This window comes from Sphingomonas sp. (assembly GCF_036731925.1).
Lineage (GTDB): Bacteria > Pseudomonadota > Alphaproteobacteria > Sphingomonadales > Sphingomonadaceae > Sphingomonas.
This window is the reverse complement of the sequence record NZ_DAINDJ010000002.1, coordinates 144,173-200,314: the sequence shown is the minus strand read 5'-3', so window position 1 is coordinate 200,314 and position 56,142 is coordinate 144,173. Positions and strand designations below refer to the sequence as shown.

50 protein-coding genes, 1 tRNA gene, 1 pseudogene and 1 other annotated feature (2 of these 53 only partly in view) are annotated in these 56,142 nt (G+C 66.8%); of the genes and pseudogenes, 17 read left to right on the top strand and 35 right to left on the bottom strand.

What is annotated here, in order from left to right:
- On the top strand, positions 1 to 2,117 hold the 3' portion of the coding sequence (locus tag V7E00_RS10480; RefSeq protein ID WP_443019208.1) for a TonB-dependent receptor domain-containing protein. It extends 682 nt beyond the left edge of the window; 2,117 of the gene's 2,799 nt are visible here — the last part of the coding sequence; its start codon lies off the left edge, out of view; its stop codon occupies positions 2,115 to 2,117.
- 690 nt (positions 2,118 to 2,807) lie between these two features.
- On the opposite strand, the gene V7E00_RS10475 is transcribed toward V7E00_RS10480, so the two are convergent.
- From V7E00_RS10475 to rplK, 3 genes are all read right to left on the bottom strand, one after another.
- Positions 2,808 to 5,447 (bottom strand): TonB-dependent receptor, encoded by a 2,640-nt coding sequence (locus V7E00_RS10475; RefSeq protein WP_333572602.1) that lies wholly within the window; start codon positions 5,445 to 5,447, stop codon positions 2,808 to 2,810.
- Between the two features lie 209 nt (positions 5,448 to 5,656).
- Positions 5,657 to 6,349 (bottom strand): 50S ribosomal protein L1, encoded by a 693-nt coding sequence (gene rplA / locus V7E00_RS10470; protein WP_333572601.1) that lies wholly within the window; start codon positions 6,347 to 6,349, stop codon positions 5,657 to 5,659.
- Between the two features lie 4 nt (positions 6,350 to 6,353).
- Positions 6,354 to 6,785, bottom strand: a complete 432-nt coding sequence (rplK, locus tag V7E00_RS10465; RefSeq protein ID WP_093297642.1) for a 50S ribosomal protein L11 — start codon at positions 6,783 to 6,785, stop codon at positions 6,354 to 6,356.
- A gap of 305 nt (positions 6,786 to 7,090) precedes the next feature.
- Between rplK and V7E00_RS10460 the strand changes: the two genes are divergently transcribed.
- Positions 7,091 to 7,342, top strand: a complete 252-nt coding sequence (locus V7E00_RS10460; protein WP_333572600.1) for a hypothetical protein — start codon at positions 7,091 to 7,093, stop codon at positions 7,340 to 7,342.
- A gap of 3 nt (positions 7,343 to 7,345) precedes the next feature.
- Here V7E00_RS10460 and V7E00_RS10455 read toward each other — a convergent pair whose 3' ends face one another.
- From V7E00_RS10455 to V7E00_RS10440, 4 genes are all read right to left on the bottom strand, one after another.
- The gene (locus V7E00_RS10455) at positions 7,346 to 7,519 is read right to left on the bottom strand and encodes a hypothetical protein (protein ID WP_333572599.1); all 174 of its coding nucleotides are present in this window, start codon (positions 7,517 to 7,519) and stop codon (positions 7,346 to 7,348) included.
- A gap of 120 nt (positions 7,520 to 7,639) precedes the next feature.
- Positions 7,640 to 7,882 carry a DUF6894 family protein gene (locus tag V7E00_RS10450; RefSeq protein ID WP_333572598.1) on the bottom strand — a complete coding sequence of 81 codons (243 nt, stop codon included), beginning with the start codon at positions 7,880 to 7,882 and terminating at the stop codon, positions 7,640 to 7,642.
- A 32-nt stretch (positions 7,883 to 7,914) separates the two neighbouring features.
- Positions 7,915 to 8,643 carry a Crp/Fnr family transcriptional regulator gene (locus tag V7E00_RS10445; protein WP_333572597.1) on the bottom strand — a complete coding sequence of 243 codons (729 nt, stop codon included), beginning with the start codon at positions 8,641 to 8,643 and terminating at the stop codon, positions 7,915 to 7,917.
- 251 nt (positions 8,644 to 8,894) lie between these two features.
- Complete coding sequence (locus V7E00_RS10440) at positions 8,895 to 9,980, bottom strand: AI-2E family transporter (protein ID WP_333572596.1); 1,086 nt, start codon at positions 9,978 to 9,980, stop codon at positions 8,895 to 8,897.
- Between the two features lie 165 nt (positions 9,981 to 10,145).
- Between V7E00_RS10440 and V7E00_RS10435 the strand changes: the two genes are divergently transcribed.
- The 3 genes from V7E00_RS10435 (at position 10,146) to V7E00_RS10425 (ending at position 11,920) form a co-directional block, all read left to right on the top strand.
- A complete protein-coding gene (locus V7E00_RS10435) occupies positions 10,146 to 10,457 on the top strand; it encodes a hypothetical protein (RefSeq protein WP_333572595.1) in 312 nt (103 codons plus the stop codon).
- 27 nt (positions 10,458 to 10,484) lie between these two features.
- Positions 10,485 to 11,093: a general stress protein gene (locus V7E00_RS10430; RefSeq protein WP_333572594.1), complete on the top strand. Its 609-nt coding sequence runs from the start codon at positions 10,485 to 10,487 to the stop codon at positions 11,091 to 11,093.
- A gap of 113 nt (positions 11,094 to 11,206) precedes the next feature.
- Positions 11,207 to 11,920: a GNAT family N-acetyltransferase gene (locus V7E00_RS10425; protein WP_333572593.1), complete on the top strand. Its 714-nt coding sequence runs from the start codon at positions 11,207 to 11,209 to the stop codon at positions 11,918 to 11,920.
- A gap of 75 nt (positions 11,921 to 11,995) precedes the next feature.
- Here the strand turns inward: V7E00_RS10425 and nusG are convergent, their stop codons facing one another.
- From nusG to V7E00_RS10410, 3 genes are all read right to left on the bottom strand, one after another.
- A complete protein-coding gene (nusG, locus tag V7E00_RS10420) occupies positions 11,996 to 12,535 on the bottom strand; it encodes a transcription termination/antitermination protein NusG (protein ID WP_121078389.1) in 540 nt (179 codons plus the stop codon).
- Positions 12,536 to 12,551: 16 nt separating this feature from the next.
- The gene (gene secE / locus V7E00_RS10415) at positions 12,552 to 12,749 is read right to left on the bottom strand and encodes a preprotein translocase subunit SecE (protein WP_064313909.1); all 198 of its coding nucleotides are present in this window, start codon (positions 12,747 to 12,749) and stop codon (positions 12,552 to 12,554) included.
- Between the two features lie 154 nt (positions 12,750 to 12,903).
- Positions 12,904 to 13,533 carry a DedA family protein gene (locus V7E00_RS10410; protein WP_333572592.1) on the bottom strand — a complete coding sequence of 210 codons (630 nt, stop codon included), beginning with the start codon at positions 13,531 to 13,533 and terminating at the stop codon, positions 12,904 to 12,906.
- A gap of 134 nt (positions 13,534 to 13,667) precedes the next feature.
- Here V7E00_RS10410 and V7E00_RS10405 point away from each other — a divergent pair, with 134 nt between their 5' ends.
- Positions 13,668 to 15,611: a beta-L-arabinofuranosidase domain-containing protein gene (locus tag V7E00_RS10405; RefSeq protein WP_443019183.1), complete on the top strand. Its 1,944-nt coding sequence runs from the start codon at positions 13,668 to 13,670 to the stop codon at positions 15,609 to 15,611.
- Between the two features lie 89 nt (positions 15,612 to 15,700).
- On the opposite strand, the gene V7E00_RS10400 is transcribed toward V7E00_RS10405, so the two are convergent.
- The 7 genes from V7E00_RS10400 to V7E00_RS10370 form a co-directional block, all read right to left on the bottom strand.
- Complete coding sequence (locus tag V7E00_RS10400) at positions 15,701 to 16,996, bottom strand: acetamidase/formamidase family protein (RefSeq protein ID WP_333572591.1); 1,296 nt, start codon at positions 16,994 to 16,996, stop codon at positions 15,701 to 15,703.
- A gap of 169 nt (positions 16,997 to 17,165) precedes the next feature.
- A complete protein-coding gene (locus V7E00_RS10395; RefSeq protein WP_333572590.1) occupies positions 17,166 to 17,327 on the bottom strand; it encodes a hypothetical protein in 162 nt (53 codons plus the stop codon).
- Positions 17,328 to 17,506: 179 nt separating this feature from the next.
- On the bottom strand, positions 17,507 to 19,078 hold the full coding sequence (locus tag V7E00_RS10390; protein ID WP_333572589.1) for a GH39 family glycosyl hydrolase: 1,572 nt from the start codon (positions 19,076 to 19,078) through the stop codon (positions 17,507 to 17,509).
- A complete protein-coding gene (locus V7E00_RS10385) occupies positions 19,075 to 20,592 on the bottom strand; it encodes a tryptophan halogenase family protein (RefSeq protein WP_333572588.1) in 1,518 nt (505 codons plus the stop codon). Before V7E00_RS10385 ends, V7E00_RS10390 begins: the two co-directional genes overlap by 4 nt.
- Positions 20,589 to 22,088, bottom strand: a complete 1,500-nt coding sequence (locus tag V7E00_RS10380) for a tryptophan halogenase family protein (RefSeq protein ID WP_333572587.1) — start codon at positions 22,086 to 22,088, stop codon at positions 20,589 to 20,591. Before V7E00_RS10380 ends, V7E00_RS10385 begins: the two co-directional genes overlap by 4 nt.
- 110 nt (positions 22,089 to 22,198) lie before the next feature.
- Positions 22,199 to 25,237 carry a TonB-dependent receptor gene (locus V7E00_RS10375; RefSeq protein ID WP_333572586.1) on the bottom strand — a complete coding sequence of 1,013 codons (3,039 nt, stop codon included), beginning with the start codon at positions 25,235 to 25,237 and terminating at the stop codon, positions 22,199 to 22,201.
- Between the two features lie 214 nt (positions 25,238 to 25,451).
- Positions 25,452 to 26,270: a GDSL-type esterase/lipase family protein gene (locus V7E00_RS10370; protein ID WP_333572585.1), complete on the bottom strand. Its 819-nt coding sequence runs from the start codon at positions 26,268 to 26,270 to the stop codon at positions 25,452 to 25,454.
- A gap of 422 nt (positions 26,271 to 26,692) precedes the next feature.
- Here V7E00_RS10370 and V7E00_RS10365 point away from each other — a divergent pair, with 422 nt between their 5' ends.
- A complete protein-coding gene (locus V7E00_RS10365) occupies positions 26,693 to 28,357 on the top strand; it encodes a hypothetical protein (RefSeq protein WP_333572584.1) in 1,665 nt (554 codons plus the stop codon).
- Positions 28,358 to 28,474: 117 nt separating this feature from the next.
- On the opposite strand, the gene V7E00_RS10360 is transcribed toward V7E00_RS10365, so the two are convergent.
- The 8 genes from V7E00_RS10360 to V7E00_RS10325 form a co-directional block, all read right to left on the bottom strand.
- Positions 28,475 to 29,275 (bottom strand): 3-deoxy-manno-octulosonate cytidylyltransferase, encoded by an 801-nt coding sequence (locus tag V7E00_RS10360; RefSeq protein WP_333572583.1) that lies wholly within the window; start codon positions 29,273 to 29,275, stop codon positions 28,475 to 28,477.
- A gap of 26 nt (positions 29,276 to 29,301) precedes the next feature.
- Positions 29,302 to 30,270 (bottom strand): KpsF/GutQ family sugar-phosphate isomerase, encoded by a 969-nt coding sequence (locus V7E00_RS10355; RefSeq protein WP_333572582.1) that lies wholly within the window; start codon positions 30,268 to 30,270, stop codon positions 29,302 to 29,304.
- Positions 30,271 to 30,600: 330 nt separating this feature from the next.
- On the bottom strand, positions 30,601 to 31,659 hold the full coding sequence (locus V7E00_RS10350; RefSeq protein WP_333572581.1) for a DegT/DnrJ/EryC1/StrS family aminotransferase: 1,059 nt from the start codon (positions 31,657 to 31,659) through the stop codon (positions 30,601 to 30,603).
- A 244-nt stretch (positions 31,660 to 31,903) separates the two neighbouring features.
- Positions 31,904 to 32,905: a fatty acid desaturase family protein gene (locus V7E00_RS10345; RefSeq protein ID WP_333572580.1), complete on the bottom strand. Its 1,002-nt coding sequence runs from the start codon at positions 32,903 to 32,905 to the stop codon at positions 31,904 to 31,906.
- Positions 32,905 to 33,735: a class I SAM-dependent methyltransferase gene (locus V7E00_RS10340; protein ID WP_333572579.1), complete on the bottom strand. Its 831-nt coding sequence runs from the start codon at positions 33,733 to 33,735 to the stop codon at positions 32,905 to 32,907. The genes V7E00_RS10345 and V7E00_RS10340 overlap by 1 nt, the downstream gene beginning before the upstream one ends.
- 50 nt (positions 33,736 to 33,785) lie before the next feature.
- On the bottom strand, positions 33,786 to 34,880 hold the full coding sequence (locus V7E00_RS10335) for an FkbM family methyltransferase (protein ID WP_333572578.1): 1,095 nt from the start codon (positions 34,878 to 34,880) through the stop codon (positions 33,786 to 33,788).
- A 17-nt stretch (positions 34,881 to 34,897) separates the two neighbouring features.
- Positions 34,898 to 36,046 carry an ATP-grasp domain-containing protein gene (locus tag V7E00_RS10330; protein WP_333572577.1) on the bottom strand — a complete coding sequence of 383 codons (1,149 nt, stop codon included), beginning with the start codon at positions 36,044 to 36,046 and terminating at the stop codon, positions 34,898 to 34,900.
- A gap of 36 nt (positions 36,047 to 36,082) precedes the next feature.
- Complete coding sequence (locus tag V7E00_RS10325; RefSeq protein ID WP_333572576.1) at positions 36,083 to 37,138, bottom strand: Gfo/Idh/MocA family protein; 1,056 nt, start codon at positions 37,136 to 37,138, stop codon at positions 36,083 to 36,085.
- A 336-nt stretch (positions 37,139 to 37,474) separates the two neighbouring features.
- Here V7E00_RS10325 and V7E00_RS10320 point away from each other — a divergent pair, with 336 nt between their 5' ends.
- Both V7E00_RS10320 and V7E00_RS10315 read left to right on the top strand, forming a co-directional pair.
- Positions 37,475 to 38,560 (top strand): class I SAM-dependent methyltransferase, encoded by a 1,086-nt coding sequence (locus V7E00_RS10320; RefSeq protein ID WP_333572575.1) that lies wholly within the window; start codon positions 37,475 to 37,477, stop codon positions 38,558 to 38,560.
- A gap of 95 nt (positions 38,561 to 38,655) precedes the next feature.
- Complete coding sequence (locus V7E00_RS10315) at positions 38,656 to 40,143, top strand: hypothetical protein (RefSeq protein WP_333572574.1); 1,488 nt, start codon at positions 38,656 to 38,658, stop codon at positions 40,141 to 40,143.
- Positions 40,144 to 40,283: 140 nt separating this feature from the next.
- Here the strand turns inward: V7E00_RS10315 and V7E00_RS10310 are convergent.
- The 4 genes from V7E00_RS10310 to V7E00_RS10295 form a co-directional block, all read right to left on the bottom strand.
- Positions 40,284 to 40,360, bottom strand: a tRNA-Trp gene (locus V7E00_RS10310).
- Between the two features lie 145 nt (positions 40,361 to 40,505).
- Positions 40,506 to 41,054 carry an FxDxF family PEP-CTERM protein gene (locus V7E00_RS10305; RefSeq protein ID WP_333572573.1) on the bottom strand — a complete coding sequence of 183 codons (549 nt, stop codon included), beginning with the start codon at positions 41,052 to 41,054 and terminating at the stop codon, positions 40,506 to 40,508.
- 120 nt (positions 41,055 to 41,174) lie between these two features.
- The gene (locus V7E00_RS10300; RefSeq protein WP_333573845.1) at positions 41,175 to 43,511 is read right to left on the bottom strand and encodes a putative bifunctional diguanylate cyclase/phosphodiesterase; all 2,337 of its coding nucleotides are present in this window, start codon (positions 43,509 to 43,511) and stop codon (positions 41,175 to 41,177) included.
- A gap of 171 nt (positions 43,512 to 43,682) precedes the next feature.
- Entirely contained in the window at positions 43,683 to 45,449 is a 1,767-nt protein-coding gene (locus V7E00_RS10295; protein ID WP_333572572.1) for a fatty acyl-AMP ligase, read from the bottom strand.
- A gap of 121 nt (positions 45,450 to 45,570) precedes the next feature.
- Between V7E00_RS10295 and V7E00_RS10290 the strand changes: the two genes are divergently transcribed.
- The 4 genes and pseudogenes from V7E00_RS10290 to V7E00_RS10275 form a co-directional block, all read left to right on the top strand.
- Positions 45,571 to 46,113: a regulatory protein RecX gene (locus tag V7E00_RS10290; protein ID WP_333573844.1), complete on the top strand. Its 543-nt coding sequence runs from the start codon at positions 45,571 to 45,573 to the stop codon at positions 46,111 to 46,113.
- A 147-nt stretch (positions 46,114 to 46,260) separates the two neighbouring features.
- Positions 46,261 to 46,764 (top strand): cold-shock protein, encoded by a 504-nt coding sequence (locus tag V7E00_RS10285; RefSeq protein WP_333572571.1) that lies wholly within the window; start codon positions 46,261 to 46,263, stop codon positions 46,762 to 46,764.
- A 43-nt stretch (positions 46,765 to 46,807) separates the two neighbouring features.
- On the top strand, positions 46,808 to 47,200 hold the full coding sequence (locus V7E00_RS10280; RefSeq protein ID WP_333572570.1) for an NADH:ubiquinone oxidoreductase subunit NDUFA12: 393 nt from the start codon (positions 46,808 to 46,810) through the stop codon (positions 47,198 to 47,200).
- Positions 47,197 to 47,622, top strand: a pseudogene (locus V7E00_RS10275) (DUF2155 domain-containing protein); the annotation flags it as partial. The gene V7E00_RS10280 and the pseudogene V7E00_RS10275, both read left to right, overlap by 4 nt.
- Positions 47,623 to 47,657: 35 nt before the next feature.
- Here V7E00_RS10275 and aat read toward each other — a convergent pair.
- From aat to V7E00_RS10260, 3 genes are all read right to left on the bottom strand, one after another.
- On the bottom strand, positions 47,658 to 48,395 hold the full coding sequence (aat, locus tag V7E00_RS10270) for a leucyl/phenylalanyl-tRNA--protein transferase (protein ID WP_333572569.1): 738 nt from the start codon (positions 48,393 to 48,395) through the stop codon (positions 47,658 to 47,660).
- On the bottom strand, positions 48,395 to 49,129 hold the full coding sequence (locus V7E00_RS10265) for a ParA family protein (protein ID WP_333572568.1): 735 nt from the start codon (positions 49,127 to 49,129) through the stop codon (positions 48,395 to 48,397). Before V7E00_RS10265 ends, aat begins: the two co-directional genes overlap by 1 nt.
- Before the next feature lie 85 nt (positions 49,130 to 49,214).
- Positions 49,215 to 49,604, bottom strand: coding sequence for a hypothetical protein (locus V7E00_RS10260; RefSeq protein ID WP_333572567.1), 390 nt, complete (start codon positions 49,602 to 49,604; stop codon positions 49,215 to 49,217).
- 219 nt (positions 49,605 to 49,823) lie between these two features.
- Between V7E00_RS10260 and V7E00_RS10255 the strand changes: the two genes are divergently transcribed.
- The gene (locus tag V7E00_RS10255; protein WP_333572566.1) at positions 49,824 to 50,333 is read left to right on the top strand and encodes a hypothetical protein; all 510 of its coding nucleotides are present in this window, start codon (positions 49,824 to 49,826) and stop codon (positions 50,331 to 50,333) included.
- A 79-nt stretch (positions 50,334 to 50,412) separates the two neighbouring features.
- Positions 50,413 to 50,468: a sequence feature (sul1 is cis-regulatory element that is thought to sense ions involved in sulfur or methionine metabolism; They are found in Alphaproteobacteria), on the top strand.
- Positions 50,469 to 50,525: 57 nt separating this feature from the next.
- Positions 50,526 to 52,022 (top strand): SulP family inorganic anion transporter, encoded by a 1,497-nt coding sequence (locus tag V7E00_RS10250; RefSeq protein ID WP_333572565.1) that lies wholly within the window; start codon positions 50,526 to 50,528, stop codon positions 52,020 to 52,022.
- Between the two features lie 30 nt (positions 52,023 to 52,052).
- On the opposite strand, the gene V7E00_RS10245 is transcribed toward V7E00_RS10250, so the two are convergent.
- The 3 genes from V7E00_RS10245 to V7E00_RS10235 form a co-directional block, all read right to left on the bottom strand.
- Positions 52,053 to 53,381 carry a sensor histidine kinase gene (locus V7E00_RS10245; protein WP_333572564.1) on the bottom strand — a complete coding sequence of 443 codons (1,329 nt, stop codon included), beginning with the start codon at positions 53,379 to 53,381 and terminating at the stop codon, positions 52,053 to 52,055.
- A gap of 107 nt (positions 53,382 to 53,488) precedes the next feature.
- Entirely contained in the window at positions 53,489 to 54,007 is a 519-nt protein-coding gene (locus V7E00_RS10240) for a DNA-deoxyinosine glycosylase (protein ID WP_333572563.1), read from the bottom strand.
- 599 nt (positions 54,008 to 54,606) lie between these two features.
- The gene (locus V7E00_RS10235) at positions 54,607 to 55,110 is read right to left on the bottom strand and encodes a hypothetical protein (protein ID WP_333572562.1); all 504 of its coding nucleotides are present in this window, start codon (positions 55,108 to 55,110) and stop codon (positions 54,607 to 54,609) included.
- A 208-nt stretch (positions 55,111 to 55,318) separates the two neighbouring features.
- Here V7E00_RS10235 and V7E00_RS10230 point away from each other — a divergent pair, with 208 nt between their 5' ends.
- Together V7E00_RS10230 and V7E00_RS10225 are read left to right on the top strand one after the other, a co-directional pair.
- On the top strand, positions 55,319 to 55,954 hold the full coding sequence (locus V7E00_RS10230) for a PEPxxWA-CTERM sorting domain-containing protein (protein ID WP_333572561.1): 636 nt from the start codon (positions 55,319 to 55,321) through the stop codon (positions 55,952 to 55,954).
- 72 nt (positions 55,955 to 56,026) lie between these two features.
- A protein-coding gene (locus V7E00_RS10225) for a DUF962 domain-containing protein (protein WP_333572560.1) crosses the window boundary here: on the top strand, positions 56,027 to 56,142 show its beginning. The gene runs 214 nt beyond the window's last position; only the first 116 of its 330 coding nucleotides appear in the window; its start codon is at positions 56,027 to 56,029; the stop codon falls past the right edge of the window.

Sequence of the window (56,142 nt, the reverse complement as noted above, 5' to 3'; positions counted from 1 at the left end):
ACATTTCGCAATTCCCCAATCCCGGCCAGACCGCCTGCACCGATCCGGTTGGCGGATGCAGCCGCACCTCGCCCAACGGCCGGTTCGACGTGCTGGGGCAAAGCCTCACCCTGAAGGCGCCCGTCTCCGGCCGCCCGAGCTATCCTGCGGACTTCAAGAATTTCACCGCGGCCGACCGGTTCAATTTTGCCCCGTACAACTACCTGCTGACCCCGTCGGAGCGCTACGGCGCCTTCCTCAACTTCAAGCAGGCGCTGACCGACAACATCAACATGCGCCTCAAGCTGGTCTACAACCACCGCTATTCGCGCACCCAGGCGGCGTTCCTGCCGCTGGTGATCGGGCCCGATGCCGGCAACGGCAACCTGCTCGACGCCATCTCGGTGGATGCGACCAACCCGTACAATCCGTTCGGAGTCACGCTCTCCTCGGGGGCGAACGGCGGCGCGTCCAACTATTCGTTCATCGCCCGGCGCATGGTCGAGGCCGGGCAGCGCACCTTCACCCAGAATGTCGATACCATGTCGACCACGCTGACCTTCGACGGATCGTTCGAGGTGGCGGGGCGCAAATGGTATTGGGACGTGAACGGGGTGTACGGCGTCAACGATGCCAAGCAGCTGTTCACCGGCAACCTCAACGCCGCGCGGCTGGCGCAGGCGCTGGGTCCGGTCTCCGCCTGCACGGGCGCTTGCGTGCCGTTCAACATCTTCGGCGGGCTGGGTTCGATCACGCCGGCGATGCTCGGCTATGTTGCGTTCGACGAGCGCGACCGCAGCACCCAGAAGATGTGGGACACCACCGCCAATCTTTCGGGCAGCCTGTTCGACCTGCCGGCGGGCCCGGTGGGCGTGGCGATCGGCTATGAGCATCGCGACCAGTTCGCCAGCTACGATCCCGATCCGGTGATCGTCGCGGGGCTGGGCGCGGACGTGCCGACCAGCCCGGCCAAGGGCGGCTTCAACGTCGACGAATTCTACGGCGAGCTGCGCGTGCCCCTGCTGGCGGACACGCCCTTCTTCAACAAGCTCGAACTGGACGGCGCGGTGCGCCACTCCAACTATTCGTCCTTCGGCAGCAACACCACCTTCACCGCCTCGGGCCTGTGGAAGCCGACCGCCGACCTGCTGCTGCGCGGCGGCTATGCGGAAAGCCTGCGCGCGCCCAGCATCGGCGAGCTCTATGCCGGGCTGTCGCGCTTCGACGCGACGATCGACGATCCGTGCACCAGCGCGGCGGGCGGCGCCTTCACCTCCAACGCGACGGTGCGGGCGAACTGCATCGCCAATGGCGTGCCCGCGAACGGCAGCTACAACGAGCCGACCGGCGGCCAGCTCGGCATCTTCTCGCAAGGCAATGCCGCGCTGAAGCCCGAGACGGCGCAGACCTGGACCGCAGGCGGCGTCTACAGCCCGAGCTGGGCCAAGGGCTGGTCGAACGCGTTCAGCCTCGAGGTCAATTACTACAACATCAAGCTGAGCAACGCGATCGACTCGGTGCCGGCGACGCTGACGCTGCGGCGCTGCGCGTTCAACGCCGATCCGATCAGCTGCGCGGCGATCACCCGTACCCGCAACGGCAATGTCGCCGGAATCAGCGGCCGGCTGCTCAACCTCAACGCGATCAAGACCGACGGACTGGACGGCACCTTCACCTTCCGCAGCCGCAAGATCGGGGAGGGGACGATCGGCCTGAACGCCAACGCCGCCTATCTGCTGCGCTACGACGTGCTGCCGCCGGCCGATCTCGGCGCGCCGGCGCTGCGCTTCGCGGGCACCGAGCGCGGCAGCCCGGACCAGGCCTATCCGCGCTTCAAGGCCAATGCGACCCTCGACTGGTCGACGCCGGGCTACGGCATCTCGTTCACTGCGCGCTACATCAGCGGGGTGGACGAGCGCGACGACGAGCACCGGATGGGCGCGGTGTTCTACGGCGACTTCCAGGCCTATTTCTCGCCGGCCTGGATGAACCATCGCACGCGGCTGACGATCGGCGTGAACAACCTGTTCGATCGCGACCCGCCGCCGTGCTTCACCTGCGACAGCGCCAACTTCGACCCGACGACCTACGATCTGCCGGGGCAGTTCGGCTATCTGCGCCTGTCGTTCGGCTTCTGAGGAGGGGGGAAGGGCCGGGCACGATCCCGGCCCTTCTTCGCAGCGATCCGGGCTTCGCTGTGGCCACGGCGTGTCCGGACTTCGGACAGGTATCGTCTGCCTAGGCCGTGAACGTCATGCACGGGCGCCTCCGCCAGCGCGCCTGAATGTCAAGAAGTGGTGGTTAGCTGCCATTAGCACGGGCCGTGCCAAAAGACGCCTGGGCTTGGTTCTGAGTAACAGCCTTCCGGCATGGGGAGGTCGCGCTTCTTGCGCGGAACGTCATATCCCCACCCCCCATCAAAGTATGCCTTGGTTCTAACGTCGACACCCCAATGATAAACTGTGATTATCTCTGGTCGTAGTCCGCTAAGGACAGGAGGCCAGTCATCCTTCGGTACTCGATAGACCTTCCCGACGGCGACCGGGTGCTGTGTCATCAAGGCTTCAGCTTCCATCCTGATCGCTTTCAACTTCGCTGAATCAGACACAGGCCGATTGCAGCCCTCAAGGAGAGTCACGGTCGCCAGCGTGATGCACAACATCAAAGCATGTGTTGACCTGTTCATCTGGAGGATTGAAGCACATCCTACAAACGTCCGCTACTGGGCGGTTTCGGCCGCTCCGAGAATGTGGGTCACGGCTTGGAGCCAAAAAAAAGGCCGGGATCGCTCCCGGCCTTTTCCGTTTTCCTTGTTCCGCGCGACGGGATCAGAACTCCGCGCGTACCCCGAACAGGATGGTGCGGCCCCAATAGTTGATCTCGCCGAAGCGGTTCGACGCGTCGTTATAGGTGTAGAGCTTGGCGCCCGAAATGTTGATCGCCTCCACGCTGAGCGACACGTTCGGCAGCAGCTTGTAGCCGATGCTGCCGTCCAGCGTGCCGAACGGCGCGGTGTAGGTCGGCGCCTGGCTGGTGCTGCCGGTGCCCGAGAGATACCGGTCGCGCCACACATAGGAAAGGCGGGTCGAGATCGGGCCCTTCTCGTAGAAGCCGACCACGTTGAAGCTGTTCTTCGACAGGCCGATCAGCTGGTCGACGATCGGCCGCGCGCCGGCGGTGTAGTTCGCCTTGACCGAGGTGTGGGTGTAGCTCGCCTGCATGCCCAGCCCATCGAACGGCGCGGGGAGGAAGGTGAACACCTGGTTGTACCCGGCCTCGACGCCGTAGACCTTGGCCTTGCCGCCGTTCACCTGGGTGGAGAGCAGCACGTTGCTGCGGCCGGGGAAGTCGACATAGACGTTCTGCGCGGTGATATAGTCGTCCATCGCCTTGTAGAACACCGCGCCGGTCAGCGCGCCGCGCGGGTTGAAATACCATTCCAGCGCGCCGTCGAACTGGGTGGCGAGGAAGGGGAGGAGCTGCGGGTTGCCGCCGCTCGCGGTCGGCTGGTCGGTCGACAGCGTGATCTTGGGCGCGCTGTCGGTCACGTTCGGGCGGGTGAGCACCCGGCTCGCGGCGAAGCGGGCGATCAGCGTGCGGGTCAGCTCGGCCTTGAGGTTGAAGCTGGGCAGCCAGTCGTTGAACGTCTTGGGGTAGGCGACCGGCTTGGCGTCGTTGCCCGTGCGCAGATAGCCGGTGGCGTTCTGATCGGTGTGGACATAGCGGATGCCGACATTGCCGATCAGATCCACGCCGCCCAGCGTGGTGCCGTAATCGAGCCGGGCATAGGCCGAGGCGGTCTTCTCGGTCGTCTTGAACAGCGAGGCCTTGTCCCCAGCGGTGAGCGGCGCATTGGCAACGGCGTCGGTGAAGAAGAAGTTGTAATAGGCCGAGGTCACCGGGGCGAGCCAGGTGCGCGGCGTGTTGCCGGAGACGTTCTTCAGGAAGTCGTCATAGGGCAGCGGCTGCGAGGCACCCGCACCGAGCGTGCTGAGCGGCTGGCCGTTGAACTTGTCGACCGTGAAGTCGCGGCGCCAGTAATCGCGCTTGCGCCAGTGATATTCGGCGCCCACCGCCACCTTGCGGAGGAAACCGCCAACGTCATAGGCCGCGTCGAGCCGGGCGAACTTGTCCCAGTCCTTGCTGTTCTTCGGCGCGATGTTGAAGGTGTAGAGCTGGTAGTTGGCCGGATTGTTGACGTCCACCGGCGTGGTGATCGTCGGCATCACCTTGTAGCCGCCCGAGGCGTCATAGGTGAGCGGCGCGAAGAACATCGCGCGGCTGCGCACCGTGCCCTCGGCGTTGCTCGGGTGGAAGCTGTGCGCCGACGACCAGTTGAGGTTCGCCGTCACGTGGAAGCGGTCATGGTTCCAGGTCTGCCTGAGGCCGATGGTCAGCAGGTCGTGGCGGTTGAGGCTGTATTCGCGGGTGGCCATGAAGCGCACGTCGTTGATCGTCGCGCCGACCACGGTGTTGCCGTCGAGCTTGACCGAGGCGGGGACGATCACCGGCTTGTGGCCCGGATAGCTGGTGTCGTCGGGATAGATGTCGAGGCCGAACTCGTCATAGGCGACGTCCAGGCGCGTGGCGAGCACGTCGAGGCTGGTCTCGAGTTCGGGGGTGGGCCGCCACTGCGCCGAAACCATGCCGGAGATGCGCTTGCGATCCTCGGTCTCGATCGTCGGGCGGGTGCGCGCCGGGGTGTAGAGGCTGCCGTCGAGCTTGCCCTGGTCGTCCTTGGCGAACTTGCCCTTGTTCCAGCCGAAATTCATGAAGCGGTCGTTGCGGACTTCCTTGCCCCAATATTGCGCGCCGACGAGAATGCCGAAGGTGTCGCCGAAGGTGTGGCTGCCGATCAGCGTCGCGTTCGGCTTCACCTTCTTGGTCTGCGACGTATAGGTGCCGCGCAGATTGGCGGTGACCTTGTTGCCCACGTCGAACGGGCGGAAGGTGCGCACGTCGATGTTACCGCCCAGCGCGCCTTCGGTCATGTCCGAGGTGGGGGTCTTCACCACGTCGATGTTCGCGACGAACTCGGCGGGCAGCATCTCGAAGCGGAACTGGCGGCCATTGGCGCCGCCATTCTCGATCAGGTCGTTGAGCGCGACCGGGCGGCCGTTGAGCAGCGTGCTCTGGAACTGGGGCCCCAGGCCGCGCACCGAGACGTACAGCCCTTCGCCGCGCGGCCGCGTGATCGCGACGCCGGTGACGAGCTGGAGCGCTTCGGCGACATTCTGGGTGGGGAACTTGCCGATATCGGTGGAGTTGATCGAATCCAGGCCATAGTCGGCGCGGCGCTTCGCATCGGTCGCCGCCGCGAGGCTGCGGGCATAGCTGCCGCGCACCACGATCTCCTCGCCGCCCGCATCATCCTGCGGCGGAGTCGTCTGGGCATAGGCGGGGGCGAGCGTCGCCAGCGTGAGGGCGAGCGCCGAGGACGCGCGAAGCAGCGCGGTGTGCGGTTGCATGACTGGATTCTCCCTGGACCCTTATTGGTCTTGTGGGAGCGCCCCTAGCGAGGCCGAGAAACGTTACGGTGTCGGTTTGATTGCAATCGCGTGAAACGCGGGCGCCAAGCTGTTGCGATTTGATGACAATGTCGCTTGGTCCTGCGCGTACGCAAAAAGGGCCGGGGATCGCTCCCCGGCCCTTTCCGTTTCTCTGGTTCCCGAAGGACTTAGGCGGCGGCGACTTCGGCCGTGTCCACCTTCACGCCCGGGCCCATCGACGACGAGAGCGCGACCTTCTGGAGGTACTTGCCCTTGGCGCCGGCCGGCTTGGCCTTGACCACCGCGTCGACCAGTGCGTCGAAGTTGCGGCGCAGGTCTTCGTTCGAGAAGCTCACCTTGCCGATGCCCGAGTGGATGATGCCGGCCTTTTCGACGCGGTATTCCACCTGACCGCCCTTGGCGGCCTTGACGGCCTCACCGACGTTCATGGTCACGGTGCCGAGCTTCGGGTTCGGCATCAGGCCCTTCGGACCCAGCACCTTACCGAGACGGCCGACCAGGCCCATCATGTCCGGGGTGGCGATGCAGCGATCGAAATCGATCTTGCCGCCCTGGATTGCTTCCATCAGGTCTTCGGCGCCGACAACGTCTGCGCCGGCAGCCAGGGCTTCCTCGGCCTTGGCGCCGCGGGCGAACACGCCCACGCGAACGGTCTTGCCGGTGCCGGCGGGCAGGGTGACAACGCCGCGGACCATCTGGTCGGCGTGGCGCGGATCGACGCCCAGGTTCAGCGCGACTTCAATGGTCTCGTCGAACTTGGCGGTCGCATGCTGCTTCACGAGGGCGATCGCCTCGTCAACGGCGTGCAGCTTCTCGGCCGGAATCGTCCATGCCTTCTGCTTCTTGGTCAGCTTTGCCATGGAATCAGCCCTCCACCACTTCGAGGCCCATCGCGCGGGCCGAACCTTCGATGATCTTCGTCGCGGCTTCGATGTCGTTCGCGTTCAGGTCCTTCATCTTGACCTGGGCGATTTCCGACAGCTGCGAACGCTTGATCTTGCCCGCAACGGCCTTGCCCGGCTCCTTCGAGCCCGACTTCAGGTTGATCGCCTTCTTCAGGAGATAGGTCGCCGGCGGCGTCTTGGTCTCGAACGAGAAGGAACGGTCCGCATAGACGGTGATGACGGTGGGAAGGGGCGTGCCCTTCTCGACGTCGCCGGTCGCGGCGTTGAACGCCTTGCAGAATTCCATGATGTTCACGCCGCGCTGACCCAGGGCAGGGCCGATCGGCGGCGAGGGGTTTGCGGCGCCGGCAGCCACCTGCAGCTTGATATAGCCGGTAATCTTCTTAGCCATGTCACTCTCTTTCAAGTCGAGCGGTACAAGCGACGACCGTCAGGGCGCCTCCCGCATGGTTCCCGAGCTGATGTGCTTGGAAGCGCGCGGCCCTAGCGGAAAGGGGGCGGGAAGGCAAGGGGGCGGCGAAGGCGCCGTGTCGCGCCTCTACCATGCGTCAGGATGCGGAATTGTCGCAAGCCTTGATGGACATCAAGCCAGGGGCTCCGCGGCTGTAGTATAGGTAAATCACCGGAGGCCAGGGTCTGAGCACGGCGCCGGCTGACGGTCGTATCAAGGCTGCCGCTTGCGTAAGGAGGCCGCCGTTGAGCGAACCGCAACTGAAACCTGTCGCACCCAATGGACGGCTGATGCTAACGGGGGTGAGCAAAGGCGGGCCCGTGTCCGTTTCGCTTCACAGCAGCGCGCGCATGAAGCTCCTGGGCAACCGTATCGCCGAATTCGATCCCCTCGCGCCCGAGGTGTCCTCCCGCATCGTCCGCGCCGCGCAGCGGCTCATCGAGGCGGATGGCGCACACCCTCCCGAACTCGTCATCACGGCCCTCGATCTGGATTGAGCATCACAAACGGCGGGCGTCGTCGAGCCGGGGCTGATCCGCTTCGTCGATCTTCCGCAGCAGGTCGTCAAAGGTCGGGGCTTCATCGACCGGGCAGAAGCGGGTGAATGTCTTGCCAAGACGTTCAAGCTCCGTTGCGGGCACCAAAGCTGCGAGGACGGGATCTTGCGTGGACATGTTTTTCCTGCTCGCAGGCTGCTTCTCGCTCGATCAACAACCCGCGCAGCACTTGTGTCCGCGTCGTCGAACGCCTGCGCCCGGATCTGACACAAATGCGTTCGGACGCGTAGCTGCCCGTCAGCACTCGATAATCTCGACGGCCTCTGCAAAGCGTAGCCGGTCGATCACATCGCCCGCGTTGCCGCTGATCACGATGGTCCAGCCCAGGTTCAGCCGGCCTGCGCGTATCTCGCCGGTCATCACGTCCCGCGCGGTAGCGATGGCGTACGTCTTGGCATCTTCCAGGGATCCGCACTCGCGGCCCTCATGATCCTCGAGAAGACGGCGCCCGTCCTGGAGATGGAAAAAGTAGCGACCCATTCGGCTTGTATCCGTTTTGGTGCTTCGCCGGCTTATGCGGCCGCGTGGAGGTAAGCTGCGTTGAAGGCTGCTGCGCGCTTGAAGCCCGCCCAGTCCCGCACGCGGAGAACACCGGGAGACCGCTCGATCAGCCCTTCGTCGGTAAGCTCCCGCAGCATCCGGTTGACGTGCACCGCGGTAAGCCCGGTGGCGTCGCCGATCTGCTCCTGGGTGAAGGGGAGACGCATCCGGTCCACCGTGCCCAGTCCGGCCACTTCGCTTCGGACGATGAATTCGCACAGCATGTGCGCGATCCGGGTCTTGGCATCCCGCCGGCCGACATTGAGGACCCACTCGCGAAAGATCGAGGCGTCGACGAGCGCGTCGCGCCACAGTGCCGTGCCAATTGCGGGACGCTCGGCGATCAGGGCGCGAAGGCCGGCCATGGGCAGCCACACGAGTGTCGCCTCCGTCATCGCCTGCACCGAATGGTCCGCGCGTTCCAGAAACAAGTGCTGCAGGTCGAGAATGTCTCCCGCAATGTGGAAGGAAACAATTTGCCGGCCACCGTCAGCAGCCAGTTTGCTGCGCGCAGCATAGCCATCCACAAGAAGGCAACATTCCCGCGGGATGTCTCCCTCCCGAATGATATAGCGGCTCGCTCCCACATGGTTGACCCTGTGCGGTAGCGCCAGCAGTGAGGCCTCGTCTTCCGCGCTTATGCGCGCGATCCGTCTCACCTTGGAAAGCAGCGGCTGAAGCGGATGAGGGGTCGCGTGCATACTCCACTCTCAAGTTGACGAGCAGCAGGGAAAATCCATCACTTTGGAATCTGTTCCGACGAGGTAATCGTCAGAGCCCTGCAGGTTCCGGGGGCGCGAAGACCTGCAGGCTGGGGGGATGCCATAGCGGCTACCGGGGATCCCGCTCGACGCCCCGGCGGGCGAGCAGCCTTCCCGTAGCGGCTCCTGCGTGCGCTGGCGGAGCCGCGCTTTCTGCGCCGCGGCCCGGGATCGTCCGGGCGCCGGCAGGGTCAGGGGTGCAGCTCGGCCGTATGCCCGGCGTCCGGACCGCCGATATCGCCTTCGGCCACCCATTCGCGCCACAGCAGCACCAGCGCCGCCATCACCGCAGGCCCCACGAACAGGCCGAGCAGGCCGATCGTCTCCACCCCGCCCAGGATGCCGATCAGCACCCACACAAAGGGCAGGCGTGTCGTGCCGCCGATCAGGCCTGGGCGCAGGAAATGATCGATCACGAAGTTGAGCGCATAGCCGATCCCGCCGACGACGATCGCCGCCATCACCGCGCCCTTGGCGAGCAGCAGCAGCACCGCCAGCGCCAGCACCACCGCCAGCCCGAACGGGATGATCGAGGCGAAGCCCGAGAACAGGCCGAGCAGGATCGGATGCGGCACGCCGCCCGCCGCGTAGAGGATCGCCATCAGGATGCCCTGGGCAAGCCCCAGCAGCACCATGCCGTCCACCGCGCCGCGCACCGCGGCGAAGATCTGGCGGCCCAGCCGGTCGCCCGCATCGCCGAACGCGCGGGTGGCGCCGCGCTCCAGCTGGCGGACGATGGTGTCGCGGTCGCGCAGCAGGAAGAACAGCACGACCAGCGTGAAGGCGAACACCACCACCCGGCGGACCAGCGTGTGGGTGAGCGCCTGCGAATGGCTGAGCCACAGCGAATGATCGAGCCGGCCGAACTCGGCTGTGGCTGCCTCCGGCGTGGCGAGGTGCAGGGTCCACCATGCGGTGATTTCAGGTGCGCCCCAGGGCAGCCGCGCCACCCAGTCCGGCACCGGCACGCCGTGTGCACGGGCATCGGCGATCCACGCCGCCACCGCCTGCGCCTCGACCACTGCCTGGCTGATCGCGATCGACAGCGGGATCAGCACGATCAGCAGCACGCCCAGCGTGAGCAGCGCGGCGACCAGGGTGGTGCGGCCGGGCAGGCGCTCGATCAGGCGGAGGCGCAGCGGCTCGACGCCGATCGCAAGCACGCCGGCCCACAGCACGGCGGGCACGAAGGCCATGCCGATCCACAGCGCGGCGGCGGCGATGACGGCGGCGAGCACGACGCGCGCGCGGGTCTGGGCTTTGGTGGTGTGTGGCATGTCGGTCCCCGGTTAGGCGGGCGACAGTGGCGAGGTGCTGCGACGCTGGCAAGCGATGGGTGGAGCCCGCCGCGGATGAACCAAACGAGTCCCTCGGCGGTTTAGCCAATCTCCACGCCGCCGGGAGGGTTCGGTGCGCGTGGCATCAGTATCGGAGAGAATGGCATGAAACGCATGATCATTGCCGTCGCGGCGCTTGGCCTCGCGACGACGGGTGCGGCTGCGCAGAACAGCGGCCAGTCGGGCTCGCACAACCCGGTGGTCAAGGACGGGACCGCGCATCACGTCGCAGCCCCGGCAAAGGGCCATAGCTCCTTCACCGAGGACCAGGCCAAGGGCCGACTGACCAAGGCGGGCTATACCGGCATCACCGGCCTGAAAGGCACCGAGAACGGCGCCTGGCGCGGTACCGCGATGAAGAACGGCAAGAAGGTGACCGTGACGCTCGACTACAAGGGCAACATCACCGCGCGCTAACCCCCAGACTTCTGCAGGAGAAATGCCATGAGCCGGACCATCACGCGTCTGTTCGACGATTATTCCGACGCCAAGGCCGCGGTGAGCGAGCTGGAGCGGCTGGGCGTGCCGCACAGCGACCTCAGCATCGTTGCCAACAACATGCATGGCGATCATGACGTGAGCGACGTCAACGCGCATGGCGACGTCAGCCGCGGCGCCTCCACCGGTGCGGCGCTGGGCGGCGTCGGCGGCCTGCTCGCCGGGCTCGGCCTGCTCGCCATTCCGGGCCTGGGCCCGATCGTGGCAGCCGGCTGGCTGGCCTCGACCGCGGCGGGTGCGGCGATCGGCGGCGTCGGCGGGGCTGCGACCGGCAGCATCGTCGGTGCGCTGAAGAATGCCGGGCACAGCGAGGAAGAGGCGAACGTCTATTCCGAAGGCGTGCGCCGCGGCGGCACGCTGGTGAGCGCGCGCGTATCCGACGATCTGGCAAGCCAGGCGGAATCGGTGCTGAACGGCCGCGGCGTTGATGCCGCGACGCGCGGCGCGGCCTATCGCCAGTCGGGCTGGACCGCGTTCGACGACAAGGCTCCCGCCTATACGCGCGACGAGATCGAGCGCGAGCGCAGCGCCTATCGCGAGCCGACGGTGCTCTGATTCACGCGCGCTGAAAACAGGAAAGGCCGGGGTGAAAGCCCCGGCCTTTTCGTTTGGGGCGGGCGCGTGCAATGCTCTCGACCGCCCGACCCAACCGGCGCTATGCGCGCGGAATGGCCGCTTTCCACCCGCTCGATTATCCCGCCTTGTCGGCGTTGACTGGACGCCAGGCGCGTTTCGCCGTCGTCCGGGGCAAGGCTCGCCGTTATCACCCGGACGTTGGCGTGTTTGCCGGCATCGAGGCGCGCTGCGAAGCGGGGCTCGCGGATCTTGCGCGGCTGGTGACAGCGCAGGGCGACGTCGCGCTGCTCGAGGCCGAGGCACCGCCTTCGGCGCCGGGGCTGCGCATCGTCTCGCAGGATCTCGGCGTGCAGATGGTCGGGAGGCAGTTGCGGCCTGCGCCGGCGGCGGCGGTGCTGATGCGTGAGCTGGGGGACGCCGATGGTGCTGCCATGCTGGCGCTCGCGGCCCAGACTGAGCCGGGGCCGTTCTTTGCCCGCACGCGCGAGCTCGGCGATTTCCTGGGCATCGACGTGGATGGCCGGCTGGTCGCGATGGCGGGCGAACGAATGAAGCCCGACGGCTACACCGAGATCAGCGGCGTTTGCACCGATGCGGCATTTCGCGGGCGTGGCTATGCCAGTGCGCTGATGCAGGCGGTGGCGGCGCGGATCCTGTCGCGCGGGGAGGTGCCCTTCCTCCATGCCTATGCCAGCAACGACGGCGCGATCGCCCTGTACCAGAGGCTCGGCTTCACCATCCGCCGGGAAATCCAGATGACCCGGATGGGCAGCGATGTGGCGGGCGGCGCGCCGCAGCCGGGCTGAGCGCAACAAAAAAGCCGGGGCTCGCACCCCGGCTTCCTCATGCCTGATGGCAACCGCCTTGCGGGCCGGTCCGGCTTACTTGACCCGTTCGACGTCCTCGAAGCCCAGCTCCAGCGGGGTCGCGCGGCCGAAGATCGAGATCGAGACCTTCACGCGGTTCTTGTCATAGTCCAGCTCTTCCACCACGCCCGAGAAGGTGGCGAAGTTGCCGCTGATGACCTTGACCGTGTCGCCGATGTCGAAGTCGACCTTGAGCTTCGCCTTGGGCGCCGCGGTGGCCGCTTCTTCCTTGGTGTTCAGGATGCGGGCTGCTTCCGCCTCGCTGATCGGCTGGGGCTTGCCCGAGCTGCCGAGGAAGCCGGTCACCTTCGGCGTGTTCTTCACCAGGTGATAGACGTCGTCGTTCATCTCGAGCTTGGCGAGAACATAGCCGGGGAAGAACTTCCGCTCGGACTGGATCTTCTTGCCGCGGCGCACTTCGGTGACCGTCTCGGTCGGCACTTCGACGGATTCGACGAGGCGATCGAGGCCCAGGCGCGTGGCGTCGGCCAGGATCTGGTCGCGGACCTTGCCCTCGAAACCGGAATAAGCGTGGATGATGTACCAGCGCGACATGGTTCTTGGTCTTTCCTTACTGCGCGAGGCGGAGGAGTGCGTTGACGATCAGGTCGAACAGCGAATCGATGCCGAGGAAGAAGCTGCCGAGCAGCGTCGTCATGATCATCACCATCACGCCGGTCATGATCGTCTCGCGGCGCGTCGGCCAGGCGATCTTGCGGGTCTCGGTCTGGACCTGCTTCACGAATTCGACGGGGCTGGTCTTCGCCACTGGGGCTATCCTCGTGTGAACGTTGATGCTTCGGGCATGGGTCCGCTGCCCGGTCCTTCCCAGGAACCGGTGCAATCCACCCACGCTTTCGGCTAGGGGGCTGTATCTAGAGGATCATGCCGTCCAGCGCAAGCGGTGGCGGAAACGGGCCGGATCAGCGCTGCTTCATGCCCCGCACGCGGTGCCAGATGTAGAAGGCGACCAGCCCGACCAGCACCACGCCGATCAGCGCGTCGGCGCTGTGGAAGGCGGCCTTCATGCGGGGATCGCTGTCCCACTTCTCGCCGAGGGTCATGCCCACCCAGGCCAGGCCGAAGCACCACGGCCAGCTGCCGATGAAGGTATAGACGTGGAAGGGCACCAGCTTCATCCGCGCGACGCCCGCCGGGAAGGCGATGAACGAGCGGATCACCGGCAGCAGCCGGCCGATCAGCACCGCCATGCTGCCGTAGCGCGCGAAGAAGCGGTCGGCCGCATCGATCTCGCCCGGGCCGATCAGCACATATTTGCCCCAGCGCAGCGCCAGCGGCCGGCCACCGCGCTTGCCGACCTCATAGGCGACGATCGAACCGAGGTTGCAGCCGATCGCGCCCGCGGTCGCCGCCAGGTACAGGTCGAACCGGCCGGTCGAGACCAGATAGCCGGCGAACGGCATGATGATCTCCGACGGCAGCGGGATGCACGCGGATTCGATCGCCATCAGCACGGCAATGCCAAGATAGCCGCCGCTCGAGATGACCCAGATGGTGAAGGTGGCGAGGACGCCCAGAATCTTTTCGACCATGGCAGCGTGGTTGGGGCAGGCAGGCGCATTTGGGAAGCCTGTTTTTGCGCGGTGCAGCGAAGTCGATCCGGCTTGGCGGGGAAGAATCCGTCTGATAACCCGGAGTAAATCGTTGGAACGGAGAGGATTGCGCCATGGCTATCGAAACTTCGCGGCGGGCATTCCTTGCCGGCACGTGCAGCGGCGCGGTGGCGATCGGCGGGGGCGGCGCAGCCGCCGCGTCGGCAGCGGAGGCGGTGCCGGCGCCGGCGCCGGCGGCACCCGCCAGGCTCCAGCCCTTCGACATGGCCGACGTGACGCTGGGGGAGGGGCCGTTCCTCCACGCCCAGCGCGCCACCGAGGCCTATCTGCTGCGTCTGGAGCCCGACCGGCTGCTCCACCAGTTCCGCGTCAACGCCGGGCTCAGCCCCAAGGCGCCTGCCTATGGCGGCTGGGAATCGGATGCCCTGTGGGCGGACATCCACTGCCAGGGGCATACGCTGGGCCATTATCTTTCCGCCTGCGCGCTTGCCTTCCCTGCGACCGGCAAGACCGACTACCGCACGCGGATCGACTATATCGCCGCCGAGCTGGGCGCCTGCCAGGACGCGGCGAAGAGCGGCCTCGTCACCGCGTTCCCGAACGGGGCGGCGGTCGTCGCGGCGCATCTGCGCGGCGAGAAGATCACGGGCGTGCCCTGGTACACGCTGCACAAGGTCTATGCGGGGCTGCGCGACGGCGCAGTGCTCGCAGACAGCGCGCCCGCGCGCACGGTGCTGCTGCGGCTGGCGGACTGGGGCGTGGTGGCGACCAAGCCGCTTTCCGACGCCGCGTTCGAGGCGATGCTGGAAACCGAGCATGGCGGGATGAACGAGATCTATGCCGATCTCTTCGCCATGACGGGCAAGCCGGAATATCGCACGCTTTCCGAACGCTTCTCGCACAAGGCGCTGCTGGCCCCGCTGGCCAGGCGCCAGGACCATCTCGATGGGCTCCACGCCAATACCCAGGTGCCCAAGGTGGTCGGCTTCCATCGCGTCTACGAGACGACCGGGGATGCGTCGTACCGCGACGCCGCCGCTTTCTTCTGGAAGACGGTGGCGGAGACGCGATCCTTCGCCACCGGCGGGCACGGCGACAATGAGCATTTCTTCGCGATGGCCGATTTCGAGAAGCATGTCTTCTCGGCCAAGGGTTCGGAGACCTGCTGCCAGCACAACATGCTGAAGCTCACCCGCAGCCTGTTCCTGCACGAGCCGCGCCCGGAATATGTCGACTATTACGAGCGGACGCTGTTCAACGGCATCCTCGCCTCGCAGGACCCGGACAGCGGCATGGCGACCTATTTCCAGGGCGCGCGACCGGGCTACATGAAGCTGTACCACACGCCCGAGCACAGCTTCTGGTGCTGCACCGGCACCGGCATGGAAAACCATGTGAAGTACCGGGATTCGATCTACTTCCACGACAACGCCACGCTGTACGTGAACCTGTTCCTGCCCTCGACGGTGCGCTGGCGCGAGAAGGGCGTGGAACTGGTGCAGGAAACCCGCTTCCCCGAGGAGCCGCGCACGATGCTGCGCTGGACGCTGGAGAAGCCGGTCGACCTCACGCTCAGCCTGCGCCATCCGCGCTGGAGCCGCACCGCGCTCGTGCGGGTGAACGGCAAGGTGGCGGCGCGATCCGCGACGCCGGGCAGCCGGATCGAACTGGCCCGCAGCTGGCGGAACGGCGATACGGTGGAACTGCAGCTGGCGATGGAGGTCGGGTTCGAGAGCGCACCCGCTGCGCCGGAGGTGGTTGCCTTCACCTACGGCCCGCTGGTGCTGGCAGGCGCGCTCGGCCGCCAGGGGCTGGCGCCGGGAGCGGACATCGTCGTCAACGAGCGGGAATATGGCCGGTACAACGACATGCCGGTGCAGGTACCCGAACTGGCCGGCGATCCGGCGGCGCTGGCAGCGGCGATCCGGCCGGGGGCGAAGCCGCTGGAGTTCACGCTCGCCGCGGCCGACGGCACGCCGGTGCGGATGATCCCCTATCACCGCATCGCGCACGAGCGCTACGCGACCTACTGGAAGCTGGCGCCGGCACGGGCCTAGAGCATTTTCAAGTTGACCAGTTACCGTCAACGGCTCGGAAAATGGGGCACGCCAACAGCTAGAGCCTTTTCGCCCAGCGTGAAAATGCTCTAGCGGCGCGGGGGCAGCAGCGCCTTGTCGATGCGGGCCGCGACGCCGACGCTGCGCCCGGCGAGGTTCGGCACCGAGAAGCGCACCGCCGTGCCGAGAAGCTGTGCGGCTTCCGACAGGCTGAGGCCATATTCCTGCTGCAGCCACTGGATCAGGCCGGTGCTCGCCGCCCGCAGGGCTTCGTCGAGCGATCCCGCCTGGCCCAGCGCCATCAACTCGGTCGCGGATTCCACGCGGGGCAGGGCGATCGCGCGGTGCTTGATCAGCTCGACGCGGAATTCGACCTCCATCGAGGTCTCGAGCGCATATTGCGAGGTTTCGCCGTCGCCCTGCACCGCATGGGCATCGCCCAGATAGAGCAGGCCGCCCGGCTGCTGCACCGGCAGATAGACGGTGGCGCCGGCGACGATCTCCGGAAAGTCCATGTTGCCCCCGGCGCGGCCGGTGTCGCCGGTCGACAGCGGCGGCGACCCGAACCCCGGCGCCAGCGCGAGCCCGCCCAGCATCGGGCGTAGCGGTACGCGGTAGTTGACGAGGCCGGCACTCGGTTCGGCGGGGGCGGCGTAGCCGGCGGCGCGGTCCAGCCGCCAGCGGATCGGCTTGCCGAGGGCGCCGGCCTTGGCGGCGAGGGTTCCGCCGATCGCCCGACCGACGATCGTATCCAGGCTGTCCGCCCAGTCGCGGTTCGGCGTCAGCCGGAGGATGTGGACGGCGATCGTGTCGCCCTGCTGCGCGCCGGCCACGAAGAAGGGGCCGGTCTGCGGATTGCCGAACAGCGCACGGGTGATTCCCGCCGCATCGATCCCCCCCGAATCGATGGTGGTGGTGCGCACGACGTCGCCGGGCCAGACCGTGAGGACCGGCGCGCGATCGGCGGAAAAGCTGTTCGAATAGTCCGTCGGCACGAACGTCACCACTTGGCCGCTGCTGGCGGGCCGGTCGGGCACGCGGCGCGCGGTAAAGGCGAAGCGCAGCCGGCGATCGGGGAAGTTATTGTCGGGATAATCGGCCGAGCCGCGCAATCCTTCCGCGGTGCGGCGCGCGTCGAACCGGTAGACGGCCCCGTGCCGATCGGTGACGGTGAAGCGCAGCGACCCGCCCTGCACGGTTCCGCGCAGTGCATCGCCGTCCCAGTCGCCGCTCAGCGACTGCCCCGCACGGGCAAGGGTGAGGGTGGAATATTCGGGAGAGCCGAAGCGATCGACCGTAAGGATCCATTGCCCGCCGAGCGGCGGCGCCCGCGCAAGGGCGGGGCATCCCAAAAGCGCCGCGAGCATCAGAAACAGCCGGAGCATCCATGCCTCCCGTGGTCTGACTACAACTGTAGTCAAGGCGGGGGAGATGGCAATAGCCTAGTGCGCGCTGCCCGGGCGGCAGCCGACCTCGTACGTCACCGACGATGCATGCGACCGCCGCGCCGCGACGTTCCGGCGCCAGCCGCGAGGGGCGCGACCTTGCGGGTGCTCAGCCGCGACCTTCCCGGCTGTTTGTCGCCAGTGCGGCGTCGGCCTTGTCGATCAGGCGGAGCAGGCCGTCAAAGTCCGGCGTCTCGTCGATGCGGTAGCAGCGGCTGAGGCTGGCGCCGTATCGATCGATGTCGCGCTGGGTGAGAAGGGCCACTGCCACGACGGGTTCCCCTTCAGACATGGTGCGACAAATCCAATCCCCAGAATGTACCTATCGCTAACGCTCGCTTCCTCGAAAGTTTCCAGCGCCTTGGCCCGCGCGCTGGCTGCCCGTCGCACGCGGGGCGCTGCTGCCCGGACGGGTGACGCTGCGCGCCGCCCGCTGAGTGGTCGACCGGATCAGCCTGCCGCCGGCTCCAGCCGGAGCAGCAGCACGTCGTTGGTCTGGAGCGGCACCGGCACCGTCAACGTGCCGCTCTTCGGGACCGTCACCGTCTCGTCGCGCTCGGGCAGATCGCGGGTCAGCTGCTGGAGCTGGGCGATCTGCTGCTCGGTCAGCGTCTTCGGCATGGCAAGGTCGATAAAGGCCGAAAAGGCATCGTTGTGGCGGTATCCGGTGCGGAACAGGCGGAGCTTGTACGTGCCCGGCCGCAGGTGCGCGAGCTGCACCGCGGCGGGCGCCTCTGCCTTGGCCGGCACCAGCTTGCCGTAGAAGGAACGGTTGCTCACCGGCTGTTCGGGCTGGTGCCAGTCCCACAGCACCACCGACAGCGTCGCGCCGTCGACCGCGGCGATGCTGTGCGCGTCGCCGGTGGGGACTTCGCGACCGTGCAGCGCGTTCAGATATTTGTACGCGAACCAGGCGGGCTTGCGGATGCCCTGCGGGTTCATCAGCCCAAAGCCGCCCTCGAACGGCGCGGTGGGCGGGCCCGGCTCCTCGAACAGGTCGCTGAACGTCCAGTAGCTCATGCCCTGCGCCACCCCCTGCACCGCCTTGAGCTTGGTGAGGATATAGGCCGCGCTGACATAGGAATCATGGACGAGGTCGCGCGGGGTGTAGCTGGTGCTCCACTCGGTGAAATAAAGCGGCAGCTTGGGGTAGGGCGACGCGGCGATCTGCTGGCGCACCTTGCGCACGTCGCCGATGATGGCGTCCGCCGAAGGCGACAGCTTGGTATCCTGCTTGCCCTGCTCGTCGAGGAAGCCGCCATCGACGCCGTAGGTGTGCGTCGTGACGAAATCGACCGGCGTGCCGCGCCGGTGCATGTCGGCCAGGAACTCGGGCACCCAGGCGGCGCCGGCGGTGGAGGGGCCGCCCACGCGCAGCACGGGATCCACCGCCTTTATTGCGCGGGCACTGGCGTCGTACAGGTCGAAATAGGCCTTCTGGTCGGCCTTTTCCCAGAAGCCGTCGAGATTGGGCTCGTTCCACACCTCGAAGAACCAGCTGCGCACCTCGTCGCGGCCATAGCGCTGCCGCGCGTGGCGGACAAAGGCGGTGAGCAGATCGCGCCACCCGCCCAGTTCGGGGTGCGAGGTGTTGCCCTTCCAGTAGAAGATCGAATTTTCCGAGGTCTTCAGCGCCTCCGGCGTGAAGCCGAGTTCGACGAACGGCTTCAGCCCGCGCGCCAGCAGCTTGTCGTACAGGGCGTCGATGCCGCGCCAGTCATAGACGAGCTTGCCGTTCTCGCGCTTCACCGTGCCGAGCACGTCGTGGAACAGCGCGTGGAAGCGCACATAGCGGAAGCCGAGCTCGTCGTGCGCGGTGCGCAGCTGCGCCATCGAATCGTCGCGGCGGAGGGTGCCCGGATAGTCCGAGCCGATCGACAGGTCGAAGAAGCGGTCCACCGGCGCCCTGGCCGTGGCGACATCGACGCGGACGGTGCGGGCCGGCGCCTGGGCAACGGCCTGCACCGGCGAGAACCCGAGCAGCAGGCCACCGAGCGCGAGCGGCAAGACATTCTTGTTCAAGACATCGTCTCCTGAGCCGCCCGGAAGCTCCGAGCGATCGTGGCTTCATGCGAAGGCAGCGTGGCGGCGGCGTTGGCGATCGTCAGCCGCATCGCGCCGAGGATCTTGGCACGCACCGGCGCGGGAATGCTGGCGGCGAGAACGTCGAACCCTTGCGGCGTCACCCCCTGGCCCAGCAGCACCGAGAGCCAACTCGCTTCCACGAACAGGTCGCCTTCGCGTTCGAGCAGCCTGCCGGTCCGGGCGAAGAGCGCCATCTTTTCGGCCAGCGTATCGGGCGGCGTGATGTTGCGGCAGTGGCGCCAGAACGGCGTGTCGTCCCGCTCCGTCGCGACATAATGGAGCACCAGGAAATCGCGGATCGCGTCCCATTCGCGTGCCACCAGGCGATTATATTCGGCGCGCACGGCAGGATCGAAGCTGCTGTCGGGGAACCACCGTAGCAGGATGTTGATTGCGCTCTGGATCAGGTGAAGGCTGGTCGATTCCAGCGGCTCTAGAAAGCCGCCCGAGAGTCCCACCGCGACCACATTGCCCTCCCAGGCACGCGCCCGGCGGCCGGTGGTGAAGCGCAGGCGGCGCGGATCGCCGATCGGCGCCGCCTCCAGGTTTGCCAGCAGCAGGGCCTCGGCTTCCGCATCGGTGGCGAAGCCGCTGCAATAGACGTGGCCGTTGCCAATCCGGTGCTGGAGCGGAATGCGCCACTGCCAGCCGGCATCGCGCGCGGTGGAGCGGGTGTAAGGGAGGGGCGGCCCGGCCGTCGCGCTGGGCACCGCGACGGCGCGGTCGCAGGGCAGCCAGTGCGACCAGTCCTGATAGGGAACGCCCAAGGCCTCCCCGATCAGCAGCGCCCGGAAGCCGGTGCAATCCAGAAACAGATCGCCGGCAACCACGCTGCCGTCCCGCAGCCGCAGGGCGCGGACGAAGCCCGTCTGAGCGTCACGCTCCACCGTGTCGATCCGCCCTTCGTGTCGCACGACGCCGCGGCTCTCGCTCAGCCGGCGAAGATAGGCGGCGTAGCGGCCCGCATCGAAATGATAGGCATAGCCATAGGTGGCGAAGACCGTCTGCGCGCCGCCCTGCGGCAGCCCGAACTTCCCGTCCATCGCGGCGAGCGTGGAAAGCGAATAGGCGCTCAGCGGCGTGCGGTCGCCCGCAGCGCGGGCGGCGAGCCATTGCTGGTGGAAGGGGACCAGCCCGAAATCGTCGCCATACCGGCCGAACGGGTGGAAGTAGCGCGCGCCGCGCTTCGCCCAGTCGACGAATTCGATACCGAGTTTGAAGGTGCCGCCGGTAGCCTTCACGAATTCGGCTTCGTCCACGCCGATCATCTGGTTGAAGCCGTGGATCGGCGGGATCGTCGCTTCGCCGACGCCGACCGTGCCGATCTCCTCGGACTCCACGAGCGCGATGGCGACGCCGGTGCCGGCGAGCGCCTGCGACAGTGCCGCAGCCGCCATCCAGCCGGCACTGCCGCCGCCGGCGATCACCACGCGGGAAAGCGGCGCCGTCATGCCGCCTGCGCACGGCAGGTGCGCGCGACGAAATGGTCATGCGACGGAAGGCGCGGCAGCGCGGCCTCCAGCACGGCCCGGCGTTGCGTGAACAATTGGGCCAGCGCGTCTAGCGGCGGCCGGTCGGCGGTCGGCTCATGGCCACGCGGGATCCGTCCCTGACCCATCAGCACCGCCACCCAGCTGGTCTCGGCGTGCGATTCACGGCCGTAGAGCGGCACCCTGCCGATCGCGTCCCACAGCGCGAGCTTGTGGGCGAGAGTATGGGGCAGTGCCATCGCCGCCATGTCGCGCCAGAAGGGCTCGGGGCGGCGGCTGATGCAGTAATGGGCGATCAGGAAATCGCGGATCCCCTCATATTCGCCGATCGTCTCGCGATTATATTCGGCGATGATCGCGGGATCGGCGGGCCCCATGTTCGGCAGCAGTTCGGTGAGGCGGACCAGGCCGGTCTGGACAAGCTGGAGGCTGGTCGATTCCAGCGGCTCCATGAAGCCCGCGGCCAGCCCGATGGCGACGACGTTGTGCGCCCAGAAGCGCTCGCGCCGGCCGGTGGTGAAGCGCAAGGGGCGGGGATCGCCCAGTGGTTCGCCGTCCAGATTGGCGGTGAGCCGCGCGGCGGCTTCGTCGTCGGAGAGATGGGCGCTGCTATAGACCAGCCCGTTGCCGGTGCGGTGCTGCAGCGGGATCCGCCATTGCCAGCCCACGGGATGGGCGGTGGAGCGGGTGAAGGGGGTAAAGCGGCCCGCCCGCGTGCAGCCCTGCGCCAGCGCGCGGTCTGCGGGCAGCCAGCGGGACCAGTCGACGAACGGCGTGTCCAGCGCCTCGCCGAGCAGGCGGCTGGCAAAGCCGGTGCAGTCGATGAACAGGTCGCCGGCAATCCGGCGCTCGCCTTCGAGCAGCAGCGCGGTCAGGTCGCCGGTCGCGGGATCGCGCTCGGCGGCGAGGATGCGGCCTTCGGTACGGGTGACGCCGCGCGCCTCGGCATAGCTGCGCAGCAGCTGCGCGTACAGCCCGGCGTCGAAATGATAGGCGTAGCGATATTCGGCTGCCTCGCCGTGCAGCGCCTCGGGCGGCGCGAACCGGTCCTGGTCGGCGGCAAGCGCCGGCATCGACCAGGCGTCGATCGGGTCGGCGATGCGACCGGCGGCACGCAGCCGCAGCCAGTGATGATGGGGGCCGATGCCTTCGATCGGCGCGCCGAAATCGCCGAAACCGTGGAAATGGCGATTGCCCGCCTCGCCCCAGCCGACGAATTCGATGCCCAGTTTGAAGCTGCCCTGCGTCGCGGCGACGAAATCGGGTTCGTGCAGGCCGAGCAGGCGGTTGAACTCCCGCAGGATCGGGATGGTCGCCTCGCCGACGCCGATCGTGCCGATCGCATCGGATTCGACCAGCGTGATGCGGGTATCCGGTGCCGGCCGCAGCCGCGCGAACAGCGCTGCCGCCATCCAGCCTGCACTGCCGCCCCCGGCGATGATGATATGCTGCGCCACCCGTGCGTCCGTCCCAAGCTGCCGTATGTCGGCCAGCCTAGGCAGATTCGGCCGACAATGAAATGCGCCCCCGGAAACCATGCGGTGTCCGGGGGCGGAGGTGGAGGAAGTTAGAAGACCGAGCGGAACAGGAAGGCGAAGCGCCGGTCCGTATCCGTCCAGCCGTAGCGCGGCTTCAGGCTGGGATCGCCCACATCAAGGAAGGTCCGCGAGTTAAGCAGGTTATAGCCCTGCACGCCGATCTTGATGTGCTTGTTGAGCGAATAAAGGATCGACGCGTCCAGCTGGCCATAGGATTCCGACCAGACCGGATAGTTGATGTTCGCCGCCGAGGTCGTCAGCAGATAGTGCGAACGCCAATTATAGGCGGCGCGAGCCGAGATGCCGTACTTTTCGTACACGAGGGCCGCGTTGTACGAATACTTGGAGAGCCCTTCGAGCGGCAGAGCCAGGCCGGCATTGGTCGTCTGGTTCGTGTCGAACACATTAACCGCGGTGTTCTGACCGCCCGACGAGTCGACGAACGTGTAGTTGCCGCTGAAGCCCAGGCCACCCAGCGCGCCGGGGAGCATGTCGAAGAACTGCGTGTAGCCGATTTCGAAGCCCTTGATCTTGCCGTGCGAGCCGTTGGTCTGCTGCGTCACGTCGAAGGTCAGGGTCTGGCCGTTGGCGGTGAACGTCTGCTGCGTCACGCCAGCGAAGATGTAGTTCGAAATGTCCTTGTAGAAGCCGGCGAACGTGATGCTGTTCGAGCGCCCGAAATAATATTCGAGGCTGACGTCGAACTGGTTCGAGCGGGTCGGCCGCAGGTTCGGATTGCCGGCGCTGCCGGTGAACGGCGTCAGACGACCGTTGACGCCGGTGCCCGTGCCGATGCCGGTAACCGAATCGAAGCTGTAGCCCAGGGCAACATAGGGGTTGAGCTGCGCGAAGGTCGGTCGGACGATCGCCTTGGCTGCCGCCAGACGCAGCTGGAGGTTGTCCTTCAGGAAGAAGCGCAGGTTAAGGCTGGGCAGCACGTCGGTGTACGAGCCGTTGCCCGTGGTCGGCTGCGTGATCGACCCGCCCGCGAAGCGGAACGCCGCCGCATAGTTGGCGCAATCCGTCGCGTTCACCGTCTGGCCCGCACGCGGACCGGTGGTGATCGGCGTACCGACGACGCACAGGCTCGGCGACGAGGTCGGTGCGCCGATGGTGATCGGGGTGCCGCTGGAACCCGTTTCGGTGCGGATCACACGGACGCCGATATTGCCGTCGAAGTGGCCGAGCGGGCTCTGGTCCATGCCGAAGCGCAGCAGGGCATAACCCGCCGTGGTCTTCTCGGTCTGGTCGTTGATGCCGCCCGGATTCTTGCTGTAGTCGTCGCTCAGCGGCGACCAGCCCCAACCGCTCGAGAGCGTGCTCTTGAGATAGTCATAGGCGTTGGCGGTGCCGTTCTGCACCAGGCTTGCCGAGGGGAACCAGAAGCCGGCACCCGGATTCGGCGCCTGGCCGCGGAAGAAGTTGTTGTAGTTCACCAACTGGGTCTGGTTCGGCAGCGCCGCATTCTGCGGACCACCGGCGAACCCGGTCTGGTTGAGGAACACCGCAGTGTTCGGCTGCCAATATTGCGCCGAGAGCAGACCCCAGTTGTAGTTGCTCTGACGGGTAGTAGCGGCGCGATCGGTGTAGCGGCCGCCGACGCGGAACGACTTCAGGAACTCGCTGTCGGTGAAGGTGTATTCGACGTCGGCGCGCGTCGCCCACTCGTCGGCCTCGTTGTCCTCGATGTGATCCATCGCGGCAGCCCACCAGTACAGGTTCTTGTTGGTGAGCGACTGGCCGCTGTTGGTCGGCGTGAACGTCATCGACGGATCGTCGCCGCTGAAGTCGAACGCGATCGTCGTCGGGATGTTGGCGCCGGTGAACGCCGTCATGCTGTACACCTTGGCGGTGGACTTGATGTACTGCAGGTCGGCGCTGACCGCCCAGTTCTCGTTCGGGACCCAGCGCAGGTTGCCCGAGAAGTCCTGGGTCTTCTTGTCCTGGCTGCCGGCGCGCGTGTCGAGGTTGAGGTTGCGGTTCTGGATCACGCCCGACAGGAGTTCGCGGTTCTGACCGAACTTGTAGGTAGAGTTGTCCGAGCCCGGCATGTCGTAGTCGCCGATGGCATATTCGACGTCGTGCGGCGTCGCCTTGGAGACCAGCGCCTCCAGAGTCAGCGTCAGCGTGTCGCTCGGCTTCCACTGGAACGAGCCGTCGAACGCGGTGCGCTTCTGCTGCCAGTCGATGCGGCGCAGGCCCATGCCATTCGGGATGTAGACATTGGTGCCGGCGGCGAGGCCGCTCTGCGGCTGCGACAGCGTGCCGCGATCATAACGGCCCGCGGTGATGCTGTCCGTGCGGTTGCCGATGTTGTTGATTGAATAGCTCAGCAACAGGCCCATCTCGCCGAGCGGGGTCTGCCAGCGACCGCTGGCAAGGGCGTTGCCCGACCAGAACGTCTTCTTGCGCAGATCGGCATAGTTGGCGTCGCCGGAAAGCGCGAAAACATAGCCCGACGCGTCGAACGGCTTGCGAGTGCGCAGGTTGACGATGCCGCCGATGCCGCCTTCGACCAGCTCCGCCGAGGGGTTCTTGAACACGTCCACGCCGACGAGCAGGTCCGACGACACGTCTTCGAACGACAGGCCACGGCCGTTGTTCGCCGAGAAGACGTCGCGGCCGTTCAGTTCCGAGCGAACCCAGGACAGGCCGCGGATGAACACGCCGCCGCCTTCGGACGAGAGGCGGGCCGGGTCACGGTTCTCGTTGGTGCGCTGGAGCGTCACGCCCGGCACGCGCTGGAGCGCTTCCGACACCGAGCGATCGGGCAGGGCGCCGATGTCCTGTGCGGTGATCGAGTCGACCACCTGTTCGGCGTCGCGCTTGCGGTTGCGCGCGCTCTGCAGCGAGGCGCGGATGCCGGTGACGACGACGTCCTGCGTGGTATCGGTCTGGGCTTCGTCGGTCTGGGTGGCAGTTTCGCTGCCCTGCGGCGCGGCTGCCGCGGTCTGCGCAAGCGCGGCGCCCGGCACGCTCAGCAGCGACAACGTTGCCAGCGAAGCGCCGGCACGCAGCCAGGCGGTGATCGACGATGCATGCGAAGATGATGTGAAGCGGTTGGTCACTAGTCCCCTCCCTCGGCGCACGGCGCGCTCGGTGCAGATGATAAAGCCGGGGCGCTTCATCAAAGGGCGACCACACGGCAGTGCCGGTGTGATCCCGGCATCCGATGTTTGCGCTACCATCGCATCCGATTTATCGCAACATTTATGTGAAACTCTGGTTCACGAATGAAACCTGGTTAGCGTTAACAGAGTCTTCCGCAGTAGAATCAATGCCTTAGCGTGTTCGGTGCAACGCTGCAGCGATCGCGCGGGCAGCGACGGGCGCCATTCGGGCATACCCCGCGGGGAGGGGGTGAACGCCGTCGCGCGTGAAGGCTGCGCCCATCAGGCCCGCATGGTCCGCGAGCACTGCGTCATAATCGGCGAAGGCGAATCCGCGACGTGCGGCCAGGGAACGGAGCCGCGCGTTGATCGCGCGCAGCTCGTCGGGCTTGCGTTCCTGCACGACCGATCGGGCTGCCTCGCTATAGTTGTTCACCGGCAGGATCGAGCACAGCACCACGGCGATGCCATGGGCGCTGGCGATGTCCGCCATCGCCTCGATATTGGCCACGATCGACTCGGGGCTCTCCACCTGGAGGAAGCCGGTCACGTCGTTGACGCCCGCCAGGATCACGACGGCGCGGGGGTGGAGCGCCACCACGTCCTGCTCGAAGCGCACGAGCATCTGGGCGGTGACCTGGCTGCCGATGCCGCGGTTGATGTACGGCTTGCCGGGGAAGCTCTTCGCCAGATCCCAGCCGTCGGTGATCGAGTCGCCGAGAAAGACGACGCGTTCCTCGCCTTTCCTGGGCGGCGGCAGCGCGGCATTGGCGGCGGCGTAGAGATAGCGTTCGCCGAAATCCTGCATCATGCTGGGGACCAGCTTGGCCCGGAACGGCCCCAGCCAGCGGCCCCAGTCGCGCGCGTCTTCCACGGTGCGCCGCTCCGGGCTGGAGCGATAGGGCGGATCCGGCTCGGCCGCAGCAGCGAGCAGCAGGGCAGCCGCCAAGAGGCTGGCGGCGGCGCGAAGGCGGGTGCGGTGCTGGGGCATGGTCTTCCTCCCGGGGTCGTCGCGCCTATCGCAGCGCGCGTCCAGAGATGAAAGAAATTTTCCTACCTGGAAGTTCGGGCTGCAGCGCGGCTCGCGCGGCCGAAGTTTGCCAGGCATGACGAAAGCGCAACATCGTGGTGCGTTGCGGAGCGGCAGCGTACCACCAGCTTCGGTTGTCCGATGGGGGAGCTTGGCATGGCCACCGCGGAGGTGATTGCATCGGATGGCCACTCCCCCGGCAAGGCGAGCGCGTATCGAGATGCGCTTGCGGGTAGGTTCCTTAACTTCCTCCACCTCGATTGAGCGAGACCGGTGGGCGGGCTGCACCACGGCTTTTTGCCCCTGCACGCCGCCGTTGATCCCGATGGCCTATAGTGAAGGCATAGTGAACGAGCGCCGACCTAAATCACGGAGTAACAGCGTTGAGTATTGAAATCGCAGCGTCGATCGTACGCCATCTCGGACCCTGCCGCATCGCCGTGGAGGCACGCGCAGCACCTGGACTGGCCGCCGAACTGGCGCTGCTGGGCTGCGATACCCAGCCTGTCTCCGCCGATGCTGTGGTGGCGGCGTCGAACGCGCTGTCTGCCTCCCTGCTCGCCCGACATCCGGCGGCGCGTACGCTGGTGGTGCTGCCCCGGCAGGTACAGGCCGCGGTGCTTGATGCGGCGCTGTTCGAGGCAGGCTGGCGGCGGCTGCCCAGCGCGATCAGCGTGCCGGCGCTGTTGGATGTGGCCCGCGGCGAAGCGCCTCAGCCCAGCTTCTACGAACGCGCGCCGAACGGCTATCAGGGGTTGCTGAACGCGAGCGACGCCGACGCTTTGTCGGCTCTCGGCCGCTGGAACCTCGCCGCAGAGCGCGTGCGGCCCGGAGACCGCGCGCTGCTGTGCGGCCCGGGCGCGGCCGACGGGCAGGCGCTGCTGGAGGCCCGCGCGCGGGTCGCGAGCGTGCACGTCGACGCTCCCGCAGCACTGCTTGCGCCGCGCAGTTTCGACATCATCGTCGCGATGGATGCGCCGGGCGACTGGGCGGAAAATCTGGACCGCTATGCGCAGTTGCTGAAGCTCGACGGTCGTCTGGTTGTCGGCTGGTCAGAGGACAATCCACAAAAGCCTGGCAACTGGGCGAGTCTGCATGCGGGGCTCAGCGGTGCATTCTTGGTCGAGAGCCAGTTTGTGCAGGCTCCCGGGATCATCGTGCCGCAGGATGTTCCCCAGGGTGAAGTCAACGGCCTTACCTGGCGTGTCGCAGTTGCGGCAAAGGCACCCTTTGGCGGCGAGGAAACGCGCGCAAGCTTCGTCCATCCCGCCTTCGGCGCATCGCAGGCGCCGCTTGCCGGCTTTGCTGACGGCTATGACAATCCCTGGCTCTACCGCACCCTGGTGCAGATGGGCGAGCGGCTGGCCGATGAGGATCTGCTGGTCCGTCTCGCCGAAGAGGTCGCGTCGAACGCCCGCCCCGGCTCGGCCGATCAAGGCGCGGCGCTGGCGGTGCTCGGCTACCGCGTGCTGGAGGCGCGCGCAGCAGATGTCGTGCCGGTCCTGCTGGGCGCGTTCCACGACTATTGGCAGCTGGGCGGCGATGCGGCGCATGTTGTGCGCTGGCGCGTGTCGCTCGCCTTTCTGGCAGGCCGCTTGGCCGAGATGGTCGGCGAGCGCAACGTTGCCAAGCATTGGTATGCCCGTGCGGCGGGTGACGACTGGCAGCATTTCTCGACGATTCTGGCGACCAAGGCGATCGGGGCGGCGTTTTTCAGGGCACGTATCGCGCTCGCGGAACAGGACGCCGACGTCGCCTGGGAATGGTTCGAGCGCGGGGTGGAAATTACCCTGCAGGCGGCAGGGCGCGATCATCGTCAGGAACTTGGCGAGGGCGACGGACTGCTGCCCTTCTATCTGCCGGAGCTGGCCGAGGTGATCGACATGGGCTCGCAATGCGCCAATGCGCTCGCCAACCGCCACTTGTGGACGCGCGACCCGGGCCTGTTCTGGCGCCAGGTCGACGTCAAGCGGTTCGGCATCGCGTCCTGGACGCTCGACGTGACGAAGGAAAACGAACGGCTGCGCAAGCAGCTTGGCCAGGCTTGAGACGAAGCCGGGGTGCGGCGCCGAGGCCGTTGGCTTCGGCGCTCGCTACCGCAAGCGGCGCGACGCGCGCCCGCGGGAAGGGCGGCATACGCAGAAAGGCCGGCTGCGGCCGTGCCATCACGCGATGCCGCGTGCGGCGAGCATTGCTTCGATCGGCGCGAGGTCCGTCGGGTTGTTGAGTTCGATCGGGTCCCAGCCGGGGGGATCGAGCGCGATCACGTCGATGGGGATGCCGTGGTGCAGGAAGCGCAGCTGCTCGAGCCCCTCGGCCTGTTCGGCAGGAGAGGGCGGCAGCGCGCGGTAGCGGCGCAGCGCCTCGGGCCGATAGGCATAGAGACCAAGATGCAGCAGCACCGGGTTGGCGCCTTCGCGCGGCGGTTCGGCGAGGAAGGGCAGCACGCGCTTGGAGAAGTACAGCGCGCGTCCTGCTGCGTCGGTCACCACCGTGGTGCCGCCGCTGCGGCCCGCCGCCTGATCGGCGAGCAGATGGGCATAGACGCCGGCGGAGCACCGCATCGCCACCGTGGCGACGGCGCAATCGGGCCGATCCTCCATCCACGCCGCGAGCGCCGCGACGAAGTCCGGCGGGGTCAGCAGCGCATCGCCCTGGAAATTGATCGCGTAGTCGGGTTCGATGCCGAGCGCCTCCAGCGCGGCGGCAACCCGCTCCGTGCCGTTCGCGCAGCTCTCCGGCGTCAGCACGGGCAGTTCGCCCAGCGCCTCCACCGCCGCCATGATCCGTGCATCGTCGGTGGCGACGTGCAGCGGCAGGCCGAGCCCGGCGCGCCGGGCGGCAGCGATCGAGCGCGCGATCAGGGGCCGGGCCTCGCCGCTCGCGCCCGACACCGCGGCCAGCGGCTTGCCGGGATAGCGCGAGGAGGCATAGCGCGCGGGAATGACGATCACGCCGCGGGGCATCGGGTTCGGCTCCATGACCGGCGTGCTCAGGCGCCGAGCCGCAGATCGTGGATGTGGAGCAGCCCCCAGGGGCGGCGCGATCCGGCCTTTTCCATCACGAACAGCACGGTGATCTTGTTCTCCTGCATCCGGGCGATCGCTTCGTCGACCGTGGCGTCCCTGGTAATCGTCACGGGATCGCGCGTCATCAGTTCGCCCGCCACGGCAAGCAGCATGCGGTCGAACGCCCGCCGCAGATCGCCGTCGGTGATCACGCCGATCAGGTCCCCGGCGGCATCGACCACGCCGGCGACGCCCTTGCCGCAGGACGTCATTTCGAGCACCACATCGCGGGCGCAGGCGGTTGCGCGGACCAGCGGCAGCGGTTCGGTGCGGCGCACCAGCGCGTCCAGCGTCTGGAGGCCCCAGCCGATCCGTCCGCCCGGGTGCCAATGGGCGAGTTCGTTGCGCGAGGTGCCGCGCTTGCGCATTGCCGCCACCGCCAGCGCGTCGCCGAGCGCGAGCATCATCGTGGTCGAGGTGGTCGGCGCGACGCCTTCGGGACAAGCCTCGCCGCACGCGGGCAGGACGAGCGTGATCGAGGCCTTGCGCGCGAGCATCGACGAGGCACCCGCCGTCATGGCGATGACCGGCACCGCCAGCCGCTGTGCGTGCGTCAGCACCGCGACGACTTCTGGCGTCTCGCCCGAGTTGGAAAGGACCAGCAACACGTCGCCGCTGCGCATCATGCCCAGATCGCCGTGCGATGCTTCGCCCGGGTGCAGGTAATAGGCCGCGCTCCCGGTGGCGGAAAGCGTCGCCGCGATCTTGCGGGCGATATGGCCGGACTTGCCCATGCCCGCGAGGATGATCCGGCCAGGTGCGCCGACCAGCAGATCAACGGCGGCGGAGAAGTCCCTGCCCAGCTCCCGGGCAAGCAACGTCAATGCCGCAGCCTCGGCGCGGATCACCTCGGCGCCGTGATCGATGATGGTCTGTACGCTACTCGTTTCCATGTCCCGTCCCCCGGTGATCTTCACGATGGCGCTGCCAGGACAAGCATCGGCACCGGCAACTGCAATCACGCCCTTGCGCGTCTTGCACCCGAACTTCGTCGACGCAAGACCAGTCGCCCCGCTCAATCATCCAGTACCAGCTTGTTGCCGCTCGGCTTCCAGGGCTGGCCTGCCCAGTTCTGGAAGCGATCGCGGATGCGCCACATGGCGTCTATCCGCCGTTCGGAAAAGCTTCCGTCCCACTTCCGTGGGCAGACCGGTACGCGGGCAGTCGCGCACGCCGTCGCGGGTCCGCCGGAAGCGTCTTTCGCTTTCCCGGGGCGCGGACGATCAGAAGGCGTGTTCGATGACGCGGCAAACGCGCTCGACATCCGTTTCGGTCATGTCGACGAAGTAGGGGAGCCCCAGGGTCTCTCGGGCAAGCATCTCCGTGACCGGAAGCGGCAGGCGCGGAAGGTCGGCGAAGGCGGTCTGGACATGGACGCCGGCACCCCACCATGCCCGGCTGCTAATGCCGACCGCATCAAGCCGCGACATGAGCCGCTCCTGGTCCGCGCCGAAGAAGCGGGCGACGCAGACACTACCGTACCACTCGTTGCCGAAACCGGCTTGGAATGCGACCTGCTGCCGCCGGCCCAGGCGTTCGCGATAGGCCGCTGCGACTGCTCGGAAGCCCTCGAGATCGCTGGCATAGGCGTCCATCGCCGCCAGACCCACCGCGGCGTGATACTCGCTCATCTTCGCGTTGGTGCCGACGGTACCCGCGTCGCGGCTGCCGCGGAAACCGAAATTGCTGCGTTGCTTGATGTCGGCGATGGCTTCGCGCGCGCGGCAAACGACATAGCCGCCTTCGCCCGCGCCGAGAATCTTCGTGGCATGCAGACTGACCACGACGGGGGAGGTGCCGACGCGCACCGCGTCATGGCCGGCGGCAGCGTCGATGACTACCGGAACGCCGGTCTGCTCCGTGAAACGATCCCAGGCTGCGGTGTCCATCGGTGCACCAAAGGGCGCGACCGGCATCACCGCGGCCACGGGACCGTCGATCCGAGCCAGGGCGTCGCGTGCGATCTCGGGCGTCAACGCCCAGGATCCTTCGTCCACGTCGACCAGAAACGGCGTCAGGCCGGCGCTGCTGACGGCGTGCGCCGTCGCAACGAAGGTCCAGGACGGAATGAGGCAATAGCCACTGGGGTTCTCGACGACTGCTTGCAGGGCAAGCGTCAGGCCGGCGGTGCCATTGGCCACCGTGATGATGCAGTCCGGATCCACGCCCAGCCGCTGCGCCAGCCTGGTTTCCAGCTCGGTTACGAGCGGACCGAAATTCGAATAGCTCCGCCGATCGTCGATCCGCTGCAGATAGGGCATCAGGGCTTCGGCGCGGGGCATGCGGGGGCGCAGGACCGGAAGGTCGCCGGTAGGCACGACGGAGAGCTTGGCTCTGCTGCCGATCGCGTTCGCTCGTACTGCCGCATTCGTCTGAATTCGCATCGCGCCGCTTTCGGATGGATGGTATCTGATCTTTATAGATCGTTGACCGTTCCCCGAAAAACATGTCCCGAAATAACCAGGGGACTTCGGCTTTGCCCACGGCCGCGCTGCCAAGCCGTGATGTGGCGGGACCGGTGGCGGGCTAGCGTCCGCGACGCAGCGTACCCCGCGGCGTCCGGCCGGCGGTAAAGAAGCCCTCCCGCGCCAGCAGGGCCACGCCGCGCCAATATCCGAACTCGATGTGTCGGTGTGCACCCTGCAGCTTGAACGCCTTGTGGACCGCCCGCAGATTATAGTGCGGGATCGACGGAAATTGATGGTGCTCCAGGTGGTAGTTCATGTCCGCGTAGAAGAACGCGGTGACCGGATCCAGAACCACGGTGCGTGTCGAATTTTCGTACCGCCCGCGGATGTCGTCTGCGGACAGATTGAAGTGCTGCAGCGCCGCCAGGGTTCTGTTGGGAAAGGTAAGGCAGAACGGCGCCAGACAAATGGCGGCGGCGAGATAGGGACCGCCGAGCACGAGGCTGACGACCAGGATCAGCGCCTGGCCCGCAAGCACCGCACGGGCGCCGTTCCGCAGGTTTAGCGCCTCGCGGGATCCCGGCGCGAACAGCGTTGCAAAACGGCCCTCGGGAATCCTGCCCGCCGCGTTCAGCGTCAGCACGCGAACACGCCGCCAGATCGCGGCGGCGTCCACCGTCAGCAGCGCCAGCGTACCCCAATAGGAGAGATGCTCTTGCGGAGAGGCCTCGAGGTCGTTGGCACCCAGCGGCGTTCGATGGTGTTGCGGATGCGTCACCTCGAAATAGCCGTAGTTGCTCCAGGTCAGGATGGAGAATAGCCGGAAGAGCACCACATTGGGCCGCCGCGCGGTGAAGACCGACCGGTGGAAAAGCTCATGCCCGATGCCCGCCCAGCCGAGGAAAGACCAGGTGAGGAAATGCGGGATCAGGACGAGCAGCGACGCCCAGACATGGCCCCGCGCGAAAAGCAGCGTACCCGCAGCCAGCAAGCCGGCATGGAACGCCACGCGGATCGCGATCAACAGCGCGGCGAGAAGATCCCGCTTCTGGGACCAGCGGCGATAGGCGTCCCGATCCAGAAGCCTGAGCCCGCCTACCTCGCCATCGATCCTCTCCATCAGGCCGTGTCCCGCAGGGAACCATCAACGCCGATGCTAAGAAACTGCCGGCGGATGTCCCCGACGAGCAGCATGGCCATCATCGTGTGCTGGATGTGGATCACCAGCGCGTCCTTCGCGAGCTCTTCGACGAAGGTGGTCACGTCCCCATGAATGGTCGACTTGAAGTCGTGCCAGAGGATCACGCCGCTGTCGCCGATCATCTTCCTGGCATTGGCGGTGTCGATCGCCACCGTCTCCAGATCATGGCCGCCATCGACGAAGACGAGGTCGACTCCGCCGACCAGCCCGTGCGCCGCGGGTTCGAAGGTACGGCTGTCCTGCTGGAGCAGGGTAACCCGGGATTCGTCCACATCGGACAGCCCGCCCAGGTAACGGGGGGCGGACGCACTCTGGACGGCGCGCAGATAGTCGTCGTTGATGTTGCCGTCGCGCCGCAAATCCGCATCGGCGTAGGACTCGGCGGCTTCCTCGGACGCATGGCTGTCGCCAAGGTCGAGCGAGTAGATCGCACAGTCCGGGTTCGAGTTTTCCACCAGCAGTGCGGTGGAGTAGCCGAGGAAGGTCCCGAACTCGAAGATCTTCCGCGGCTGAACCAGCTTGACGATCGAGATCAGCGCGGCCGCTTCCAGCAAGGTCACGCTGCCAAGCCCGCTGGACGGCACGTTGATCTTCATGGGCACCGGACCTGCGTTTTCGGCCTCGATTTTGAGGAAGAGGACCTTGGGCTTGATCGCCACGACGCCCGCACGGTGCGTCTCGCAATGATCGAACAGGCCGGCAGGGTCGCTGATCGGCGCGGGGTCTAGTGCAGATTGCTGAACGGGCATGAGAGTGTTCCGACTATCGACGAGGAAGGGAGGGGGCGGCGGTTGCACCGCTAGAGGAAGAACATCACTGTCTCCGACCAGCCCTGGGTGTAATGCCGAAGGTAGACCCGGTAGTCGGGATGAATGGAGCGGACATACCGCCATATATCGCGGAAGTCGCTCGCGCGGTGGTACACGGCAATCGCCAGCTTGGGGCGGTCCTGGCGGATGTGCCTTTCGGACCCGGCGAGCGCCTTTATTTCCCAGCCTTCGAGATCCATCTTGATGAAGCTGACGGGATCGGGGATCGCCTCGTCCAACGTCGTCATTTCGACTAATTCGCTGCCGCCGGTGGTGACGGCGGAGGCGGATCCGGCCTCGCTGTCGAAGGCGATCTGCCCCGCCGCGTCGGAAAGCGCCTTGGCGTGGAAGGCAATGTCGCGATGGCCGGCAAGGCGGGTTTTGGCGGCGCGGAGGTTCCGTTCCGAAGGCTCGAACAGGTGCACCTGCCGATAGTCGGGGCAGCGCCGGCAGAATTCCTCGGTGGTATCGCCATCAAAGCCACCGGCGTCGACGAACGCTTCGGATCGCAGGTCGAGGAAGGGCTCGAAATACTGCTCGTGCGTGCGCACCGCATACCCGCGCATGAAGGCCGCGTTTGCCGTCAGGCGGTAACGCAGCACATCGGCCAGCGTCTGGCGCGAGGCTTCGTCCGCAAGCGTATCGTAGAGGTCGGCCCATTCCGATGCGAACTGGTTCCAATCTTCGCGCTGCTCGCGAACGACAGTGGCGTGCGCGATGGCGCCGTCCGACGCCTGGGCGAGTTCCTGGATGGAAAGGACCGACTGGATCCCGGCATCCGCGAGCCTCTGCTCGACCGCTACGGGGCTGATCGAGGTCGAGCAGTTGATGACGGCAGCCTCGGGCGGCAATTGCGCCATCCCGATCGCTGGCAGGCCATTCCAGACGGCACCGGCCGGCGCGAAATCATCGACAATGCCGTCCAGGCGCAATCGGCCGATCAGCCCGAGCGCCTCGGCATTTCGGCCGATGACATAGCAGGGCCGGTCCTGGCCCGCGGCCAGGAGGTCCCTGGCGAGGCCCTGGTTGGCGGCAGGGGCTGCGATCGCCGAGTCCAGCATGGCGCTGAAATCCTGTTTCGTCATGATCTCGTCTTTCGATCCTAGCCAAGTACCGAGTATAGTTCGCCGTCCAGGGTGGCGCGCATCAGCGTGTTCAGCGCGGCCCCGTCCGCTGCCCGCGCAAACAGGATGCCGATGCGACCGAACGGGCTGGCCGCAATGCGATCGCCGGTGAGCGCAAGCGATACGAACATCTCGATATCGATCGGTCGGTGGAACTGGAGGCTGGAGAACACCTGCGGCGCGCGCAGCGAAATCGTGTGTCGCAGGATCGGGCGATAGGATTGGGGGCTCCCGTCGAACCCTTCTCCGAGGAAGGGGCGGGCATAGTTTTCGGCATAGTTGAAGCCGGTCGAGCTTGCGATCAGCTGGCTGTACAGATCGCCCGGGCATCGCCGGGTGATCTCGATGATCCAGAAGCGCTCGCGATCGACGATGAACTGGGTATGGATCAGACCTGCCGTCAGCTGCAGGTCCTGCGCGATCTTCTCGATCGAAGCGCGCACCTTGTTCGCGAGCGCCGGGTCGAACGCCGGAACGACATAGCTGGTGTCCACGGCGAACGGATTGACCGAGCCATGCTCTTCGACGAAGAAATCGGTGAGGATGCCATCGGGGCCAAGGAAGGCGGAGTGGCTGTACAGCTGCCCCTCCACGAATTCCTCGATCAGGCAGGCGCCGTTTCGTGAGAATGCCTTCGCATGCTCGATCGCTGCGGCAAGATCCGTGGCGGACGGCGCCGGCAGGGCCGTGACGCCGCGACCGCTGAAGGCCTCCGCGGGCTTGACGATCACCGGACCCGCTGCAAGCGCATCGCCTTCAGCGATCCGGCGGGGGGCGGGAACGCCGGCGGCTTCTGCGTATCGGCGGAAATCCTGCTTGTTGCCGAGAATGCGAACGGTCTCGGTCGGGTCGATGCCCGGAAAGGGATGCTTGGCATTGATGGCGGCACAGGTCTCGTAGGAGAGATCGTTGCAACCGGGGATGAGGAAGTCCGCACCCACGCGCTCCACCAGCGCCGTGACTGCCTCCACGTTCGAATAGTCGAGTTTGATATAGTTGTCGGCGGACTTGGCGAGCGCGTTGTCCGGCTTGTCCCCGACAACATACGTCTCGTGGCCGGAATCGACGAGATACCGATAGATCGGCACGGAAGCAGCGTTGGTGTCGAGGAGGATGGCGACAGCCATTATCAATTCAGCCTTTCACGGAAATTCGCGGGACAATCAGGCGTCGAGTTCCACCAACGACCTTGTTTCGGCCGACCTTCGGATTGCCTCCGCCACCCGCAGATTCTGCGCGCCGTCGAAGGCCGGGACGATCGGCGTCGCGGTGCCGAGGATGACCTCCAGGAAGTTCTCGAGCTGCCGGGCAAGCGGGTCCTCCCGCGTGACCGGAATGATCTCTTCCACAAGCGGTGTATGCCAGGACGGACGTTGCGGTGCCGGGTGGGACAGCAAGCGCATGCTGGGGAAATCAAGCGTCCCCAGCGTGCCGGTGACGCTGTAGCAGTCCTCGTTGGGATAGGTCGGATAGACCGGGTTTTCCCGCGACGTCTGCTCCCAGCTATGCGGCGACGCGCCGGCATCCGACAGCAGGAACGTGCCGAGGACACCGTTGCGGAACTGCAGATTGATCGCCACCGTGTCCTCGACGGGGTACTGGCGGATCGCATTGGACGCGATCGCCTGCACCGCGGCGATCTCGCCGCAAAAGGTGCGCATGATGCCGATCTCGTGGATGAGGTTGATCAGGATCGGACCGCCGCCAGGCTGCGTACGCCAGGGGCCCGCCTCGAAATATTCCGGCGGCTTGTAGAAGATCGCGCTCCCCTGGAAGGCGACCAGTCGCCCGAGCCGCCCGCTGTCGATGATCGCCTTGGCGGTGGTCAGCAGGGGGGAGTGGACTCGGTGGTGACCGACAAGAACCTTCGCGCCGCGCCGCGCCGCGAGATCCACCAGATCGAGAGCTTCGTCATGATCCGCGGTGATCGGCTTCTCGATCAGCACCGGGATGCCGCGCTCGATGCACAGCTTCGCCTGCGCATAATGAAATTCGTTGGGCGACGAAATGATCACGCCAGACGGGGTTTGCGCGGCAAGGCAGGCCTCGAGCGTGTCGAAGATCGGCGTATTGGGCAAGCGTTCGCCAATGTTCCTGCTGGCGTTGTGCCCAGGTGTGACGATCCCGGCCAGTTCGCAACGCGGATGCGCCTGGATCATCTCGATATGCTTCAGGCCCATCAGGCCCGGACCGATGACTAGAATGGAAGGCGTTGTCACTGCGCAGCCCCGATCATCTGACTCATCCCCTACCATCTTGCTTCGTGCCTAGAACCTGTCGAACCACCCGGGCACGCTGCGCATCGGGACGGCAGTCGGCCTGCCGGTGATCGAACGCTGCGCCTCTCGATCCATTATAGGACGTGCGTCAGAACGGGACACAAAAGTGTCGCAGCGCGATGGGCACGTTCAGCGCGCGGAGGCCGGCTGGGCGATCGCGGGAGGCCGTCACGCGGGGCTTGGACCTGCTTGCCGTTGCGGCAGCCGGACGTCTCTTCCGGGGAACGGCCGCTATAATGGGGATGGCCGCATCTTCTGCGCTACAGGATGAACGAAATGTCTGTGACCTTGGTCTTTCCCGTCTCCACCCCGGATGGCCGGGCCTATCTCAAGCAAGCGCTGGAGCGGGGAGAGCCGGTGGTGACGGCATCGTGCGACGTCAGCGATCCTACAAATGGTGCGGCCCCCTGGATACGGTTGCCATTGGTCAGCGAACCGGCGTTCCTGGACGCTTTCACCGATGTGGTGCGCCAGCATGACGTCACGCGGATCCATGCTTCGGCGCACATCGTCCACGCCGCCCTCCGCAATCTGTTGCAGGAGCACGACCTGGGTCCGCTACGGATCATCAACCGCTCGGCGCTCGAGCTGGAGTTCGAGCGGTGGAACGACATTTTCGCACGGGCGGAACGGTGGGCGCAGTTCATCGAGGCCTTGGTGCCGGCCCAGCCGCAGCCCAGCCTTCCGTTCGTCGCCGGCGTCGTGCGGCTTGCCTTCGATCTGTTCGGCGAATCCTACGACGACAAGCTCGCCGCGCTGCTGGCCTGCCTGCTCGATGCGCCGGAAGGCGACATCGTCGAGATCGGCTCGCTGTTCGGCCGGTCCGCGAGCGTGCTGCTCGCAGGCCGCGCGCTCGGGGTGGCGGAGCGCAATATCTTCGTGTTCGATCCCTGGTGTTCGGACGCGGGCGCGCAGCAGGATATGCCGGTCGCGCTTCAGAAATACACGCGTTCGGCCGGGCTGGAGCGCGTCGCTCACGCGTTCGAAGCGACGTTCGCGGCGCTGGCCCCGGCCGGCGCGATGACCGTGTACCGTACGCCCTCGGCCTCCGGGCACGCCGTCTATCGTGGCGAGGCCGATGGCGAAGCCGTTCGCCTGCTGAAGCCGGCGAAGGCCTCGCGCCCGGCAGGTAAGATCGCGCTGCTGCATATCGACGGCAACCACGACCGATCGGCTGCCGCGGAGGATGTCATGCTCTGGTCCCCGCACGTCGCGCCCGGCGGCTGGGTGGTGATCGACGACTATAACTGGCGCTATGGCGACGGCCCCAAGGAGGCGGGAGACGCGCTGCTCCGGCTGTGGGGCGACAAGGCCGCGCGCGCCTTCGTGGCGGGCGACTGCCTGTTCATACAGCGCGTTTGAGGGGGGGGCTCCCGGCTGGCGCGGTGCCGGTCGTAACCTCGCGTTAAACGGTTTTCTTTACCGTATCCGCGATGATCGCCAGCGAAAGTAAGGATATGTCGGCACGACTGAGCGGGGCAGTGGCCTCCGCCTCGCCTGGCCCGCTTCGGTTCAGCTGGCTGCAGGCAGAGCTTCCCGGCGGTCCCTGGCCCGAACCCCTTCGCGCTGCACTAAGCGCCGTGATCAATGAGGTCGGCTGGCCGGCCGTGCAGCAGGGCGAGCGCGCACGCCTCGAGGCGCTGTATCGCGATTTCGCCTCGCTGTTTCCGCGCTTTCTCGCCGCCGCCAGCGATGTCGACCGGGCGGCGGACCTCTACACGCTCATCCATATCCTGTTGTGGCGTAGCACCCAGGACATCGGCGAGCTGAAGCGCTTCAACACCGACGTGGTGTTGCCGTTCGCGGCCTATCTCGCGCGGCACTTTCCGAAGCGACCGCTTCGTCCTGCCAAACGCGCAGTGCCCCGCATCGCGTATCTCTCCGAAACGAGCGACCTGTTCAGCACGAATGCGGTGGCGAAGACCACCGTTTCGCTGATGCTGGGCCAGCACGCGATCCGCGCGCCGGAGGACTGGCCTTTTCTGTACTGCATCAAGCAGCCCGTGCAGAATCTGTGGGACTTCTCCGCCGAAACCGGCCTCCGGGTACGGGACCTGTCCGGCCCAACGCCTTCGCAGATGACGCGGGCGATCTTGTCGCAGCTCGAGGCGGACGAGATCGACATTTTGATCGCCGACAGCAACTGCGCCGTTGCGACGATGGTGCTGCAGCAGCGCCCCTGCCGGGTGCAGGCGTTCCACGAGAACGGGTTCGCGCCCTGGGCAATTCCGGAGCTGGACCTGGCGTTCATGGGCATCACCAGGCCGACGCCTGGCCTTTTCGACGACCGCGTCGCGATGCACGAGACGCCCCGGAACACCGCCTCGGTCTTCCACTGCGTTGCCAGGCCGCAAGACCAGATCGATGCGTTGCGCAAGGTATTGTGCGCGGGGACGGGAGTTGCGGAGCCGAGCGTCATCTATGGATTCTATGGCCGCATGGCCAAGATCACGCCGGCCTATATGGCACTCGTCGAGGAGATGCTGGAGCGCGATCCGCAGGCGATCTTCTTCGCCGGCGGCACGGGCTCGATCGCCATGGTGGTGGAGCGCAGGGCGGCATCGCCTGTCGGCGACCGCATCATTCTCTACGACGAATTCATCGACGGCCACCTGGTGAGCGAATGTATTGATGTCTTCCTCGACACCTTTCCCTTCCCCGGCGGCAATGCGTGCCTGGAAGCACAGGCGCATGGCGTGCCCGTGATATGGATGCAGCCGGCGCCGGACAGCGAAATGCAGCTGGTGTTCACGTTGCGGGACGAGCGCCTGAAGGCGCGCGACGGTGCGGATTTCGTCACGTTGTCGCTGCAGCTTGCCAGTGGGGACAAGCGCCAGGAGCATGGCGCCTTCGCACGGGCGCTTGTCGCGCGGCACGGCGATATGACCGAGCAGGCCATGCTGGTGGAAGATCATCTGCGTGCCGCCTGGATGCAGGGAGACTGAGCGTTCGACCGCATCTTGCCGGTGCCGCACGAGAAGCAGTGGAAGTGTCCGTTGACGCCGATGTACGGGACCGCCGTGGTATGGCGGTGGAGCGGGCAAAAGCCGCGCGGATCGAACCTCTGCGGAGTCAGATCAGTCCGTGGCAGGGGAGCTCGGATTCGAACCGAGGGCCTTCGGTTTTGGAGACCGACGCTCTAACCAGCTGAGCTACACCCCTGTGCGGTCCGCCCCTTTATCGGCCGATTTGGCTTCGGGCAAGAGCCAAGATGCGCCCGGGTGCGAATTGAACGGCCAAAAAGAACGCGCCGCCACGGTGTTCCGTGACGGCGCCTCCTCTGCAACGGGTGAGGTTGTTTTTTGTTTTAGGCGTTCGCGTAGGTGACGCGCGTGCGGCGCGTGCGGCGCATCGCGGCACCGGCCAGGCCGAAGCCGCCGATCATCATGCCCCAGGCTGCCGGCTCAGGCACGCCCGTGGGCGCGAACACGCCCTGGCCGCCGTACGAGCCGTTGCCGCGCGAGAAGCCGTTGATCGTGATTTCGTTCTGCACACCGGCCTTGATCGGCACCGCGTTGGCGAACACGAACTCGTTGATGCCGCTGCCGAAGAAGCCGGTCAGCTGCACGCCGTTGAAGAAGACCGACTTCAGATCGAGGTCGTTCGAGCTGTTCAGCGTCACGGCGCTGGTGATGATCGAACCGCTCGCCAGGCCGTCCTGCGGCAGGGTGAACTGGTAGATGTGGATGAAGTTGCCAGCGGTGATGCCCGACTGGCCGAAGCTCGTCGAGATCGAGCCATCGGCGCTGAGCGCGATGTTCATGTCGGCAGGGCCGAAATAGGTCTGGGCCTGAGCAGGCGCGACAGCGATGAGCGCTGCGGCGCCAACAGCCGCCGTCATAAGCGTACGATACATTCGGGGTGTCTCCCTTAACGGCAAGTGAACCATTGCAGTGCAGGCGAGACTTCCGGCGGGTTCCAAAGTTCCAAGAAAAAAAGTGACTTATGTCTCAATCTGGGAACGGTTCACCGCAGCTCACGCGCGAGCGCGGGTTGTTTCGTTACCGTTTCGCGACACGATCATCCGGGCCTCGTGCACGGGCAGGGGCCGACCGAAATAATATCCTTGCGCGCGGGTGCAGCCGAGCGCCTGGACCATCTCATGTTCCTGCTCGGTTTCCACGCCTTCAGCGGTGGTCGCCATGCCCAGGCTTTCGGCGAGCGCGACGACGGCGCGGATGATCGCGATCGCCTCGCGGGTGCCGCGCGCGGCGTTCTGCACGAAGCTGCGGTCGATCTTGATCGCGTTGAAGCGCGTATGCGCAAGATAGCCGAGCGAAGAATAGCCCGTCCCGAAGTCGTCCAGGCTGAGCCGGACGCCGAGATCGAGGATCTGTTCCAGCACGCTTATGGCGGCGGTGCCTTCGCGCAGGAATACGCTTTCCGTCACCTCCAGCTCGAGCCGGTCCGGGTCGAGCCCGGAGGCGGCGAGCGCCTGTGCGACCAGGGTGGCGAAGGTCGGGTTGTGGAGCTGTTCGGAACTGACGTTAATCGCAATGCGGGCCGGCATCTCCCAGCTTGCGGCCTCATGGCAGGCGGTGCGCAGCACCCATTCGCCGATCGCGCCGATCAACCGGGCTTCCTCGGCCAGCGGGATGAACTTGGACGGCGGGACGCTGCCCAGCTCGGGGTGCGTCCAGCGGAGCAGCGCCTCGAACCCCAGCAGCCCGCCGGTGCGCGCATTGACCACCGGTTGATAGGCGAGCTGCATCTGGCCCTGCTCCACCGCGGCGCGCAGCGCGATCTCCAGCACCCGGCGTTCCTCGGCGGCGACGTGGAGCTGGGGTTCATAGGCGTGGAAGACCCCGCCGCCCTTGTCCTTGGAGCGATAGAGCGCGAGATCCGCCGAGCGCACCAGCGTCTCGGCAGTGCGCCCGTCGCGCGGGGCGAGCGCCAGGCCGACCGACGCGCCGATATAGAGGGTGTGCTGGTCCAGCTCGTAGGGTCGCGAGATCGTGTCGATGATCGACTGCGCCAGCGCCTCCACTCGCGCGGTGTCCCGCGCGTCACGGACCACCACGGCGAACTCGTCGCCGCCCAGGCGGCCGATCATCTCGTTGTCGCTGACCAGCCCGCGCAGGCGCCGCGCCACCCGCTGGAGCAGGCGATCGCCGACCGGGTGGCCGAGCGTGTCGTTGACTGCCTTGAACCGGTCGAGGTCGATCATCATGAAGGCGCAGCGCGCGCCCCACTTGTCCGCCTCGGCCAGCGCGGTGGCGAGGGCTTCGTTGATGTGGAGGCGGTTGGGCAGGCCGGTCAGCGTATCGAACCGGGCCATGCGGTGAATCTGTTCGGTGGCACGTCGCTGCTCGGTGACGTCGGAGCTGACGCCGCGGAAGCCGGCAAAGGCGCCGCGCTCGTCGAACTTGGGGCTGGCCGACATCTGCCACCAGCGCCGTTCGCCCTCGATGTCGATCGGGATCGGCACGTCGGCGAAGGGCTCCCGGCTCTTGAGCTTGTCGGCTAAGTCGTGGAGTTCGGCGGTGAAGCGGCCGGTTTCCCAGGCCGGGCCGGCGAGGAGCTGGAGGAACGGCATCCCGCCGAGCGTCCCTGGTTCCAGCCCGAGCGACGCGGCGAGGCGCGGGCTGGCGCGGACGACGCGGCGTTGGGCATCGATTTCCCAAAGCCAGTCCGAGCCGGCATCCTCGAATTCGCGCAGCAGCAGGCTGACGGTCTGGTCCCGCTCGGCCAGCGCCATCTGGTTGGCGCGCAGCAGCACCAGCGCGCGTGCGCGTGTGAAGCTGCCGAAGCTCACCAGAAGCACCAGGAAGGCCGCCGCCGCGGCAAGGAAGGGTGCGCCGGCCATCACCAGCGTGGCGATGCAGGCGCCGCCCAGCAGCGCGGTGAAGGAAAGGCTGGCCAGCGGAAGCACCGCCATGGTCATGCCTGAGGCGATGAGGACGATCGTCGTCGCCGCCCAGATGTCCAGACTGGCCCGCGCGGTGGCGGTGGCGCCGAATGCGAGCGGCAGGATGGCCCAGGCGAGGCCCATGACGATCCCTTCGGCGGCGGTGCGCCGTATCTCCGCCACGGTGGCGGTGAGCAGGTGCCGGTCGCGCCAGCCGAGGCGGCGCAGCGTTACCCAGGCCGACGAACCCAGCACCAGCGCCATCCAGCAGAAGAGGATGCCAGGCGATGCGAGCGGGGCGAGCGCCAGGGCCGCCAGCGCGGCGGCGCCGACATGGGCGGAGAAGAACAGCAGCGCGGTGCGCCGGCCCGCCTGGAGCTGCGCTGCGCGCATCCGCGGCCAGTCGATCGCGTCGCTGGGGTCGCTGAGCCCGAGCAGCGCACGCGTGTCGACTCGCGGCTTCATCAGCGGTGTCGTGGAGGAGCTGCTCACCGCGCATATATAGCTGCGCGAGGTTAGCGAGAGGTTAGGGTGGGGCGAAAATGGCGGTGAGCAGGTCCATCATCGCGACATGCCCCCGGCGAGCGGGAGCGACGCGCCTTCCGGCCGGGCGCGGGGCCCGGCCGGAGCGTTGCGTCAGGCGGCGACCGCGTAGGGCTTGATCTCGCCGTTCAGATAGAGGTTGCGCGCCTTGGCGCGGCTGAGCTTGCCGGAGCTGGTGCGCGGCAGCGTGCGCGGCGGAACCAGTTCGACCACGCAGTTCATGCCGGTGACCGAGCGGACGCGCTCGCGGATCTCGTCGCGCAGGCGCAGCCGCTCCTGCTCGTCCGAGGTGCGGCACTGGACCAGCACCGCCGGCGTCTCCTCGCCACCCGGGGTGGTGATCGCGAAAGCGGCGATGTCGCCCTGCTTGAAGCCGGGCAGCTGCTCCACCGCCCACTCGATATCCTGCGGCCAGTGGTTCTTGCCGTTGACGATGATCATGTCCTTGGCGCGGCCGACGATGTAGATATAGCCGTCCGACATATAGCCCATGTCGCCGGTATCCAGCCAGCCATCGGCCATGCACGCCTCGGTCGCCGCCTCGTCGCGGAAATAGCCGACCATCACCGACGGGCCCTTGCACCAGACCTTGCCGATCGCCTTTTCGGGAAGCGGCGTGCCGTCTTCCTCGCGGACCTCGATCGCCATGTCGCGCACCGGCTTGCCGCAGTTCACCACGGCGCGGTAGCGCTGCGGGCGATCGGCGCGGGCGGTGCCGCCGGAGAGCTGGGTTTCCTCGACCAGCTCGACGACGATGCCCTCACCCGGCGGCATGATCGAGACGGCCAGGGTCGCCTCGGCCAGGCCATAGCTCGGCATGAAGGCAGTGGCCTTGAAGCCGGCATCGGCGAAGGCGTCGACGAAGCGCTGCATCACGTCCGGGCGGATCATGTCAGCGCCGTTGCCGGCGATGCGCCAGCGGGCGAGATCGAACCGATCGCTCGCCTTGGTCTGGCTGGACATGCGGCGGGCGCAGATGTCGTAGCCGAAGGTGGGCGAGTAGGAGATGCTGTTGCCCTGGTTGCGGCTGATCAGGTCCAGCCAGGCGAGCGGGCGCCGGGCGAAATCCTCGGTCTTCATGTAATCGGTCGAGACCTGGTTCGCGACCGGCGACAGGAAGCAGCCGACCAGGCCCATGTCATGGTACCAGGGCAGCCACGAAATGCAGCGATCGGCATCGACCAGCTCCATCCCGTGGCTGTGCGCCGCGAGATTGTTGAGCAGCGCATGGTGCGTGATCGCGACGCCGTGCGGGAAGCGGGTCGAGCCGCTCGAATATTGCAGATAGGCGATGTCGTCCGGCCTGGCCTGGGGCAGCGGCGCCTCGGGGGCCGCGTTGGCCGAGAAGGCGTCCCAGTCGGTCGCGGCGACATCGGTCAGCCGCGCGGCCTCGGCGCACATGCTGCCGATTTCGGGCGGATAGATCAGCAGCGTCGGATCGCAGCTCTCCAGCTGCACGCGGAGCTGGTCGATATAGGACTGCGCGCCGCCGAAGCTGGTCGGCAGCGGCAGCGGCACCGGCCAGGCGCCGGCATAGATCACGCCGAAGAACAGCGAAGCGAACTCCGCGCCCGTCTCGGCGATCAGCGCAATCCGATCCTGCGGCTGGATGCCGGCGGCGATCAGGCGGCGCGCCTGTTCCAGCGCGTCGGCACGCAGTTCGGCGAAGCGATAGGGCCGCACCAGCTTGCCCCGCGCATCGTGGAAATTCAGTCCGCGCTGCCCTTGCGCTGCATAATCGAGCGCGGCACCCAGCGTTTCGAAATCAGCGAAACGGCGCGGGAGGCGGTCTTCCGTGGGCGTGGGCGTCAGCGCTGCCATGTCCACTGTTTCGAGCGATCCCGTTTCGTCCAATACCATTCTTTTTCTCGTGCCCCTGTGAGGTAGCAGTTCGTTGTGCCCCCACAACGCAGTTTTCCGTATGCGCTCTGCTACGCAGTATCGTTCAAAATCGGTTGGCAGTGTGGCACAATCAAGGCGCATGCCCGAACCGTCCCGTTCCAAGCCACCCCTTGTCGCCGCCGATCTCGATCGGCTGGCGCTCCGTTATGTCGAGCGTTTCGCCACCACGCGCGCGCGCCTGGCCGCCTATCTCACCCGCAAGCTGCGCGAGCGCGGCTGGGCGGGCGAGGGGATGCCCGATCCCATGGCGGTCGCCGAGCGGATGGCCGCGCGCGGCTATGTCGACGATCGCAGCTTTGCCGAGGCGCGGGTGCGATCGATGGGCCGCCGCGGGCTGGGCGCGCGCCGCGTCGAGATGGCGCTGCGCCACGACGGCATCGATGCGGACGACAGCGCCGATCTGGCCGAGGCGATCGAGGCGGATGCGTTCCGAAGCGCATTGGTGTTTGCACGTCGCCGCCGATTCGGACCTTTCGCCGTTTCCCTCTCGGATCGCGATCTTCGCAAAAAGCAAGTCGCTGCATTTTTACGGGCGGGCCATCCGCCTGAGATTGTGCATAGAATATTGCAGATGATGCCAGGAGAGGAGCTGGATGACCTGCCCGAGGTGGGACATTCCTAATCGCACAAAGCGATTCCCCTCCACGGTAATGCTGTGTTAATGTTGCTGGCTTGGGGGATAACGATAATGCGTGCTGAGCAACAGCTAGCGTCTGAACACTATCCGGTCGCGTCCGAGGGGGAAGTTCGGTTCGCGGGTGATTCTGCCATGGACGAGCGAGTGTATCGCGGCGTCGTCAAATGGTTCGATGTGACGCGAGGCTTCGGATTTCTGGTCGCGGACGATCCGAGCGTCGGCGACATCCTGATCCATTTCTCGGTCCTCCAGGACCATGGTCGTCGCAGCGTACCGGAAGGGGCGCGGATCGAATGCGTGGCGGTGGAGCGGCAGCGGGGGCTGCAGGCGAAGACCGTCCTCTCGATCGACCTGACCACCGCCGTGGAGCCGATGAAGCGCCCCACCGAGCGGGTGGAGCGGCTGAAGCTGATCGGCGAGGCCGGGCCGTTTGAATCGGTATCGGTCAAGTGGTTCAACCGCCTGAAGGGCTATGGCTTCCTGGTCCGTACGAGCGACACCGCCGATATCTTCGTCCACATGGAGACGCTTCGGCGAGCCGGGGTGGAGGAAGTGGAGCCGGGCCAGCCGCTCCGCGCGCGGATCGTCGATGGCGAAAAGGGTCCGCTCGCCGTTGCAGTCGAAAGACCCCTCTGAGGGGAGTTGCCGAGCGTCGCGCTTGGCGGTATCGGGCACAGCCATGGGACTTCCTTTTCCGATCTTCACCTGGTGGAACGGCGCCACGTTCGGCACTCGCATGGGACTGCGCGGCAAGAAGCGCGTCGGCGAGGATTCGCTCGGTAACCTCTATTTCGAGGGCGGGCGCGATCCCAACGGCATTCCGCGCCGCTGGGTGATCTACAAGGGATCCAACGACGCCAGCCGCATTCCGCCGGAATGGTTCAGCTGGCTGTCGCACCAGATCGACGGCACGCCCGACGAGTCGCTGCCGCCGGTGCGCGCGTGGGAAAAGCCCGCCGAACCGAACCTGACGGGTACCGAGCTGGCCTATCGCCCCCCTGGCGCGCTCGAAAAGGGCGCCCGTCGGGTCAAGGCCACCGGCGATTACGAGGCCTGGACCCCCGACGCATGAAGGCTGCGGCGGCGCTGCTCGCGCTCGCGCTGGCCGGTTGTTCGGGTAGCGGGGGCGGCAATGGCGCTGCCGGCGGCGACAATGCCGGCGACGAGCTGGTGATCACCGGCGGGGGCGACGCGCAGGGCGTCGACACCGTGTCGGTCGGGCCCGACAATGCCACCATGGATGCTGCGGCCACCCCGATGCGGGAGCGTGTTGCCGTGCTGGGCGTGCTGAACAAGCGCAACGGCGTGGAGCGCGAGATCACGCTGAAGCCAGGCCAGGCCGCGCGAATCGACGATCAGGTGACGGTGCGACTGCGCGCCTGCGAGCGCACGGCGCCCTGGGAACAGGACCGGCTGACCGGCGCCTTCGTGCAGATGGACGTGCGCCGCGAGGACCAGCGCTGGCACCGCGTCTTCTCCGGCTGGCTCTACAAGGAACAGCCGGCGCTCAACGTCGTCCAGAACCCGATCTACGACGTCTGGCCCAAGAGCTGCGCGATGACCTTCCGCGAGACCGGGCCGGACACGGTGCCCGCCTCCGCGCCGGGCGCGTCGAGCGCGAAGAGGTCGCCCGAAGCGGCGGGCGGCAACGAGACCGCTCCGGTCGAATCGCCCAGCGCCTCCCCCAGCAACGCGACATAATCGTCCCGCGGGATCTCGATTGCCCCGAGCGAGGCGAGGTGGTCGGTGATGAATTGGCAGTCGAGCAGGCGAAATCCCCCGGCCTGCAGCCGTGCGACCAGATGCGTCAGGGCGACTTTCGAGGCGTCGCGGACGCGCGTTACCATCGACTCCCCGAAAAAGGCGCGTCCCAGCGCCAGGCCGTACAGCCCGCCGGCCAGCCGATCCCCCTCCCAGCACTCGATCGAATGGGCATAGCCGCGGCGGTGGAGCTCGATGAAGGCGCGTTCGATCGCGCCGTTGATCCAGGTGTCCGGCCGGTCCTGTGCGGATTCGGCGCATAGCCGGATCATCGCCGGGAAATCGCGGTCAACGGTCACATGAAAACGATCCGAGGCCACCACCTTGCGCAGCGACCGCGAGAGATGGAAGCCGTCGAGCGGCAGCACGCCGCGCAGCTTCGGCTCCACCCAGTAAACCGACCCGGCATCGCGCGCATCGGCCATCGGGAACACGCCCATGGCATAGGCGCGCAGGACCAGCGCGGGATCGAGTTCCTTCGGCGGCTGTCGGCGATGCCCCACCATCAGCGGGCGCGCCCGGCGAGGGCCTGCTCGATCGCCTTCCATAGCGCGTCGAACGCGCGCGCGGCGGCGCTGCGCGGCGCGAAGCTGCCCACGGGCGCGCGCCGCACCGCCACGGCTTCGACGATGCTGGCCATCGGGATCACCGGCCAGTCCGGATGCAGCGCCACCGCCTCGGCATGGAGCTTGCGGCGACGATCGACCATCGTGTGGACCGGCATCAACGGCACCCTGGCGCCGCGCCGGGCAAGGTGCGCAGCGACCTCCGCGAAGGCACGCTGCGAAAGCGGGGAGGGGGCGACCGGCACGACGATCAGATCTGCCGCGCGCATCACCTGCTCGCTCGTCTCGGTCAGGCCCGGCGGGCAATCGAGCAGGATGCGATCGAAATCTTCCGCGAGATCCTCGAGCAGCTTGCTCAGCCGCTTCTTCTTGTCCAGCGCGTGGAAGAGATGGTCGAGCTGGCGCAGCGAGGTGTCCGCGGGCAGCAGCGCCAGGCGATCGACGTCGGTTGCGCGGATCAGCTTCGCGGCGGCGACGTCCCTGGAGAAGATCGCCTGCGCCGGGTGCCGGCCGCTGGTCTCTCCGCCGAGCAGGAAGGTGGAAGCGGCCTGCGGGTCCAGGTCCCACAGCAGGGTGCGGCGGGCCGAACGCATGGCGGAGGCCCAGGCGAGGTTGATCGCCAGCGTGGTTTTGCCCACGCCGCCCTTCAGGCTGTACACCGCTATCGTCGCCAAGCGCGTTACCTCCGGGGCCAAGCTGGCATGAAAAAAGCCCGGCGGAAATAGCCGCCGGGCTTTGTTTTCGTAGCGGAATGCAGGCTTACGCCTTGCAGCTGTGAACCGAGCCGTCGGCCAGGGTGATCTTGGCCGCCTTGGCGTTGCCGTCGATCTTGTAGCCGCCCTCGGCGGTGAAAGGCTTGCCGGCTTCCGGCGCGCGCAGCAGGACCGACTTCATCGAATCCTTCTTCTCGCGCAGCGAGGCCATCTTGCCTTCCTTGAAGAAGTCCACGAACAGCAGGGTGTTGCCCGGCTGGCAGCGGAAGCTCACCGAACTTTCGATCGTCGGCGGGGTTTCGACCGGCGCCGCGTTCGCAAGCTGCGAAGCCATGGGATCCGGCGCGCGGCTGTCGACCACTTCGGGCTTGTTGTTGCAAGCGGCGAGCGAAAGCAGCGCCGCGGCGGAGAGTGCGATCGGGGAGGGGTTTTTCATAGCGTGAGGTGCTTTTCCTTAGGCGGTAATCATCGTCAAGCGAAAACAGGTGACAGAGTCACACGAAATGGTGCGCCGCAACGGAACAGACGCAATGTTGCGCGTGATCGGACATGCATGACAGTCGTGGAGGTTGCAGAGGCGATCGGAAAGGGGACGTTTACCGTGCTTGACCCGATGCGCGCGACTGCGCAGGGAGACGGGCCGAGGAGAGTGCGCATGAAGCCGAGGATCTGCTGGACACGGGCCTGGCCCCTGATGCCGCTGGCGCTGCTCGCGGCCTGCGGTGGCGCCCCGACCGAGAACATGGCGGAAGATCCGGCGAACGCCGCGGTAGCGCCCGGGCCGATGCTGGGCGGCGTCGACCTTTCCACCCCGCTGCAGATCCGCCCCACCGAAGGCAGGGACTGGGCGCTGGATCTGGCGCCGGGACGCATCCAGTTCCAGCAGGAGGGCGCCAAGCAAATGCCTTTCTATCCGGTCTCCCCGCGGCTCGCGCAGGGTGTCGCGACCTATCCAACCCAGACGCCCGACGGCATCCCCGTGACAATCACGCTGCGCCCTGGCCCCTGTGCCGAGGGCGCGCCGCTTGGCGCCGAGGTGCGGATCGGCGCGACCACGCTGAAGGGCTGCGCGCATCCGATGACCGTCGAGCAGGTCCACCGCGAGATGTATAACGAAGCGCTCGCCGTGCCATATGACAGCGGCAACAACAGCAGCGCCGACTAGGCGCGACCAGGATCGGCGGTGAAGCGGGTCGCCGCCAGCTTGCCCGCGCGGGGCAAAGCGCGTATGCGGCGGCCATTCGCAAGGACCCGGTGAAACTCCGGGTGGCTATTCCGGCCGCCGATCCGCCGGACAACAACACGCACCAAATCGTAAGGCGCGCCTTCGCGCCACGTGCCCTGTTGTGGAACCTCAATGACCTTCAATTTCGCTGCTTACCGCCGTCAGTGGTTCACGGACGGTACCGCCGCCCGCCGGGATATTCTCGCCGGGATCGTCGTCGCGCTGGCGCTGATCCCCGAGGCGATCGGCTTCTCGCTGATCGCCGGCGTCGATCCCCGCGTCGGGCTGTATGCCTCGGTCGCGATCGCCATGACCATTTCCCTGATCGGCGGCCGGCCGGGGATGATCTCGGCCGCGACCGCGGCAGTCGCCGTCGTCGTCGTGCCGCTGGTCCGTGAGCATGGCGTCGACTATCTCTTCGCCGCGACCATCCTGATGGGCGTGATCCAGATCGCGGCCGGGCTGCTGCGTTTGGACCTGGTCATGCAGTTCGTGTCGCGTTCGGTGATTACCGGGTTCGTCAACGCGCTCGCGATCCTCATCTTTCTCGCCCAGCTGCCGCAGCTCCTCGGGGTGGGCTGGCAGACCTATGCGATGGTCGCTGCCGGGCTGGCGATCATCTACGGCCTCCCGCGCATCACCAGGGCGGTGCCTTCGCCGCTGGTGGCGATCATTATCCTGAGTGCAATCAGCATCTTCGCAGGATTGCCGGTCCATACGGTGGGCGACATGGGCAAGCTGCCGGAAGGCTTGCCCAGCCTCGCCCTGCCGCAGGTTCCCCTTACCCTGGAAACGCTGCGGATCATCTTTCCCTATGCGCTGACCATGGCGGCGGTCGGGCTGCTGGAGTCGCTGCTCACCGCCCAGATTGTCGATGACATGACGGATACCGACAGCGACAAGCGCCGGGAATGTGCGGGGCAGGGCGGCGCGAACATCGTCGCGGCGCTGTTCGGCGGCATGGGCGGCTGCGCGATGATCGGCCAGTCCGTCATCAACGTCACCTCGGGCGGGCGCGGGCGGCTGTCCACCTTCGTGGCGGGCGCGTTCCTGCTGTTCCTGCTGGCCGTGCTCGGCCCCTTTGTCGGACGCGTGCCGATGCCGGCGCTCGTCGCGGTGATGATCATGGTTTCGATCGGCACGTTCAGCTGGAACTCGATTGCCAATCTGCGTCGCCACCCGCTGCCGTCTTCGGTGGTGATGTTGACCACGGTCGCTGTCGTCGTATCGACCCACGATCTGTCGCTCGGGGTGCTGGCAGGCGTCCTGCTCTCCGGCATCTTCTTCGCGGGCAAGGTGCAGCGCATGTTCGCGGTAGAGCGCACGCTGTCCGACGACGGCGCGTGCGCCGTCTATCGGGTGACCGGCGAGATCTTCTTTGCCTCGGTCGATCGCTTCACGCGCGCTTTCCAGGCGGAAGACCAGGCGCGCGCCGTGCAGATCGACGTTTCGGCGGCGCACTTCTGGGACATTTCCGGCGTGGGCGCGCTCGACAAGATCGTCGCTAGGCTCCGCCGCGATGGCCGATCGGTCGAGGTCGTCGGCTATAACCGCGCCAGTGCGGACATCGTCGATCGCTTCGCGCTCCACGACAAGACCGGCGTGGAGATGGGGTTCGCGCCCCGCTGAGGCATGCGGCGGCGGGCATGCGGCGGCGGGCTACGCCGCGGGAGCTTGCCCCGCGGGGATGGTGAAGGCAAAGGTGGCACCGCCGCCGGGCGTCTCCTCGGCCCAGATCCGGCCGCCATGGCCTTCGATCAGGTGGTGGGAGATGGCCAGGCCCAGGCCGAGCCCGCCGCCGGTGTCGCAGCGGCCGTTGCCGAGGCCGGGCTGGAACAAGACGTGGCGCTGCGCGGGCGCGACGCCCGGACCGCGATCAATTACCCGGATGGTGACTTCAGCCGGGGCCTGTCGCTCTGCGGTGACAAGGATGGCGGCATCGGCATGATGCTGGCAGGCCTGGCCCGCATTGCGGAGCAGGTTGGCGAGCACCTGGACGATCTGGACATTGTCGAACCGGGCAAATTGCGCCTCCGGCGCAACGCGGATCGTCACCGGCGGCAACAGCATCGGCGCGGCGGCGCGGACGAGGTGGAGTGCCTCCTCGATGCTCGTCGCAACCGAGCGGGTCTCCAGCACCAGATCGTCGTGGCGCACCATCCGGCGAATGCGGCGGATGATCTCGCCGGCGCGCTGCAACTGCTGCTCGGCGGCGCCGCTGAGGTCGCGGGTCCGCGCGTCACTGTCCGGAGACAGTCGGATTGCCGCCATGTAGTTCGCCGCGGCGGAAAGCGGCTGGTTCAATTCGTGCGCTACCGTTGCGGCAATCGAGCCGAGCGCGCTGGCGCGGGTGAGCTCGAGCATCTGCCGCTCGATCGTGACGCGCTCGGCGAGCATGCGCTCGCGCTCCTGAAGGCGGGTGCGCAGTTCCTGGTCAACGCCGATGCGATGCTTGGCGAGGGTGACATAGCTCGCCAGCGTCTGGAGAAACTGGATCTCGGCGTCGCTGAAGCCGGCGCGGCCGCGCCGGCCGAAGGCGAGCGTGCCGAGCAGCACGTCCTTGTGGAGCAGCGGCGTGCAGAAGCAGGCGTCCAGCCCCATGTCGCGCGCATAGGCGAGCCGGGGATCGTCCGACTGCTGGATGTCGCGGGCGATCATCGGCGTCAGGCTTTCCGCCACGCCGCCGCAAATGGCGATGCCGAGCGGAACATGCTGCCAGTCGACGACCTGTTCGGGCGTGATCCCGGCCCAGGCGCTGAGATCCAGGCCTTGGCCGTCAAAGGCATAATGGAAGAAGACGTCGAGCTCGACTTCGCTGCGGATCAGCCCGAAAATGCGGTCCAGCGCAGGGGCGAGATCCTCGGCCTGGAGCAGGTCGCTGGCGCTGACGGCAAGCAGCTCGAGAAAGCGATAGGGTGGCGCATCCTCCCCTGCCGCATCGGGGGCCTGGCCGCTGGGGCGGAAAAGGGCGCTACGGCGGTTCAGCATGATAAGGTCTTGGCAGAAGGGCTATGCCCCACCTGACCCTGCAGCCATTCCGTATTGCTACTGACTATCAGTCGATTGCGAAACAGTCGCGACTACATGCGCTATTGCTAAGCGTTATCAACGTTTGGCGCGTGCGAGAATGCGGAAAGTTGCGCCCATTTCGGCGCCTTGGCAGCCAGGCCGACGGTATGCAGCGGGCTGGAAGAAGGCAAGCCGAGAATGGTGTAGCGCGCGGCTGCGTGGCCCAGCTGGCGCAGGCCGTGGCGCTGTGCGGTGGCGCCGTTGAAGGCGATCGCGCGGAGATCGGGCAGGGTGGAGGCGAGGGCGGCGATGTCGTGCGCTTCGATGTCGCGCATCGCGGCGTCGGTGCTGCCCGGGCGGGTGGCGCTGGCGACGACGTCCCACAGCCCGATCCGCGCCGCGCGCAGCGCGTCCAGCCGCGCTTCATAGGCGAGCGGCACCAGATCGCGACCGGCGGCGGGTGAGATCAACTGCCAGAACTGGTTCTGCGGATGCGCATAGTAGCGTGCCGCCGCCAGCGAGCGCTCGCCGGGCAGCGAGCCGAGGACGAGCAGCCGCGTGTCGGGCGCCACGACGGGCGGAAAGCTGTGCTTGCGCTCGGTCATGCGGGTCCCGGTCCTTCTTCAGCGGAGCAAGCGGCGGTCATCGGCGATGCCGGACAATGCCAACGCTCGCTTCGGCAGCCGAAGTGCCGCCCGTGCACGCCCCGATCCTTCCGGCGCATAGCGTGCGATCGACCTGCCGCCAACGTACCCCGTCGCGATCCGCAAGGCGCGATGCGGCGGACAGGCTCGGCGCCTCATCGATGCGTTGAGGGCGAGTCATCGTCGCTGTCGGCATGCTCTCCGGGAGCTGAAACGGAGACATGGCCATGATGCGCGCAATCGGCGCGAGCAGCCTCAACCCGCAATCCCTTTTCCCGGGGCTGTCCGGTGCGCGCGACGGCGACGTGCGAACGTCGGCGGTGGACATGCTGCGCCAGCAGATCGCGGACGAGCCCAGTCCGCTCCGGCAGGGCGCCTTGCTGGCGCAACTCGACGCGCTGACGGGAGGTCCTGCTCGGCGTCGTCACCGGCAGCTACGGCCTTGCCGGCACCGACGGCGAGTGGACGCTTTCGCTCGACGGCAAAGATGTGGGCGGCGAAATGCTCGAGACCGTGCTGGCACGCGAAGACGTGGCGGGCTGATCCGCGCGCGGCAGGCGTCAAGCGTCGGGATCGTCCGGTCCGTCCGGTCCGCCGTCGAGATCGCCGACGCATTGCAGCTCGGGATCGGTCTTCGCCTGGTGCGCAAGATCGCGCGCCAGGCCGGTGATGCCGGGGATCAGCGTGTCGGGTGCCAGGCCATAGCTCCGGATCAGCCGGACCGCCCAGGCGTAATGGCGCGCACCGGCCTCGCAGCTGTCGCTGCCGCCGTCGCCGACGCCCCAGACCTTGCGCCACGGGCCCTTGCCGTTCTGCTCCAGCAGCGCCTCGAAATCGCCGACCGGGCCGCTGCCCTGGACATAGGCGAGCGCGCGGGCACCCTGGTGGAAAACGCGGAAGCTCCGGAAGGTGAAGCGCGGTGCGAGGCGCCCATCGCCATGATGCAGCACCTTGAGGATCGCGCTGCGCTCGGCGCTGCCCGGCGGGGGCGTGTAGAGCCCCGGCGCGGCGGCGGTCAGGAGCAGGGCGAGGGCGGGCAGGGCCGGGGTTCGCAGGCGAATCATCGGCGTTCTCTAGCAGGAATCCAGCGGCGGGCATGGACGACGTTCGAGGTGCAAACGATGCGCTTTCTGCTTCACCGCGTTTTGCGCACCGCGTGGCTCGCAACGAAGAAAATGCTTCGTGATCTCAGTGTCTTTCGAGCAATTGTTGTCGTGGGCGACAGTGCTTCTCCGCAATGAAGAAGCCGGCCCTGGGATGAGGGGAAATGACATGCGCACGACAGTGATGGCGGCGGCACTCGGCCTGATGACGGTCGGCGGCACCGCACAGGCCGCACCGATCCTCTACAGCTTTTCCGGACAGATCAGCGGCACGCTGAACGGGCAGGCGTTCACGCTGAGCGACTATGTCCTGTCGCTCGCTACCGACACGGACACCGTGTTCCAGCCGCGGCCCGACTTCCGGCCGAGCCTGTACAATTCGGGCCCGGCGGCGCTTTCCTTCACCATCAACGGCGTCTCGGGCACATTCGCAACGCTGTTCAATGCGTTCAGCGTTACGCTGGGTAGCGGCAGCGGGCAGCGCGCGCTGGTGGGCTTCACCGAGGCCGAGCAATTCGGCAACGACCTGATCGACGTGCGCGATTCCGGCCTTCTGAACTATGATCTCAAGACCGGCGTCACCTCCGTTTCAAACCGGCCGATCGATTTCCTCAACTTCGGCACGGAATTCCAGACGAGCGCGGGCACGCTGATCTTCTCGAACGATGACGACGCCTCGGCGCAGTTCAGCGCCGCGTTGTCTGCGGTGCCCGAACCGGCGAACTGGGCGATGATGGTGCTGGGGTTCGGCATGCTGGGCGCGGTGCTGCGGCGGCGGACGAAGGTTGCCGTGCGCTTCGTCTGATCGGGGCGGGGCCGGGCGCGCCTTGGCGCCTGGTCCCTTCCGGCGAGATCCAAAAGCGCTTATGCTCGCGCCATGGCCCGCACGATCACCCGCTACCGGGATTTCTGGCCCCATTACCTGCGCGAGCACGCCAGGCCCGCGACGCGCAGGCTGCATTATATCGGCACCGCGCTGACCTTCGCCGCGCT

Coding starts and splice junctions, on each gene's coding strand:
- V7E00_RS10430 (WP_333572594.1), top strand. CDS start 10,485: ATGAGCCGGACCATCACGCGTCTGTTCGACGATTATTCCGACGCCAAG.
- V7E00_RS10255 (WP_333572566.1), top strand. CDS start 49,824: ATGAAGCCGAGGATCTGCTGGACACGGGCCTGGCCCCTGATGCCGCTG.
- V7E00_RS10235 (WP_333572562.1), bottom strand. CDS start 55,110: ATGATTCGCCTGCGAACCCCGGCCCTGCCCGCCCTCGCCCTGCTCCTG.
- V7E00_RS10305 (WP_333572573.1), bottom strand. CDS start 41,054: ATGTATCGTACGCTTATGACGGCGGCTGTTGGCGCCGCAGCGCTCATC.
- V7E00_RS10370 (WP_333572585.1), bottom strand. CDS start 26,270: ATGCCCCAGCACCGCACCCGCCTTCGCGCCGCCGCCAGCCTCTTGGCG.
- V7E00_RS10315 (WP_333572574.1), top strand. CDS start 38,656: ATGTCGGCACGACTGAGCGGGGCAGTGGCCTCCGCCTCGCCTGGCCCG.
- V7E00_RS10355 (WP_333572582.1), bottom strand. CDS start 30,270: ATGGAAACGAGTAGCGTACAGACCATCATCGATCACGGCGCCGAGGTG.
- V7E00_RS10260 (WP_333572567.1), bottom strand. CDS start 49,604: ATGAAAAACCCCTCCCCGATCGCACTCTCCGCCGCGGCGCTGCTTTCG.
- V7E00_RS10445 (WP_333572597.1), bottom strand. CDS start 8,643: ATGCACGCGACCCCTCATCCGCTTCAGCCGCTGCTTTCCAAGGTGAGA.
- V7E00_RS10400 (WP_333572591.1), bottom strand. CDS start 16,996: ATGCTCCGGCTGTTTCTGATGCTCGCGGCGCTTTTGGGATGCCCCGCC.
- aat (WP_333572569.1), bottom strand. CDS start 48,395: ATGGTGGGGCATCGCCGACAGCCGCCGAAGGAACTCGATCCCGCGCTG.
- V7E00_RS10250 (WP_333572565.1), top strand. CDS start 50,526: ATGACCTTCAATTTCGCTGCTTACCGCCGTCAGTGGTTCACGGACGGT.
- V7E00_RS10360 (WP_333572583.1), bottom strand. CDS start 29,275: ATGCCCCGCGGCGTGATCGTCATTCCCGCGCGCTATGCCTCCTCGCGC.
- V7E00_RS10405 (WP_443019183.1), top strand. CDS start 13,668: ATGGCTATCGAAACTTCGCGGCGGGCATTCCTTGCCGGCACGTGCAGC.
- V7E00_RS10455 (WP_333572599.1), bottom strand. CDS start 7,519: ATGTCCACGCAAGATCCCGTCCTCGCAGCTTTGGTGCCCGCAACGGAG.
- rplA (WP_333572601.1), bottom strand. CDS start 6,349: ATGGCAAAGCTGACCAAGAAGCAGAAGGCATGGACGATTCCGGCCGAG.
- V7E00_RS10330 (WP_333572577.1), bottom strand. CDS start 36,046: ATGGCTGTCGCCATCCTCCTCGACACCAACGCTGCTTCCGTGCCGATC.
- V7E00_RS10245 (WP_333572564.1), bottom strand. CDS start 53,381: ATGCTGAACCGCCGTAGCGCCCTTTTCCGCCCCAGCGGCCAGGCCCCC.
- V7E00_RS10385 (WP_333572588.1), bottom strand. CDS start 20,592: ATGACGGCGCCGCTTTCCCGCGTGGTGATCGCCGGCGGCGGCAGTGCC.
- V7E00_RS10340 (WP_333572579.1), bottom strand. CDS start 33,735: ATGCCCGTTCAGCAATCTGCACTAGACCCCGCGCCGATCAGCGACCCT.
- V7E00_RS10345 (WP_333572580.1), bottom strand. CDS start 32,905: ATGGAGAGGATCGATGGCGAGGTAGGCGGGCTCAGGCTTCTGGATCGG.
- V7E00_RS10240 (WP_333572563.1), bottom strand. CDS start 54,007: ATGACCGAGCGCAAGCACAGCTTTCCGCCCGTCGTGGCGCCCGACACG.
- V7E00_RS10450 (WP_333572598.1), bottom strand. CDS start 7,882: ATGGGTCGCTACTTTTTCCATCTCCAGGACGGGCGCCGTCTTCTCGAG.
- V7E00_RS10320 (WP_333572575.1), top strand. CDS start 37,475: ATGTCTGTGACCTTGGTCTTTCCCGTCTCCACCCCGGATGGCCGGGCC.
- V7E00_RS10350 (WP_333572581.1), bottom strand. CDS start 31,659: ATGCCCCGCGCCGAAGCCCTGATGCCCTATCTGCAGCGGATCGACGAT.
- V7E00_RS10440 (WP_333572596.1), bottom strand. CDS start 9,980: ATGCCACACACCACCAAAGCCCAGACCCGCGCGCGCGTCGTGCTCGCC.
- V7E00_RS10475 (WP_333572602.1), bottom strand. CDS start 5,447: ATGCAACCGCACACCGCGCTGCTTCGCGCGTCCTCGGCGCTCGCCCTC.
- V7E00_RS10410 (WP_333572592.1), bottom strand. CDS start 13,533: ATGGTCGAAAAGATTCTGGGCGTCCTCGCCACCTTCACCATCTGGGTC.
- V7E00_RS10300 (WP_333573845.1), bottom strand. CDS start 43,511: ATGAAGCCGCGAGTCGACACGCGTGCGCTGCTCGGGCTCAGCGACCCC.
- V7E00_RS10295 (WP_333572572.1), bottom strand. CDS start 45,449: ATGGTATTGGACGAAACGGGATCGCTCGAAACAGTGGACATGGCAGCG.
- V7E00_RS10285 (WP_333572571.1), top strand. CDS start 46,261: ATGGACGAGCGAGTGTATCGCGGCGTCGTCAAATGGTTCGATGTGACG.
- V7E00_RS10425 (WP_333572593.1), top strand. CDS start 11,207: ATGGCCGCTTTCCACCCGCTCGATTATCCCGCCTTGTCGGCGTTGACT.
- nusG (WP_121078389.1), bottom strand. CDS start 12,535: ATGTCGCGCTGGTACATCATCCACGCTTATTCCGGTTTCGAGGGCAAG.
- V7E00_RS10230 (WP_333572561.1), top strand. CDS start 55,319: ATGCGCACGACAGTGATGGCGGCGGCACTCGGCCTGATGACGGTCGGC.
- V7E00_RS10280 (WP_333572570.1), top strand. CDS start 46,808: ATGGGACTTCCTTTTCCGATCTTCACCTGGTGGAACGGCGCCACGTTC.
- V7E00_RS10435 (WP_333572595.1), top strand. CDS start 10,146: ATGAAACGCATGATCATTGCCGTCGCGGCGCTTGGCCTCGCGACGACG.
- V7E00_RS10290 (WP_333573844.1), top strand. CDS start 45,571: ATGCCCGAACCGTCCCGTTCCAAGCCACCCCTTGTCGCCGCCGATCTC.
- rplK (WP_093297642.1), bottom strand. CDS start 6,785: ATGGCTAAGAAGATTACCGGCTATATCAAGCTGCAGGTGGCTGCCGGC.
- V7E00_RS10335 (WP_333572578.1), bottom strand. CDS start 34,880: ATGACGAAACAGGATTTCAGCGCCATGCTGGACTCGGCGATCGCAGCC.